This is a genomic window from Vaginisenegalia massiliensis, assembly GCF_900604935.1.
In the GTDB taxonomy this organism is placed as follows: Bacteria; Bacillota; Bacilli; order Lactobacillales; family Aerococcaceae; genus Vaginisenegalia; species Vaginisenegalia massiliensis.
In genome coordinates this window covers 1-57,671 of the sequence record NZ_UWPC01000007.1, presented here as the reverse complement: position 1 = coordinate 57,671, position 57,671 = coordinate 1, and the positions used below count along the sequence as shown (strand labels likewise).

Below are 57,671 nucleotides of genomic sequence, written 5' to 3'. Positions count from 1 at the left end.
TCTACTTTTCGCCGTCATATCAGTCATCTTAACGAAATATTAACTGAAAATTTTTCTTTTAAAATAGATTTGAACCCAGTCATGATTCGAGGAAATGAAGCGGATGTTCGTTTCTTCTTTTATAAATTATTTAGATCTGACAAGCGTCTATTATTTGAAGAGATTTCACCTGATAAGATTGACGAGATAAGGAAGAACATTTCTTCCTTATCTGCTCAATATTCTCAGCATGCATATCTAATTGATCAAGAAAGTCTCCTTGGTTTAGCTTTAATCAATTGGTGTCGGATTCAACAATCTTGTCCATTGATTTCTGCTGAGCATAATTGCGAGGCAGCTGTGAATACTAGCGAGGAAGAACTGTTATCGGACTGTTTCTTCCCCTTTTTTCAAGATACGTGTTTATTATCGTTCGATCAAGCACTAGAAACAGCCCGAACTAACCGTGATGTGGCTCAGTTGATTGGAAAGTGTCAACAATTAATCCGTGATAGTCAATCTCAGTGGGGTTTATCTTTTTTTGATGAGGAAGCCTTAGTATTAGTTTTGATTAATATCTTGACCGGGATAAAATTTCGTTTAATATCTGCATGTCCACAAACAATTAAAAATAAGACGGTTCTCTATCAGAAATTATATCCTCAATTATTTACCTATTTTGATATGGGCATTCAAGATTTAATGGAGGAATTTTGCAGTCACTCCTCTACTTGCCTTAAGGATTATTTAGTCAGCTATTTATTTGCCTGCATCCGACCTGATTCGTTAAGCCGGGCAAAAACACGTAAAAATGTTCTTCTAGTGCTAGTTAAGGGTAAAGAATTCGCAGAAGAAATTACTCAACTTTTGCAAAATGATTTTCCTCAAGGTGTCTGCATTCATCGAGCTAGCGAAGAAATTAAACACTATCGAAATTTTAATCACTTACGCTATGATTTGGTAGTTAGTCAGTGTCCATTAACTAATATTCCACCTAGTAAATTGGTTTATATTGATTTGTTCCCTGGACAAAAAGAATTAATCTATCAGATTTTAAGGATTGGATGAGATAGCTATGGATAGGATATTTAGCAAACAAGAGAATAGTTATATTGGAATGGTTCAGCAATTACAAGTTCATGCTGAAGGAATACCTATCAGTCACTTAGCCAAGACTCTTAATATTGATGAAAAGAGCGCTTTGTATTATGCTGAAAAGTTTAGTCAAGATTATCAGGGAATTGCGATAGAGTATGGACCGTGGGATGCCGTCTTATATCGCCAACCGGTTGCAACTCTTAACCAAATATATGCCAGCATTTTACAAAATAATCTCTGTTTCAATCTTCTAAAAGTTTTATTTGAAGATGAGGAAATTAGTTCGATTAATCAGTTAGCCGATCAATTATATATTAATAAAAGTTATTGCTCGGATTTAATCACCAGAATAAATCAAGTTTTTGTGGATTATCAAGTGGATATTAAGATAGAAACTCAGCCACTACAATTGAGTGGCGATGAGGGAATCATTCGCTTGTTTTTTGCTGTTTTGTACTATAAAGCTCAGTATCTGACTTCAGAGGAGATCCTTGGCAAAAATGCGAATTTGATTCAGGGGATTTTTCAATCCTTGTCAGCTTCCCGTTATTACTTTCCTATTGAAGAGCAATATTATTTTTTAGCTCAATTTCATGTGAATCGACATCGTTATGAAACGGGACATCCTTTAAAGTTGCCGTCTATGCTCTCGCAAAGTGAATTGGTTACTCAGTTTAAGCAACTATATTATCAACGATTTCGCGAATCCTTGACATGGGAAGAAATATATAATTATTTTTTCCCATTCCTGATGAACGAACGAATTGCCATAAATAATGCTGATTTAGCCTATTTAGAGATGGAAACGCCGCGCTTAGCTCAAGCTAATTACAATCTATACCAAAGCTTAGTTGACTTATTTAAGCGATATGGATTAGCTCAGCCTTCTAAGCAAACTATCTTGTTAATTCACAACTATTTGATATGGGATCTTAAAATTAAGTTCACAGTTCCTTTTTTTCTTAATATTTATTCAGAGATGACCACCCTAGCTTTAGAACAATTCCCTGAATTTTATCATGATCTGTATCGAGAAATTGAGTGTTATGTTAATAGTTTGAAGATAAAACACTGCGATATAGCCTATATTACCAGCCAGATTATTTTGTTATGGGATGGGTTAATGCTAGTCTTGCTTGATATGGGGAAAAAGCCTCTGACCCTAGCCGTTTTTCAAACAAGTTCAATCATTAAAGTGCAAGCAACTGCCCATGTTTTGCAAACAGAACTGCCGAAACATGTTCGAGTAGAAATTGTGAATAATGAGCAAGAGATAGCTTCTTTGAAAGCAGACTTGGTACTCACGGATAATCTACAAGTCACCCAGTTGACTGATTCGTTTTATTATCTTGAGGGCTTACCGACTCTGAATGATCTTTTAGCCCTTAAAAAATTGATCTACCATTTACAAGCTTAAAAACAAAATTGTTTATCATGTTTGTTAATTAAGCATCCAGTTAATCGGTGTTTTACAAAAACTTTACAGAAATATAGGTAGTAAATTTATATTCACTTGATAAGCTATAATTGTAAAGTAGTAGTTCAATGATTGGGGTGACACGATGTTAATTGAACACAAACAGATAGATTTGAGACGCTCTGTTGACAAAGATGTCTACTTTGTCATCGAACATTTTGTTGTTCCTCAAGACCTAGAAGAGTTGACTTTAACGATCGAAGAACCAGACTTTCCTATTTCAGTTCTATTGCTCTATGATAGTCAACATATTCTGCGGGCAGAAGGACGCAATATTGAGCATTCTTTACAGATTAGAATCGCAGAAGCTGAACATCAAACGAGTTTAGGCGCTCGTTGGGGTCTGATTCCGGCAGGTGAATGGATAATGGCGATGGAAGTGCCAATTGAAGTTCAACCTGAGACATGGACTTGTAATTATACCATTGAAGGGAACCGGCTATATGCACGTTAATGAAGACAAAAAAAGCCCCATAGGGGCTTTTTTAATCTTTACTTGAAAAAATGAACCTTTCTTGATAAGGTAGGGAGGGTTTTATGCTCCAAGGAGCGATTCTAAGAAATAGGAAGTTGTCTAATGTTTAATAAAATAAAAGAAAGTAAGTTAATTCAAAATTCTTGGTTACAAAATAGATTAATTCAACAGATTATTACTTTTGGTTTTGTGGGTGGTATTTCTACTTTAATTGATTTTTTCGTTTATTATATCCTGAATAAACGTTTCGGTTGGCATTATCTTTTGGCAAATCCGATTGCATTTGTGGTAGCGACCGTGTTTAATTACTGGGCCAGTATGAAATTTATCTTCGATTCAAAATATGCTAAGGAAGAAAAACATAAAGAATTTATCCTCTTTATTTCTCTAAGTGTTATGGGGATGCTTTTAACGCAGTTGCTTCTATATATTAGTATTGATGGAATGAAACTCGATTCAATGATTGCAAAAATTTTAGTGTCCTGTATTGTCATGGTCTTTAATTTTGTGACCCGTAAAATTTTCCTTGAGGGTCGTCATTAAAAGAAATAGTTTAATCAATTTGATATCGTTCTAGTTTACTTGTCTATTTGAGGCAGATGAGTAAACTAGAACTTTTTTTGTACAAAGCTCATCCATCATTCTAAGCCTATTGTTCTGATATTATCCTTCCAGTTCAAAAGGTAAAAAGCTTTTAAGGTCATTAATCATGTGGGCGATATCTTCTTCAGGTTCAATAGCCCCTTTGCGAATCCAGAGAACGATAATGGCGCTGATATGACTCAGAATGAGCTCATGGCTGTAATCGTCCGGCATATTATGAACGCGAATTGACTTAATATGATGCGTCTGGCATTTTTGATGAATTAATTGCCCCAGTATAGCTTTAAAGTGTTCGACAAAGGCTTGATTTCGACCGCGATTAGTTAAGGCGTTGAAGAATTCGAAATCCGATTTAACATATTGTAAGGCTTGTAAAATAAGCGGATAGGGAAATAGGTCAAGATTCTTTTCTTCTTGGTTTGTGGAAGACTCCGCCAGGAGTATGGCTGTTAAATCATCAATCACTTCTTGTTCAAGTTGATCGATTAAATCGAGTTTATCTAGATAGTGGAGATAGAAGGTACCTCGATTGATACCGGCTCGACGAGTAATATCGCTAACAGTAATGGCTGATAAGCCTTTCTCAGTAATAAGTTCGGTTAAGACTTCTTTAATTTTTTGTTTAGTGAGGGTTTGGCGTTTCTGTTGCATAAAAACTCCTTTCTTAAATCAACACTCTGTTCATTTTTGCATATTGTTAGTTTCTTAGTCTCATTTTATAATAGCCAAGACATCAAATCAACACGATGTTCAAATAAGTGTTGAGGAAACGAAAGGAAGCGAGCTCAATGGCTTATATCGAAATGAAACATAGTTATAAACGTTACAAAACAGGTGAAACGGAAATTGTTGCTAATCGCGACGTAAATTTTGAGATAGAAAAGGGAGAACTTGTTATAATCCTAGGATCTTCCGGAGCCGGAAAATCAACGGTTTTGAATATTTTGGGTGGGATGGATACCAATGATGAAGGACAAGTCATAATTGATGGCAAGGATATCGCCAACTATAACTCACGGCAGTTAACCAACTATCGACGTGATGATGTAGGGTTTGTCTTTCAGTTTTATAATCTAGTTCCTAATTTAACCGCTAAAGAAAATGTCGAATTGGCATCTGAAATCGTCAAAGATGCGATGGATCCGGTTGAAGTCTTAGAACATGTTGGTTTAGCCAAACGTCTGAATAATTTTCCAGCTCAATTGTCTGGTGGTGAACAACAACGGGTAGCCATTGCGCGGGCAATTGCCAAAAATCCCAAGATTTTGTTGTGTGATGAACCGACGGGTGCTTTAGACTATAACACCGGTAAGCAAGTATTACAGCTCTTACAAGATATGTCCCGTCAACACGGAGCCACGGTAATCATCGTCACTCATAATGGAGCGATTGCCCCGATTGCCGACCGCGTCATCCATATGCATGACGCCCAAGTGAAAGAAATGACACTCAATCCTCAACCTCAGCGGATCGCTGATATCGAATGGTAGGAGGATAATCAATGAGAAAGAAAACATTATGGAAAGATATCCGAACTTCAATTGCTAAGTCAAAGGGACGTTTTGTCTCAATTATTTGTTTAATCATGCTAGGAACCTTTGCTTTAATTGGTTTAAAGGTCACAGGACCGGATATGCGGCAAACCGGACAGCATTATTTCGCCAAGCAAAATGCCGCTGATTTGACGGTTATGAGCGACTATGGTCTGAGTCAAGCCGATGTCGAACAAATTAAGAAGAGTCCCGGCTTGCGGCAAGTTGAATTTGGTTATCTTAAAGATTTAATTATTAAGCATTCAGCGACCAGTTTCCGTTTATTCTCGACGCCGAACCAACTTTCTCGTTTTGAAGTTAAAGATGGACGCTTGCCAAAAAATTTGCATGAGATAGCCGTAGATGCCAACTATAAAGATCAATACCCGATTGGGTCGTCCATTGATTTTTCTGAGAAAGCCGATATCAAAGGCAATTATTTACTAAAAGAACACCGATTTAAGGTAGTGGGTCATGTTTATTCGCCTGAAATTCTTAATAATATTAACTTAGGACCATCTAAGGCAGGCTCAGGGGAATTAAAAGGGTATGCTTTAGTGACACCGCAAACGTTTGCTTCAGACGTGTATATGCTAGCGCGACTAGCTTATAAAGATACTCAAAAGCTAGATCCTTATACCAGTCAGTATTCAACCAAAATTCGTCAGCACAAGCAGAAATTACAAGCTTTGTTAGCTTCAAGACCACAAGAACGGTTAGCTGAAGTAAAACGTCAAGCTCAAGAAGATATTGACCAGGGTCAAATCAAAATTAAAGAAGCTAAACAAAAAATAGCCGACAATGAAGCTAAGTTAAAAGACGCTCAAAAGAAATTGGCCGACGGTAAAATTCAGCTAGCGGATAAAGAAAAAGAATATCAAACCAAAATTCAACAAGCCCAAGATCAATTGGCGCAAGGAGCAGCCAAATTGGCAGCGGGCCAAACGAGTCTTGATCAAGCGGCTGCCCAATTAGCTGAGGGTAAGCAACGGCTCGATCAAGGGAAACTAACCATACAACAAAAAGGACAGTTATTGGATCAGGCCAATCAACAATTGGCGCAAGCTAAGCAAAGTCTAGTTTCAGCTAAAGAGCAATTAGATGCGGGAGGTCAAACTCTTCTTCAAGCTCAAAATCAACTAACCGCTGGCTACCAACAATTAGCGAGTGGTAAACAAGCTCTAATGCAAGCTAAAGACCAGTTAACTCAAAAAGAAGTCGGCCTTAAAGCCGGTAAGGATAAGTTGGCGCAAGCTAAAACGGCTTATCAAGCCTTGCAAAGTCAATTAGCTCCGTTAAACCAAAAACAAACCATTTTGACTGAACAAATGGCTGGTCTAAAGAATGAAATTACTCAGTTGTCAGCTGATAATGAGGGGCAAAAAGCCAATTTAGCGGCGGCTATTGCAGGAGCTCAAGCCCAAGTTAACCAATTAACTAATCAATTAGCTGATCCCAAGCTGACTCCCGAGCAACAAGCTGCTTTACAAAATCAGTTGTCAGCGGCTCAGGCTCAAGTAAGTCAAAGCCAAGCGAATTATAATCAATTCGTAGCTGGTTCGTATATTCAGGCACAACAAAACATTGCAGCTAAGCAAGCTAAGTTAACAGACCTACAAGGTCAATTAGCTCAAGTGCAAGAACAGGCAAATCCACTCCAAGATAAAAGCAACGTATTAGGCGGCCAAGTGGACATGCTTCAATCTCAAATTGACCAAGGAGAAAGTGCTCTTGATGCCGCTCGCCAACAGCTTGCTATTAAAGAAGCGGCGATTACCAAAGGGCAAGCAAGTCTCGACCAAAAAGCTCAAATCTTAGCCGGTCAAAAGACCATGTATGAAAGCAAAGTAAAACAATACAACGATGGACAAGCAGCCTATCAAACCAAATTGAACCAGTATCAAGCTGGATTAGATTTGTATCATCAAGGATTAGCAACTTTAGATCAAAAAAGTCAAGCTTACCAAGAAGGTTTAGCTAAATATCAAGCGGGCCAAGCCTTATTGGCCGATAAAGCTAATCAATTAAGCCAAGCCCAATCGCAATTTGCAAGTAAAAAAGCGGATGGCCAAAGTAAGTTAGATCAGGCCCGTCATGATTTAGTAAAAGGACAGTCGGACTATGAAGATAAATTGGCCGAATTCAAAGATAAGAAGGCGGATGCTTTAGCTAAAATCAAAGAAAAAGAAGCTGATTTGCAAGATGCTAAGGACAAACTTGAAACACTTACTTTACCGGAATATTTGGTTGATTCACGCCGCGAAATTCCTGGCGCTGAAGGCTATAAGATTTATACCTCTATCTCTGAAATTGTCGATTCCTTAGGCAATATCTTCCCGGTATTCCTTTATTTAGTAGCCGCTTTAGTTACTTCCAATACCATGACTCGCTTTGTCGATGAAGAACGGACGATTTCAGGAACCCTCAAGGCCTTAGGTTACTCGAATAGGGATGTGATGAAGAAGTTCGTTGTCTATGGCATGGCGGCCTCCTTAATCGGAGCTTTAATTGGGATCGTAATGGGTCACACGCTCTTACCGTGGATTGTCTACAATGCTTATCATAATGAATACACTCTACCAGCTATGGAGTGGCATCTTCATTGGGGATTATCCTTATTGGGTATTTTCTTGGCCTTGTTAGCCGCTGTTGTTCCGGCTATCTTGGTCGTTTCACGTGAATTAACCGATCGGCCAGCCAACTTATTGTTACCTAAAGCCCCCGTACAAGGATCGATGATTCTTTTAGAACGCATTCCTTTTATCTGGTCCCGCTTAAGCTTTACCCATAAGGTGACCGCCCGAAATATTTTCCGTTATAAGAAGCGGATGCTGATGACCATCTTTGGAGTGGCTGGGTCAGTGGCTTTACTCTTTGCTGGTTTAGGCGTGCAACATTCGATCTCGGGAATTAATGACCGTCAATTCGGCGACTTGATTCGTTATGATTTAATTATTGCCGCAAATGAACGTTTAACCACTCATGAACAAGATGAATTAAATCAAAAGCTAAAAGACTCACGGATTGCCCAACAAACGCCTGTTCATTTTGAAGAAGTGAAGAAAGTGGCTGGGGCTAAACAAGACCAACAAGAAATTAAGGTGATTGTACCAAGTCGTGCTAAGGGCTTTGAACAATATATTCAAACACTCGATCGACGCACGCAAAAACAACTATCCCTAAACAAAAATGGCGTGCTAGTATCGGAACGCTTAGCCAACCTGCTAAGAGTTAAGATTGGGGATTCCATTCAAGTTAAAGATGCCGATGGTAAAGCCCGTTCACTAAAGATTAGTGGGATCACTGAAATGTATCTAGGACACTTTATTTTGATGAATCCAGAGACTTATCAAGAAAGCTTCCACCAGACAGCCATTAATAACGGGCACCTCTTAATCTTAAAGCAAAATAATGTTAAGGCGGTCCGTCAATTAGCAACTGACTTTATGGAATTAGAAGCGGTTAAAGGGGTTGTGCAAAACATTACCCTGTCTAATCAAATTCAGACAATCGTTCATTCCTTAAACAAAATTATGCGCGTCTTGATAATTGTGGCGATTTTCTTAGCAATCGTTATTCTCTATAATTTGACCAATATTAATGTGTCTGAACGAATCCGTGAATTATCCACGATCAAAGTCTTAGGTTTCCATAATAAGGAAGTCACCTTGTACATTTATCGTGAAACTTTCGTCTTATCTTTATTAGGTGTTCTAGTCGGTTATGGCTTAGGTAATGGACTACACCGCTATATTATTGACAAGGTTGCACCAGACCACGTTATGTTTGACCCCATCGTGGGTATGAATGCCTACTTGATTCCAGCTGTCGTGACTATTCTAATAACCGTTATTCTTGGTTTCTTAGTTAATCGACGCTTACGTCATGTTAATATGCTCGAAGCCTTAAAGTCAGTTGAATAAAAGCAAAAACCACTCGTTCGAGTGGTTTTTTTATTGACAAGTTAGAGGGGATAGCTATAATGAAGGTGTGAATGAATATAAAATTTTATTCATTCATAGTCTTTTGCCGAAATGGAGGGTGTTTATTGATAAGTAAAGAAGAACTAATGCACGTAGCAAGACAAGTATTTTTTGACAAAGGATTTAAAGCAACCAATGTAGCAGAAATTGCCAAAGTGAGTGGTATGGCAGTAGGATCTTTCTATAAATACTATCCATCTAAAGAAGCCATCTTTCTCGAAATTTATATTAATGAAAATAGTCAATTGCGCCAACAAATTATCGATAATGTGGATTGGAATGCTCCGCTCGTGACATTAGCGCAACAGGTGTTAAAATTAAATAAGGAATTAATCAATCAAAATAAAATCATCCAAGAATGGAACCAACCCCAAGTAGGTCCATTGCTCCACCAATATTATCAATCGGAAGAAGGTAGACAAGACAATCATTACTATCACTATTTGCGCCAGGTTATTGTTGAGAATATTGGTCAACGGGGATATTCAGTGGAAGAAATTGATGAATTGTTGCATGTTTTTGAGCTTTTATCATGGGTGGATCTTAGAATGGAAGCTAGCGAGCTTTCAAAATATCAATCGACATTCTATCAACTGGCTATTAAGTATTTGATTGGTTTCGAAGCAGAACATCAGAAAGAATCTTAGGATTCTTTTCTTTTAAAAATAAATATGAATGAATATATAAAATTATTCATTCAGGAAAAGAGGAAATATGAAAATGTGGATGTATCTTATCGGTCTAATGATTGTCGCAACCGTTTTACTTATGTGTTTTTTGCCAAAGCCTAAGAATGTTAATGATGTGAGTAAGCTAGACCGCCATTTTACTAGTCAAGAGCAAATGTTGATTGAAGAAGTACAGCTAACACCTAAAGAGCTAGCTGAAAAGGATGGTCGTGAAGGACGGCCAGCTTATGTAGCGATTGATGGCGTGGTTTACGACGTTAGCTTGGTCTTTAAATTAGGTATGCACCATGGAGTCAAAGCCGGTCAAGATGTTACGGATAAGTTTGTTAAGTCTAATCATGGACGTGAGATTCTCCAAAAAATGAAAGTCGTGGCTAGTTTGAAATCAGAAAAATAGCTTAAGATAGCTAGTCTTTGACACCCAAAAGAGACAAGGTATATTTGTTATCGGTTAAAAAAGGGGCTATGATAAAGGAGTGTTATTTTTCTAATACTTATAGAGTAGGGGGAGCGAGCAATGATAGACGTCACGATAAAGAAATGGTTGAATGAGGATGGTACAGTCAAACAATTTCCAAGTAAGTTGAGTCAAAAATAAGATGTTTTAGAATATCTTCTCCAGTTTATTGAATGTAACCGAGAATACAGTGAGAAAGAGATCAATCAAATATTGCGAGCCTATTATCCTGATTTTGCCGAATTACGACGTTACATGGTTGATTTTAAGATGCTTAATCGCCAACTAGATGGTTCTTCTTATTGGCGTAATCCCGATTATTCTAATATGAACTAAATAATAAAGCACATGATTCGGATATCGACCTGAATCATGTGCCTTTTTTATTCTGCTTCGATTGTTTCGTCTTTCAAAGTGTTCTTTTTATCTAGAGCATTTAAAGCCCAAGCTTGGTTAATTACCATAAATTGACCTTGATGTTGGTCGACAATGGCTTTATTAAATTTACTATTAGCAAATTCTAAGAGTGAATCATGGAAGTCCACTAGTAATTGATCGTCTTCCGTGATATATAAAATTTTGGGTGTCTTGTCTTTTATATAGAAGAAACGGTTGTGAACCAACTTGCCTGGGAATTCTTGGGCAAAAAGACCGTCGGTCAATACTTTGACGATTTCAATCTCTTGGTCCGATAAGCCCCAATCGAAAAGAGTGACTTTTTCGATTAAGTCTGTCGAATGAAGGACCAAACGGAGCTGATAGTCATGGATATCTACGCCCTCTTGGCTGGCCATTTGGTCAAGGAGGGCTTCAATCTCTTCTTGTCTGGATTGATAATTTGGAATAAGGAAAATCATCAATTTTTTGTCAGGGTCATGATAAAGAAAGGTGGTCTCTAATTGCCGTTTGGCTCCGCAGACAGGGCATTCAAAATCAAATAATTTCCCAGCTAACAGGTCTTTTTTTAAGTTAGGATTTTCCCTCGTATTTAAGCGAGTGGTAATGGACCATTCTACTTCTTGATTACAGACAGGACAGGTTAGATTAACAGTTTGCTTCATAAGGACCTCCTAGATTGGCTAAACGCCTTAATGACCATAAGCCTACACCCTCATATGATAACAAATTTTAGTAATAAAATCGATAGAAACCGCTATCAGATACCGTCAAATATGTTATACTGAATTTTATAAAGGATAGAAGAGAGGTGAATCTATGCGAAAATTAGTCGTTTATACGAAAGAATTCGGTTCAACCGAGAAGTACGCCGAATTTATTGGGGGTAAATTGAACTGTCCAGTAAAGGATAGTCATCATGTGACCCTAGAAGATATTGAAAACAGTGATGCTATTATCTTAGGTTCATGTCTCTTGAGTGGGCATTTATTTGATACCGATTCCTACCAAGGTTGGATTGAACAGTTTCCTGATAAAGTTTGGGCACTTTATACGGTTGGTTTGTCTAATCCGCAATTAACGGATTTTAATTACATTTTAACCCAACACTTCGATGATGATACTTTAACGCGGTTAAAATGTTTCCACTTCCGTGGCATTATTAGTTATAAACGGTTAAATCTGATGGACCGTTTAATCAGTAAGTTGCATCAATTTAAAACGTCGTCGATTGACATGGTGCCACTTGATGACGAAGAATATCGCTTGTTGGAACGCTATGGGACGAGTTTTGATGAACAAGATGCAGAAGAGGTAAAAGATTTAATTGAATGGATTCAGGCTTCACCTGAAAACCTAGTTAAAGAGTAATCAAGGAGGAAATACATGGTAAACGTGAAAGAAACAGTCGGTCGTTTGGCAGCCGATTATGTGGAAGATGGCATGGTGGTTGGTTTAGGTACTGGTTCAACAGCTTATTGGTTTGTCGATGAAATTGGCAAACGCGTTCAATCTGGTCAGTTAGCGAACATTATTTGTGTACCTACTTCACGGCAAACTGCTCAACAAGCAGAACAATTGGGTATCCCATTAGTCACCTTAGATGAAGTGGCAGCCATTGATGTACTTGTTGATGGAGCAGATGAAACAACGACTGACTTTATGGGCATTAAAGGCGGCGGCGGTGCTCTATTACATGAGAAGATTGTCGCAGATAACGCTCGTAAAATTATCTGGATTGTCGGCGAGGATAAAGTGGTTGATACGTTGGGTAAATTCCCTCTACCAGTTGAAATTATCCAATTTGGTTCATGGAATCTCTTCCGTAAGTTTGAAGCCGCTGGATTGCGACCAAGTTTCCGTAAAAAAGGGCCAGATTCTTTGTTTATCACTGATTCAGGAAACTATATTATCGATTTACATTTGGAGGAAATTCCAGCTCCTCAACAAATTGCTCATGATTTGATTCACACTGTGGGTGTAGTGGAACATGGGCTTTTCCTAGGCTATGCCGATGTGGTTTTAGCAGGAAAAGAAGATGGCACAGTCGTTCGTTATGAACGGGAACAATAAGAAATAGAAAGTAGGTAGTTAGCGATGAGAATGACCGATTTAATTGCTAAGAAACAAGACGGACAAGCGCTGACTGAAGCCGAAATTCAATACTTGATTGAAGGTTATACAGAAGGGACCATTCCGGATTACCAGATGAGTGCCTTTGCTATGGCGGTTTATTTTAAGGGGATGACTCAAGAAGAAGCTGCCTATTTAACGATGGCTATGGTTAAGAGTGGCGATCAATTAGATTTATCAGCAATTGAAGGGGTAAAAGTTGATAAACATTCGACCGGTGGTGTGGGTGATACGACTACTTTGATCCTAGCACCTTTAGTTGCATCCTGTGGTGTTCCAGTCGCTAAGATGTCCGGTCGTGGTTTGGGGCATACGGGAGGAACCATTGATAAACTGGAATCGATTGAAGGTTTTTCCGTTGAATTAAGTCCAGAAGAATTTATTAATGATGTTAATAAGAATAAGATTGCTGTTGTTGGTCAGTCAGGAAATTTGACGCCAGCCGATAAAAAACTCTATGCCTTGCGGGATGTAACCGGGACAGTTGGGTCAATTCCTTTGATTGCTTCTTCTATTATGAGTAAGAAAATCGCAGCAGGAGCGGATGCCATTGTTCTGGACGTTAAAGTGGGACAAGGCGCCTTTATGAAAACCGTCGAACAAGCCCGTGAATTAGCACAGTTAATGGTTGGCATTGGTCATCAGGTTGGCCGTAAAACGTTAGCGGTCCTCTCTGACATGAGCCAGCCTTTGGGTTATGCAGTAGGCAATGCTTTAGAAGTTAAGGAAGCGATTGATACCATAAAAGGGCAAGGACCGGAAGATTTGACTCAATTGTGCCTAGTATTAGGTAGCCAAATGTTATTAGCAGCCGGACGAGTGACAGACTTAGAACAAGGTCAAGCTCTTTTGCAAGAGAAAATTCAAACTGGGCAAGCCTTTGAGTGTTTTAAAGAATTTATAGCCCATCAAGGGGGCGATGTGAAGGTGATTGAACAGCCAGAATTACTCCCTCAAGCACCTTACCAAATCGAAATGAAAGCTCAACGGTCTGGTTATATCAGCAATTGGGTTGCCGACCGCGTGGGACAAGCAGCTATGATGCTAGGGGCAGGTCGGGCTACCAAAGAGGATATCATTGATCCAGCGGTCGGCTTAGTCTTGCAAGCTAAAGTTGGGGATTATATTGAGCAAGGTCAAACGCTAGCTATTCTTCATGCTAGTCAGCCTCAAGTCGATGAAATTCTCGCATATTTACAGGACTCGGTGACCATTGCTGATCAAGCTAGTAAACCAAACTTAATCATTGATTTAATCTCTTAGTTTCCGTTAAATAATTTACGTCAATTTAAATAGCTGTAATAAAAACTTATCATCGCATCAAAGGCACGATGATAAGTTTTTTGTTTTTCTCTCTTAGTATTTTTTAACATTTTAGAAAATTTTCTCATCAAAATTTTCTTGATATGAAAGCGGTTGAGGAATATACTTATGAAAACGTGACAACGTTTTCAGAAATTGTAGGGAGGAAATTTTATGAAAAAACTTTTCGGACAAGCAGCCGCTTTAGCAGCCGCTGGTTTATTATTTGTACAACCTGCTTTTGCCTGCACAGGAGTATATGTGGGTAAAGATTTAACTGATGATGGCAGTGTGATTTTTGGTCGGACAGAAGACCTAGAAGAAAATCACAACAAAACCTTTATCGTGGTTGAAGCAAAGAAAAATGAAAAAGGAGCAAAATACGAAGATAAATCAAATGGCTTTACCTTCGAATTGCCAGCTGAAAGCTACAAATATACGGCTATTCCTGACGTAACGCCAGAAGATGGAGACTTCCATGAAGCAGGCTTCAACGAATTTGGTGTAGTAGCCGATATGACAGTTTCAGCAGGAGCTAGCGATGAAATTCAAAAAGTAGACCCATATGTAGAAGATGGATTAGCTGAATCACACTTAACGAATGTAGTATTACCTCATGTTAAGTCTGCACGTGAAGGAATCGAAATGATTGCTAAATTACTAGATGAAAAAGGGGCAGCTGAAGGTGACGTTCTTATCTTAGCTGACCAAAAAGAAACCTGGTATATGGAAATTCTTTCAGGCCACCAATATGCAGCAATGGTATTGCCAAGCGATAAATACGCTGTGTTCCCAAATGCATTCTGGATGGGTGCAATCGATCCTAACGACCAAAACATGATTGTGTCTAAAGACTTGGTGAAAGTAGCGGAAGAAGCTAAAACGATCGAAAAAGATGGGGATAAAATCTTAGTAGCTAAATCTTACAACCCTAAAGAAGCGAGCATGCGTAACTCTTCACGTATGTGGTCTGGTATCAAAGCTTTAGACCCAGATTCAACTGTAACTTTAGAAGATGAAAACTTCGATTTATTACAATCAACAGATAAGAAATTCTCTGTTGCTGATGTGATGGCGCTTCAACGCAATCGTTTCAATGGTGAATTCCCAACAAACGACCGCGTTAAAGAAGGAGAAAAAGAACCAGAAGGTAGTTTATATCCAATCGGAAATGTTAATACGATGGAAGCTCACATCTTCCAAGTTAAAGAAGGTATGCCAGCCGAAGTTCCTGGTGTTATGTGGTTAGCTATGGGTAGTCCGTTGAATTCACCTTACTTACCATACTATGGAAATATCACGGATACAGCTGCACCTTACAAAGTTCAAACTAAAGAATACGATCCAACTTCATTCTATTGGGTTGCAAGTCACTTGAAAGATATGGCCTTAACTGATGAAGCTAATTTACAAGACGTGACTCGTTCTAAAATCTTGGAATTAGAACAACGTCTAATTGCTGAACAACCAGCTAAAGATCAAGAGTTAATCGCTAAATTCGGTCAAGATCCTAAAGAAGCCGCTAAATGGGCAACTGAAACGTCAATGGCTACAGCAGACGAAGCCTTCAAGATGTTACAAGAACTTGAAAAACAATTAGCTCAACAAGTACCAGAAACAACTCAAGAAAGCACAACAGCTCAATAATTAAATATAAAAAGTAGCAGAAATGATTTTTCTGCTACTTTTTATTTTGCCCGTAAAGTTAACACAATGTGTTATAGTCAGGATGTAGAATGAATGACATGTTTAGCCTATGATAAAACAGAGGAGAAATAAGGGATGAAGTTAAGTTTTGGTGCAAATTTAGCCTTTTTAAGAAATCAGGCCCATCACTCACAAGAAGAATTAGCGGAGCACTTGCAGGTTTCTCGTCAAACAATTTCTAAGTGGGAGTTAGGTCAAACCCTACCGGATATTCGCTCATGCTTATTAATTGCAGAACTGTATCGCGTAAGCCTAGATGATTTGGTAAATTATAGGACTACGGATTCGCTGCTATCCCTTCCAAATGAGGGACAGCATTTCTTTGGATTAGAAACAGTGGATTCAAATGGTCAAATATGTCTACCAAAGGAAGCGTTAAATCTTTTACAACTTAACCCAGGAGAAAAATTAGCGGTTCTAATGGATGAAAATATTAAGCCATTAGGCGTTGCCTTAGTTCCAGAAAAAGCCCTTGATAATCTGGACAGTTAAAGGAGTCTTAATATGAAGAGGAAAATTGGTTGTTTACTAGTTATGGGTTTAATTGTCTGGCTCGGCGTATCTTATTATCAAGAGAATGCGACTTACATTCAAGAACCAGTAGAGAAGGTTCGGTCTTTGGGCTTTGTTGAAAAACAAGTAAGCTTACCAGATGGAAGTAAACTTAATTATTGCCAAGGACCTGATTCAGCTAAACCGACACTCTTACTTTTGCACGGACAAGGTATGAATTGGACTGATTATGCCAAAGTCATGCCGGATTTAAGTCAACACTATCAGATTATTGCTCTTGATTACTATGGACACGGAAAATCCTCCTGGAATCCAGATAAATATACAGCCAAGGCTATTAGCGCAGATTTAGTCTATTTTGTTAAACATTATCTTAAAAAGCCTGTCATTATAGCGGGCCATTCATCAGGAGGTTTAATTGCGGCCTATTTTGCAGCCAAAAATCCCGACTGGGTCAGCGGCTTAATCTTGGAAGATACGCCGTTTTTTTCGACCGAAGAAGGTAAGAAGGAGCACACCTTTGCCTATCAATATGATTTTAAGATGTACCATGACTTCCTAAACCAATCCCAAGAGAAAGATTACCTAGCTTATTCACTAAAGCGAAGTTATTTTAAAGACTGGTTTCCAGAATGGTTATGGCAGAAAATGGTTAAGGATGCTTTAGCATACAAAAAACAGCACCCACAAAGACCTATTCAATTAACTTATCTACCGCCTGCTATCAATCGTATGTTTGAAGCTGTATCCTACCCATTTGATTATGCATTTGGCGAGGCCTTTTATAATCAATCTTGGTTTGAGGATTATAATCAGCGTCAGATTTTATCTTCAATTAAAGCTAAGACGGTCTTTATCAAAGCTAAAAGTAAGTATGAAAAGGGTCTGCTTCTTGGGGCCTTATCTGATAAACAAGCTCAGGAAGTTATGGAATGCCTTCCGCAAGATGCTAGTCTTATCCAAGTAAACACTCAAGATCATGATATCCATTGGACTAAGCCAAACCAATATGTTCAAATTATCAAAGATTTTTACTCATCAAAGCTGAAGAATAACGAAAAAGCAACTAAAGTCATGAATGTATCATGATTTTAGTTGCTATAATTTTTTGTATCATCTCTATAATATAATGCTCGAGGAGGGCTAGCATTTATATCTGCTATCTCGTGACCGATTAGCTAAATGCTGAGGTTCAATTCCGCGAACTTGAGCCCATTGGAGTAGGTCTCCACTTAAGATTAGGTCTGTCTTCTTCCTTAAATCACTAATGTTCTGGCAGCCAAGCATGAGCATGACATGTTGAATGGCTGTTTGCCAATTGTGAACGAATTCGATGGTGGCATCGACGCCATCTTCTTTGACCATATGAAGGAATTTACCTGATAAGCCAACGCCACGAGCCCCTAAGCTGAGGGCTTTGACTACATCGAGATAAGTCCGAATGCCGCCTGAGGCTAAGATTTCGGTATTTTCGATAAACGTTTGAGCTTCTAATAAAGCTTCAGCTGTTGATTGGCCCCAATTGCCAAGTAGGTCAAAGGAAATCGTATCGCGTCGATCATTCTCAATTTGAATAAAGTTGGTACCACCTCGGCCACTGACATCAACAGTTTGGACGCCTAGGTCGACTAGATGTTGAATGGTCTCCTGAGACATGCCAAATCCTACTTCTTTAACTACCACCGGTATGCCTAAACCATTCACGATGGCTTCAATATTAGTCGACCAAGTGGTGAAGTCACGATCGCCTTCCGGCATAACGACTTCTTGAGGAACGTTTAAATGAATCTGTAAAGCATTGGCTTGTAGGATTTCAACCGCTCGTTTGGCATTTTCTAAGTTATGATGCGCCCCAAGATTAGCTAGGATAAAGCCATTGGGATTGGTCTGACGAATAATTTGGAAGGTATCCGCTAAATCAGGTTCGCTTAGGGCGGCCGATACCGAGCCAGAAGCCATGGTTAAGCCCGTCTCTTTAGCTACCTGCGCCAAGGCTTGGTTAAATTGTTTAGCGTAGCGGGATCCACCGGTCATGCCATTAATATAGAATGGCAGAGCATGATGGTGTCCCGCCCATTGCGTAGAAATATCAATTTGGTCATAGCGAATGGGTGCGAAAGAGTGGTGGACAAACCGGATTTGATCGAATGAGGAAGCTTTTACTTGTTCTTGTTGAGCAAGAGCCAAGCGGATATGATCATTTTTTCGTTGTTGAGCTATGCTTATGGGTGTTTCTTTAGGCAATCTAATCCCTACTTTCTAAACGGTTTAACAGAGAATCGGAATGGAGCCAGACCGACAGCTAAAGGCTGGATGCCTTCTTGTTGCCAAGTCTGATATAGGGCCTGACGAGCCTGATTTCGAGAACCGATGGCAATTCCGCAATCACCACCACCTGCACCAGAACTTTTAGCTTCAAATTGATAAGAATGAGCCACTTCGATCAGACGTTTGAGACTAGGAGTCTCAATGTTGAGTTGGAAGGAACGGTCTAATTTCACCAATAAGTGACGGTAATGACTCACCTCTTTTTGGAGGGTCAGTAAATCAGCTTGGCGAATCGCTTGGGCTAAGTTTTGCACGCAAATTTGAGCCTTGGTGAGAAAATCATGGTAAAGAGGGCTATCCTTTTGAATACTTCCCTTCAATTGGGTCACTAGTTGATCTGAGGAAGCCGGACTTTGCGTCCACCCAACATGCAGACTTAGTTTTTCTGGCCAAAATAAGGGTTCTAAATAGAAGTGTGGCCACTTTTCACCAAGAATTTGATCGATCCGAAAGTCTGGATCTTGCATCCGTTGATTTAACCATTGGCGGTCCAATGATCGATATAGACACATACCGCCGGTAATATTAGCTGCGACATCACCTAGACTGGATTTAGAGTCCGTTTTAGCCATGGCGATGGCCACTAATTTAAATTGAATCAAAGGGCATTCTATTTCCCAACCATAAAAATGACAGAGAGCTTGCATGGTAGCTACTGTCACGGCGCCGCTCGATCCCAGGCCATATTTTTGACCGGAATCGGCTTGCATTTGACTCGTAAAGCTTAGGTGATAGTCTTGAACTTGGCGTTTTTTGCTGACCAATAAAGCTTCAAAGGTCTCAATGGCGGCTAAGATATACTGCCAATCTTTACTGTCATTAGCTGAAACCAGATGAATGTGGCCGTCAGCGTCACGCTGATAAGTGACCTTTCCTAAGGAAGCCAGATCTGATTCAAAAGATCCTTGTTGGGGTTGATGAGATAAGCGAATCTGGCAAGTTAGGTAGCGGTCAATAGCCATGAGGATAGCGGGGTGACCGGGTTCGAGGACGGCATACTCCCCCGCCAAATATAATTTGCCGGGGACTTGTACTTGATAGGGTTGAAACATAGTATCGTAGTTGAGTTCAAATGCTTGAGTGCAATCGTAATGCATAATCCATAGCCTCCTTAATCAATAGCATAAGGAGCGGGGCCGGGTTTAGCGACAATTAAAGCCGATTCAGCAAAGTGTTGTTTGAACACCTTGAGAATCGAATCAAGCTGACTTTGACGACAGATGACTTTGACATTTGGTCCTGCATCCATAGTAAAGTAGGCCGAAAGACCTTGTTGACGCAGTTGGCGAACCAAATCCATAGCCAATAGGGAGCCAGGTTCAAAATATGTGAAGCTAGGATTAGCGGCTAACATGGAGGCGTGCATTTTCATTGCGTTATGTTCGGCGATTTGGCCGACAGTATCCAAATCATGCGCTTGAATAGCAGGGATAATAGCAGCTAAATCACGTTCGACTTCTTGGGGCCACAAGGCATGATAAGGCGAAGTTGCAATGGTGTGTTGCATGCCTTGGCGACTAGGAATCTTTTTGCTACCGGCATTAACTACCACGGCAAGCATAGCGATATCCCAGTCAGCCGGATTAATCATTTCTGCATAGGATGAGGCGCTATCGAAATCATGGCCCTTATGCCATAGGACAAATCCGCCGAATAGGGACCGACTAGCTGATCCAGAACCTTGACGGGCAAAGGTCGATAGGGTTTGATTGCTGAGGTTGAGTCCTAACGCTTGATTGCAAGCGCAGCTTAAAGCCGCATAGGCAGAAGCGGAAGAAGCCAAGCCGGCAGCCGTCGGCACATGATTCGTTGATTCAATCAAGACCCTGGTTTGAACACCGGCTTCTTGGCGGAACAAGTCAACGAATCGACTGACTGTTTCATGGGCAGAGTCTGATTGTAACTGGCCGTCTAAGATAAATTGATCTTGGGAAAGTTCTGGATCGAAGCTAACCTTGGTATCGGTATAGAAGGCGTCCAAAGTCAAGGATAGGCTCGAAGTCAGCGGCAAGAATAAACGGGCATCCCGTTTGCCCCAATATTTGATTAAAGCAATATTTGTATGGGCGCGATAATGGCCTTGTTGAACGTTAGTTGGCTTCATACTTTGCTCCTTTGCGTCTCAATCTCTAGAAGAGACGATAATTAATATAGACTGGTCGTCCAAGTTTGAGCGGCACCGGCTACTTTCATCGCTTCAGCCACTTCTTGTGCTTTTTGACTGGTAGCAGCTAGAGCGATCACACAGCCACCAAGTCCACCACCGGTTAGTTTGGCACCGAGAGCACCAGCTAACCAAGCGGCATTGACAATTCGATCGAGCCCTTGGTTGGATATACCCAATTGATTGAGATAGTAGTGGTTATAGGTCATAAGACGGCCTAACTCAAAGACGTCATGATCTTGAATAGCGTGATAGGCTTTTTGGACAAATCCGCCAATGGAATCCATGGCTTCTTTAACAAAGGCAGGTTTAGCTTGGCGTAATTTAGCGACTTGATGGACGGCTAGTTTAGTTTGGCCGGCCATACCGGAATCTGCTACAATTAAATAAGCATTGAGCTTCAAAGGGAAGGCATGCGGTTTCTTACTTTTGCGATAAATAATCGGTTGTGAGGTTGAAGTCATGAGGGTGTCTATGCCGGACGTGGACTCATGAGCAATCACTTCGGCTTGATTCACAATGAATTGTAATTGATAAGGCGAGATAGGTGTGTTGTAATAATCACAAATGGCCCGAACGAGGGCGACACACACAGCCGCCGAAGAGCCCATGCCTCTTTCTTGAGGAATGGTCGAATCGATGCGGATGTTTAAGCTCTCCTCAAGAGGAAAGCGAAAACTTTGCCGCGTTAACTCGACGGCTTTAACTAAATTAGCCAGATGACTAGGAGCCTCTTGCAAAGGTCCGTGGTAATACTGGCAATCTAGTAGCGATGGTGCTTGTAGTCGGCCACTAACTTGGGCTTGAGCGGAGACTTTATTGAACGGTAGTGCGATGGCGGGGAAGTCGTAGACTACGGCATGTTCTCCCATCAAGATGATTTTACTATGAGCTTGGCCGCGCCCCGTTTTATTAGCTTTAGTCATTTCGGCTTCAACAAAGGCATTTAATGACGAGTCCGCTTGCGGACGCATTGACTCATAGTTGGCAGACTCATGAGGGTATTCCTCATAAGGCTGATAATTGTTTGTGTCCTGGTTCACCAAGAGCACCCTCCTTGTATCAGTATAATAAGCTAAGGGCCATCCTTAGACGTTGAATAAGCGTGATAAGAAAAATTTAACAAAGCTATTGTATCAGAAAAAGTATGATACAATAGCGAAGATTCATCTAAATATCGTGTTTATTAGCCAATAAAGTATATCACGAAACTTTCTAATATGCTAAAATATAAGAAAAATGAACAATAAAATCATTTTTTGTTTGAATGTTAAGGAAAGCAGTATAGAGAGGAAGGTGCCAGTGGATTTCAAGATGTTTAATGAATATAGTCGTGAGGCTTGGCATCAATTCCAGAACCCATCCTTAGAGTTAGGGCCCATTGAAGGGCTAGCGCATATAGTTTCCCTCAATGACCGCCTTTCCCAAGAGGACATTGAAGAAGTGTATTTTCCCTTGTTAGATTACATTGATAGTGAATTAATCCAGCATCAAGCCCAGCTAGAAGCACGGGCCCGTTTCTTCAATAAAGAGCAAACTCCTTCAACGCCTTATATTATTGGCATATCCGGGAGTGTAGCGGTAGGGAAGTCAACCACTGCTCGGGTTTTGCATCAGCTATTGCGTCAACGCTATACGGAAAAGTGTGTTGAATTGATGACCACAGATGGCTTTTTATATCCCAATGCTGAATTGATTCGTCGCGGTATCATGAATCGCAAAGGCTTTCCTGAATCCTATGACATGAATCGGTTAATTGATTTTATGGTTAAGATTCGGACTCAAGAAGAAGCGGTAGAATACCCGGTTTATTCTCATGAAATCTACGATATCGTGCCTGACCAAATGGCGCGGATGGAGCATCCTGATATCTTGATTGTTGAAGGGATTAATGTTTTGCAGTTGCCTTCAAATCAAATGATTTTCATTTCTGATTTCTTTGACTTGAAAATTTATATTGATGCGGATCCGGCACACATTCAGAAGTGGTTTATGGAACGCTTTGATATGGTCATGGATGTGGCCCAACATGATCCGGATAATTATTATTATGAAATGAGCCATATTCCACGCAAAGAGGCGCATGCTTACGCTATGGAAGTCTGGCGCACCATCAATTTAGTTAATTTAATCCAGTACATTGCGCCAACACGGGGTCGAGCCAATATTGTAATTCATAAAGGGGCCGACCACCATGTTGACCGTATCTATGTGCGACAATATTAAAAAATGGAGGTAGATAGAGTGACCACATCACTAACAAATGTTGAAAAAATTATCGTTCTTGACTTTGGTAGTCAATATAATCAATTAATTACCCGCCGAATCCGCGAATTTGGTGTTTATAGCGTCCTGTTACCTAATGAGACGACTGCTCAAGAAATCTTAGATCAAGGTAATGTTAAAGGTATTATCTTCTCGGGAGGGCCTCATAGTGTTTACGGTGAGAATGCTTTTACGGTAGATCCTGCAATCTTTGAGTTAGGTTTACCAATTTTAGGTATTTGTTACGGGATGCAATTAACCACCCATATGTTGGGCGGTAAAGTTGAACCAGCAAATGAACGGGAATATGGTCGGTCTAGTATCCAAGTTCACAACATCGAAACGGGTTTATTCCAAGGGTTATCTAATGTAGAAGAAGTATGGATGAGCCACGGGGACAAGATTACCGCTATTCCTGAAGGTTTCCAAATTGTTGCAGCCAATGATAGCTGTCCAGTAGCTGCATTTGAAAATAGTCAACGTCGCATCTACGGAGTTCAATTCCACCCAGAAGTGCGCCACTCAGTTCATGGTAATCAAATCCTTCATAACTTTGCCTTTGATATCTGTGGTGTTCAAGGCGATTGGACCATGGATAACTTTATCGACTTAGAGATTGCTAAGATTCGAGAAAAAGTGGGCGACCGCAAGGTCCTTTTAGGTTTATCTGGTGGAGTCGATTCATCAGTCGTGGGTGTTCTTTTACAAAAAGCTATCGGTGATCAATTAACCTGTATCTTCGTCGATCACGGCCTTTTACGTAAGGGCGAAGGCGACCAAGTTATGGAAGCTCTTGGTGGTAAATTCGGCTTGAACATTATCCGGGTGGATGCTAAAGACCGCTTCTTATCAAAATTAGCCGGTGTATCTGATCCTGAACAGAAACGTAAAATTATCGGTAACGAATTCGTCTATGTCTTCGACGATGAAGCCTCTAAATTAAAAGGGGTTGACTTCCTTGCTCAAGGAACCTTGTACACCGATATTATCGAATCTGGTACTAAGACAGCTCAAACCATTAAGTCTCACCACAATGTTGGGGGGCTACCTGAAGATATGCAGTTTGAATTGATCGAACCATTAAATACTTTATTTAAAGATGAAGTTCGAGCTCTAGGAACGGCACTGGGTATGCCAGACTCAATCGTGTGGCGCCAACCTTTCCCAGGACCTGGTCTAGGTATTCGTGTCATCGGTGAAATCACTGAAGAAAAATTAGAAATTGTCCGTGAATCAGATGCCATCCTTCGTGAAGAAATCGCCAAGAATGGCTTAGAACGCGACGTATGGCAATACTTTACTGTCTTACCTGGTTTCCGCAGTGTCGGCGTCATGGGTGACGGTCGAACTTATGACTATACCATCGGTATCCGGGCAGTAACTTCAATCGACGGCATGACTTCTGACTTTGCCCGTATCCCATGGGAAGTCCTCCAAGTCATCTCAGCCCGCATCGTTAACGAAGTAGCCCACGTCAACCGCGTCGTTTACGACATCACTTCTAAACCACCAGCAACAATTGAGTGGGAGTAATTCCCAATTTCTAAGTGCCAAAGGCACGTGAGAGATTGTTGGAATTACTCCGTCACGGATGTCCCAAGAATGAGCCTCTTTGATGCGAAATGATTGGATGACGTCGGCTGACAGAATAATAAAGTGATAAGCCTATCTTTTTGGATAGGCTTATTTTATTGAAAGTGGGAGTCGTTAGTATTTCCTCGATAAGCAGGTCTCAAGAACAAGGAGCTTAAGTGACATAGTGATTGATCGACATTATGGCCAGAATAAAGCAAAATATTCCCTCGTTGAGAGGAAAAATTTTGTGTTGTAACGTAATTTGCAATATAAGAAATGAGGAAATCTTATAATAGGATGCTCTCTTTTTATGATAATCATTTGGGTTAATAAATGGGATTGAAATAAGACGAAAAAATTAGGTATCTAATGTTGAATAAATGACCATTATTTATGGAATAATACTAATAAGTGATTGGTAGAGAAATAAAAATAGGCAAAGATGAAATTGAAAACTGAAATACTTAAGGAGAAAAATATGGAAAGTAAATATTCGGTGAGCAATCATTTTGGAGTATATGGTGTTGCAGTGGTTAACGGGAAAATATTATGTATAAATAATAATGCCGGACCTTACAAAAATAGATATGATGTTCCTGGTGGAAGCCAAGAAAGTTGGGAAGGATTAACTGAAACGTTATCTAGAGAGTTCTTGGAGGAAACGGGATATACCATTAAGACGTATTCGAATCCGAGAGTTTATGATTCATTTGTTCGAGAAACGACAAGCTTTGACGTTGTTCATCATATTATGGTTTTTTATGACGTTGAGTTGGATAATAGTTTCGAAAAACAGGATTTACCTATAGATTTGTTGGATGGATTAAATGATTCTGATGGTATTGTGTGGGTAGATTTCGATAATATTAGTGAAGAAAATTCCTCACCGCTTCTTTTAAAATTAAAAAAAGAATATAAAGGACGGTTTGAACTCGATAAGTCTCAATTTCTTAATTGGAAAGTTATTGAAACAGATAGGGGGATACGTCATATTAAATAAAATAAATTTTGAAAATTTGTTTTTCACTTCTAGGTAAGTGGAATATATTAGATTATTTTTCACTTGTTCATACTATTAGTAATTACATTTTTCATTCTATTGCTGATTGTTAGGCTGATTTTTTGATGTGGTTGTGAAATTTACTAATGAAACTCTTTAGAGGAAAAGATTTTATATCTCCATAGGTGCATAGTCGATAGTTTTTTCATATTTTACAAATTTTAGGGTGATAAATAGGTAGATCAGCTGATAGGCTATCAAGCACATAAGTATCTGTTGACATAGTAATATAGAAGGACTACAATTCTGTTGCCGACAAAATGTCGGTAAGGGTAAAAGTACCTAAAAGGAGTAAAAAATATGGAAACATTTAGATTATCCGATGGAAGTCAAATATCATATAAGATTAAAGGGAACGGGAGACCGTTACTATTTCTTCATGGACTAGGTGCAGAGTCATCAATGTTTCAACCACAAGTTGATTATTTCTCTAAAAAATATCAAGTTATTGTTCCCGATTTAAGAGGAAATGGGAAAAGTGATAAATTGGAATGCAAACCTGAAGAAGTCCTAAATTTACAAGCAAAGGATATCCTTGAATTATTGGCACACTTGGGAGTTAGTAAAGTCGTTATTAGTGGCGTTTCTTATGGAGGCGTCATGACCATACATTTGATGACTTACTATCCAGAAATTTTTGAGGCAGCGATATTAGATGATACGTTTTGTACAACAGAAACCTCACCATTCTTAAATGCACTTGTTAAATTGACTTTGCCATTGAGTAGTTCTAAGTGGTTTATGCAAATGAGTACACGACCAATTTATAAACGTTGGCCCAAAGCTGCGGAATATTTTAATAAACTATTTTCAGATTTCCGAGGTGCGGAGGCAATTCTACAAAGGAAGGCTATAATGAAGCTTGATTATCAAAAGTCATTAAAAGGGATAAGCATTCCTGTTCTATGTATGGCAGGCGATTATAGCAATAAGCTTGTTGACATGATGGAAACCATTGTAGCCTGCCTTGCTAATGAAAGACACTTTGTCATCAAAAATTCATTTGATCCATCGAATTTGTGCCAAGCTGATATTTATAATGCACATATTGAGAATTTTTTAAAAGAAGTTTTGGGCTGGTAAGGGGTAAATTCATAAATTTTAGGAGGATTGAATGGGTAAGAATCGGATGAATCCGGAAGACAGAAAAAATGAAATAATGGAAAAGGCGATGCAACTTTTTATTGATAAAGGAATTGAGAAGACAACTTTTAAAGATATCGGTAATAGTTGTAATATTGCTAGATCCTCTGTGTATGAGTATTTTAGAACTAAAGATGAGATATTAATTGCATATCTTGAAAAATCAATGAATGAGAATGAGGCTTCGTATCCTGAAGAAGGAGATACTCAAACTAAGTTAAAGTCCTTCATCAAGGCTACTGAACAAGAATTAGAAAGAAAATACTTTCTCAATCTCTTTTTAATTCAACGTGGAACAATATTAACTAAAGATTACCAAGCACTTCAAAAGCAATACTTTCAGAAATATCATTCAATTGTGTTTTCAATTTTTGAAGGAAATAAGGATCAAAACGCTCACGTTAAGACAGACCTGTTCCTAGCTACACTCAGTCAAGAGCTTGGGAGAAGAATACAAGGTGGTAGTGAAAAAGAATTCACAAAAAAACTGATAGAAGTGATTGATTTTCTAACTAAATAGTTAAAATTTTTAAAATGCCAGTAACGGTCGAATAACCCCCTCGAATTCTTGGCGCGAAATTATGAGGATAATTGACTTTATATTTACAAAGGAAAAATCCTAGAATAAAGAAATAAAATTCCTTCGTTTAGAGGGAATTTTTTATGGCTGGACATAATTTGGACACATCAGGTTTAGTAATAATTTCGGTAGAATAAGAAACAAGATTCGTTTAACAAAATTAGATGCATTCCATGCAATTTATTAAATTAATATGGTACAACTGATGAGAGCCCCTTCAAATATACGCAAAGTTGTATTATATTAACAGTATCTTATAAATTTTGTTGAAAGGAATGGACTGCGTGAATTTAGACGATTTAAGAGATGAAGTTATTTTAAAACAGAAAAAGGGCTTGCCCTTTATTATGTCCTCTGTCGTTATTTGGTTGATGATTACTTTGGTTGCCGCCTTGCCAATTGATATCATGTTAAAAAATATATTGGTCTTTTCGTGTTCAGCTACCTTAATGCCACTTTCCTGGCTGTTTGGTAAGAAATTTGGTATAGATATTTTTTCAAAAGATAATGGCTTAGGCGATTTAGGTTTTATTTTTACCGTCAATCAGGCCCTTTATTTATTAATTGTTATGTGGGTTTTCAATGCTGTACCAGAAAAGATGATTATGGTTCATGCTATGGTCTTCGGTGGGCATCTATTTCCTTATTCATGGCTGTATAAATCCAAAGTTTATCAGAATTTCGCCATTATTATTCCTATCCTAGCCCTCATTCTAGGACATTTATTTAATGGCTTTGTGGTAGCAGCCGTCTTAACCGTAACAGAAGTTATCTTTGTATTATGCTTGAAAAATGAAATGAAACAAATTAAAGGGCTATCGGCTAACTAACTAGATTAAATCGCTAAAATTTTACATTGGAGATTTTTTTCATTGTAAATCTTTAGCGGCTTTTTATATTAAAAATATTTCTTCCTCACATCATCTACACACTACATTCAAATTGAAGATTTAGGATGTGTTTGTCAGATAAATCAAATCAATTTAGGAGGAAATAATATGAAGAGAGGGTTAACTTTGATTGGAAAAATTTTATTGAGAATTATTGTGATTTCTTTAGTCATTACAGCTGTTATTTACGGCGTTCGTTTTTATAATGATATGAAGTATAAACCCAAGGACTTTGATGCGAGTGCTCAAAAAGCTGTCACGGATTTATCGCAATACAATCAAAACATTCCTGGTGTTCAAGTTAAGCATATTGAAGGCAATTATATGAATGGTTTTCATTTAATTCCTAAAGTTAAGAAGCATAAAGGTGTGGTCATCACCTTTGGTGGTTCGGAGGGTAGTCCCGCTTATTATGCAGCTGAACCTTTAGCTAAGCAAGGTTATGAGGTTATCTCTTTATTCTTCTTTGGTATGAAGAATCAAAAAGACGAATTAGTCGAAGTGCCACTCGAATTCTTCCAAGAAGTCTTGGACTATACCAAGGCCCATGTCAAAGACTCGGATGACTTAACGCTAATCGGGACATCCAAAGGTGCTGAACTTTGCTTGAATTTAGCAACGTTATATCCTAAAGTTGATCATGTGGTCCTCTATGCTCCATCAGCTTGGAATAATATGGGCCTACCTAAACAATTTAGTCAAAATATGACCTCTTCTTGGAGCTATCAAGGAAAGGCTCTACCATTTATTGATACAACAAAGAGCACGCCGAGTGTGGGGATGAATCTTATGTTAGACTATATGCTCAAACGGCCGATCGATTTCCGCCCTGGGTACGAACAAGCTACGACAAAAGCAAAAAACGTGGAAGCAACCCGTATTAAAGTTGAAAAGTCCAAGGCTGATCTCTTAATCTTTGCTGGTGACCAAGACAAGATGTGGCAAAGTGAAGTTTCAGCTCGTGAAATTCAAAAACATCGACCAGACAAAACAGAGGTTCATGTTTTCAAAGGGGCAGGCCACCTATACTTTGGCAATGGCTACCTGTATACGGGTCCTACTATCTTGGAACTAGGTGGCACGACCAAGGCTAATGAAAAAGCCAATATTGAAAGTAGCAAAATTATTAATGAAAGATTAGCCCAATGGCATCCCCAACCCTAAATAAATTTGTAGCTTAATCTTGTTTTTACTTAAAATTTACACCGGATTTACATTCCTCTTTTATACTGATTAGGTAATAAATTTTGAATAGGAGGAATCAGTTTGTTGAATCAACAATTTTCGTTAAATCGGGTAAAAAATATTAATCGTGCCATTACACTTTCTTGTCTTGTTGTGCTTTCAGCTAACCTATTATGTCCCTTAGTTTTAGCTCAGGAATCGACCACTGTTCTTCATGAAACTAGCCAAACTAGTCAGGAAACAACAGTCTTAACTAGTGAAATGCCAACAACATCAGATCAAGGGCAACCAATCATTAGTGAAGAAACCACTGCTGTTGAAGTTGAGGTGACTAGCCAAGAAACGACCACTGAGGCAACGACACAAGCTAGTACCACTGAAAAGATGGGGACTAATGTGGTAGACACGCTTCCACTTCCTCAACAACCAAAATCAGTGCCAACAGCAACGGGTCAATTTGGGGATTATTCATCTAAACAAGGTGCCTTTGTTTTCCCTGGAACCGAGGGTCAAAAGATTATGTTAGTTTCACCAACCGGTAAAACATATTCTCAACGCGTTTCTTTCCGTGGTGTAGCTGAAATCTACGCTAGTTACGATAAATTATATCCAGGTGATGTCTTCACAGCCTTTATCTACGATGGTCTCAAACGTTCTCGCAGCATTCAAATCGTCATTCCTGGCGACCCAAGCCTTGCTCGTCCAGAGAGTGAAAAGACAATGGCTTATGCTAAACCTAGCTTTTCATTCATCCCCGTGGGGACCTCGACCTATGTTCCGATTGGCGCGGATGCTTTCTTTACCACTAAAGTAACGTATCCGGATGGACACGTAGTGACGCTCGTAAATAATGAATTAGGGCGGGCAGATTTTCCGGCGCCAAATATGAGTAACGGCCAAGGATTCTTCTATGCAGATGATGTCTTAGTTGCTGATATTTATGACCGTGAAGGAAACCTTGTGTTTACCGATGTTAAGACTAGCCCGACTAGTAATCCAATTCCACGTCCAGCTCAAGCGCAAATTAGCCAAGAAGTGACGCCTACCTCTGAATCGATTGTCGGGACAGCTACGGCAGGTGACACTGTGGTGTTATTAGTAGACGGTCAAGAAGTAGCTAACGTGACAGTGCAAGCTGATGGAAGCTTTACGCTACCAATCGCTCAAGAAACATTAAGCGAAAGCAGTCAAGTGGAAGTTCAAACACGGAGTCAAGTGACGCGTAATGTCTATCCAAAAGGGGATGTCGTGTATCAAACGCAATCTCATAACGTGATAGTGAAAGTGGCGCCAATTGCTACAACTGAAGTCACCACTGAAGCAACGACTCAAGTTGCGACTACAACTGAAACGACAACTGAAAAGACAACAGAAACCACGACACAAGCACCAAGTACTACTGAAGCGACAACAGAAACCACGACGCAAGCACCGACTACTACTGAAGCAACAACAGAAGCAACAACAGAAGCAACGACGCAAGCACCAACTACGACAGAAACTACAGCAGAGCCTGTCACAAGTTCAGAAAGTACAACTGAAGTGAAACCTTGTCCGCACAAGCCTGAAAAAGGCAAAAAGGATAAAAAAGAAAAGAAAGATAAGAAAGACAAGAAAGATAAAAAACATAAGATGTTTTTCTGGTTTTAAGCTTTTTAAGATCAAGTTAGTTTAACAAAGTATTACATTTAATCGAATGTCCCTTCAAGAAGCAGCCACCTGCCAATTTATGGTTCAGCTTTTTGGGCAGACATTCGATTTTTTTGTTTCAAAAATATCCAATCCAAACATTTTTTCATTTCTAATCCAAGTCTAATCTGGCAACGGTTTCCCGCATTGACCTGTAAGGGCTTTCGTTTTATAGTGGTCATGGATGCTCTTATTCAATATCATCGATAAACAGAGTAGTCAAATAGCGTAAAGTGTTCATAAATGGGAGGTTGTTATGAAACGAAATAAGCCCTTGGGCTTATGCGACTATTTGTCGCTTCCGCTGGTGATATGGGGAAGCCTCTATCTGCCTGTTTTGAGGTAAAAATTAGAGGAGGTGAATATATTGAATAAAGTGAAATCCGTTCCTTTGGCTATTATTATAGCCATTGCTCTTTTTGTTGGGGTTTGGAATCCATTGGGGATGAATCTAAACCAAAATATTGTTTTTGCCAGTTTGATTATTACGGTTGCGACTTGGGCCACTCAAGCAGTCAATAAGACATACGCGTGTCTCTTCTTGTTAGCCGTCTTTATGATCTTTGGCTCGACCAAACCTTACGATGTTCTCAGTTTTGTCTGGTCGGATACCATTCTGCTGATTGCCACGACGACCTTACTGTCGGTGGGCATTATGAAGACTGGAATTATTCATCAGTATGTGGAAAAGCTCTTTCGTAAAAGTGCTGATTCCAAGCTGAAATTATTGTTGCTTCCCTATTTGTTTGGCTTATTGTTAGTTTTCCTCATTCCCCAAGCCTTTGCTCGGGTGATTATCATTGGGGCGATCTTTAGTCAAATCCTCGAAGCCAAAGACGAGAACCAATCACAGGCCAAATCCTTCTTGATCTTTAATGGCTTTTTGGCTGTGACCATGACCTATATGTTCTTAAGTAGCGGGGATATCGTCTTGAACCAAGCAGCTTTAAAATTTGCTGGGCCAGAAGTTCAAACAGTCATGACCTTTAATCGTTGGTTTAGTTTAATGGCTGTACCGAGTTTAATCGCCTGTGTGGTCATGCTAGCTGTGACTTATTTCCTATTTAAAAAAGAACTCAATCATTTTACGCCAGAAATGTTACAAACAAGTCAGCAAGAGAATAAAAAAGCGACTACGGCTGACAAAGTCGCTATGGCCACGATGGGGCTCATCATTCTCTTCTGGATGACCGAATCGATCCATCATATTCGCCCTTGGATACCCGCTTTGTTTGGTGTCATCGTGATGTTTGCAGGCAAGATTCTTGATAAAGCTGACTTGAAGTCAGTCAATCCTCATTTTATTGTCTTCTTAATTACGGTCTTCTCGATTGGTAAAGGCCTTGGCCAAGCTGGAGTGACTGAAATTATCTTTAACCACTTGAAACAATGGATTCCTGATGCCAAATCGGCTATGTACTTACTCGTCATCGCTGCTATCGTGATGGTGCTCCATATCTGTATCGGGTCGTCCGTTGCAACCATGTCTGTTGTTTTACCTATTTTGATTCCTTTAACGGCGAGTGCCGGCTACAATGCTCAAATTATTACCTTGATGACCTATATTATTGTGAATATTCATTTCTTGTTACCTTTCCACCATGCCACTATGATGATTGGGACAGCCAAACAGTACTATCCTGATCGATACATGTTGCGTCTAGGAACGGTCATGACCATTCTCACATTTGTCTTACTAGCGGGTGTTTACTTCCAATGGTGGAAATTAATGGGTCTATTATAGAAAGGATGAACGAGATGAAATTTACATATAATCAGAAAGAATTATTAAGTGGTCAAGCGACGATACTTTGCGGCATTATTAATGTAACGCCTGACTCCTTCTCAGATGGAGGTCAATTTTTCCAAGTGGATAAAGCCGTGGCTCGTGCCAAAGAGTTAGTGGCTGATGGTGCGACGATGTTGGATATTGGCGGCGAATCCACCCGGCCAGGATCAACTTATGTTGAGATTGAAGAAGAAATCAACCGAGTAGTGCCTGCGATTAAGGCCATCAAAGAGGTCGTGGATGTACCGATTTCAATAGATACTTGGAAGAGTCAAGTAGCTAAAGCGGCTATCGAAGCAGGGGCGGATATTGTGAATGATATTACCGGCTTCTTGGGTGATCCTGAGATGGCGCAAGTGGTCAGCCAAACCCAAGCGGGAGCCATCCTCATGTTCAATCCGGTTATTGTGCGACCAAACCATCCAAGTTCTAAGATTTTCCCAACTTTTGGCGGTCAAGGTGTCTTTACCGATCAAGAGATGGCAGCATTCGAAACCATGGATATTGTGGAGTTAATGAAAGCTTATTTTGTTAAGAGTCTAGCTTTGGCTGATCAATACGGTATCGCAAAAGAACGGATTATGTTGGATCCAGGCATTGGTTTTGGTTTGACCAAGAAAGAAAACTTAACGTTGATTAATGAAATTGATGTTATTCGCCAAATGGGTTACTTTACTTTCCTTGGTGTATCTCGCAAACGGTTCATTATGAATATCTTAAATGAAGTTGGTTTTGAGACAGACTTTGCGACGCCAGAAGGAAGTATTAACCGTGATTTAGGTTCAGCCTTCTTGACCTCTCTTGCAGCGATTAAAGGGGTGGAAGTCTTGCGTGTTCATACAATCAAGCCGCATTTAATGGCGACGGCGATTGCTGATAGTGTACGACTTTCGCGTCAAATGGATGATGTAAACTTTAAAGCTTATAAATAACTGAATCAATTTAGAGCTCGGTTGAAGGCCCTCCCAGTCTTCGACTGAGCTTTTTTTGGTGTTCAACTGATTTGTTGCCATTAATTTTGGTTAAATATACTGTCAAAAAGGGTATTATCCGACAATTAATAAAATCATATTGCTAGCAATATGTATATCCGATTGAATTTTATATCACAATATAAATAGGGTGAATTCAACTTTTTTATGACCTTAACATACAATTAACATAAAATTTACACTAAAAATCTTATATATTTTATTTTGCTTGCTATACGGATAAAAATAGTATAATTTTGTAGATAGATTTAACTAATGCTCCTAGGAGTAGACGGGTAATTCTGGATATGAAACGAATAGAGGATGGGTCATTATGATGAAAATTGTTGAAAGCCGGGCCTTGCGAGGACCCAATTATTACCACCGTTTACCGATTATCTTTATGGCGCTAGATCTTCAAGAATTAGAGGATAAACCGAGCCATCTGGTTCCGAGTTTATTAGCAAATTTGCAAAGCATGATGCCTAGCCTTTATGAGCATACCTGTTCACCTAAAGTCAAAGGTGGCTTTTTCCAACGGGTCCAACGAGGAACATGGGCTGGCCATATTGCTGAGCACATTGCTTTGGAACTTCAACATTTAATCGGTCATGATGTGACTTTCGGCAAGACCTATACTATGTCACCCAAAGGTCACTATCATATGGTCTTTCGCTACCGCAATGAAGCCGTGGGCTTGCGGGCAGGCCAGATGGCGGTTGAGATGGTTAATCGCCTCTATCAAGGGCAAGTAACGGATATTGAACCTTTGTTAGCTGAGCTCAGAAAAGTCGAAACCGACTCAAAGCTTGGCCCATCTACTCAATCGATTGTCGATGCGGCTCATCAACGGGGCATCCCGACTACTCGCTTAAATAATCGGTCCTATGTACGTTTAGGTAATGGGAAATATCAACGCAAGATTGAGGCTACCATGATGGATGATACGTCTGCCTTAGGGGTATCTATTGCCGGGAATAAAGAACGGACTAAAGAAATCCTTGCTCAACATGGGATTCCTGTGCCACAGGGAAAAGCAGCTAGATCTTGTGATGAAGCGCTAGCGATTGCCAAACGGATAGGCTATCCTGTTGTCCTTAAGCCCTTGTCAGGGAATCATGGGCGCGGCGTTATCTTGAATATTCAAGATGAAGACGAATTACGTCAGGCCTATAAACAAGTCGGTCAACACTATAAGAAAGTTATTATCGAACAGTATTTAATGGGCTCTGATTTCCGTTTGTTAGTGATCAACTATAAATTCCAAGCAGCTGCCTTGCGTTGTCCAGCCATGGTGATTGGGGATGGCCAGTCGACCATTGCAGATTTAGTCGATCAATTGAATCAAGATCCACGTCGGGGTCAAGGACATGAGAACTTTTTAACCCAAGTAAACTTAGATGACGAATCACTCAATTTATTAGCGAGCCAGGGTTACCAACTGAACAGTGTCTTGCCACCCGATGAGAAAGTTTATTTGAAGGCAACGGCCAATATTAGTTCGGGTGGTACAGCTATTGATGTTACCGACATGGTTCATCCGTCCATAAAATTGATGGCGGAACGGATGGCGAGGATTATCGGCCTGAATGTGATGGGAATCGATCTTTTAGCTGAAAGCCTCGATCAACCTCTTAGCCAACAACGAGCAGGGGTGGTCGAAGTGAATGCGAGCCCTGGCTTCCGCATGCATTTGCAACCGAGTCAAGGTCAAGCGCGTGATATTGCCCAACCAGTGGTCGACATGCTCTTTCCCGAAGGGCAGCCGCATTCAATTCCGGTCTGTGCCGTAACAGGGACCAATGGAAAAACAACGACGACTCGTCTCATTGCTCATATACTAGCGAGGCAAGGTAAAACAGTCGGCCATACGACGACCGACAGTGTGATTATTAACAATACCACGATATTACAAGGCGATTATAGTGGACCGGCAGGGGCAGAAGCTATTTTTGCTGATCACACCGTGGATTGTGCTGTCTTAGAAGTCGCTCGTGGTGGCTTACTCCGCCGCGGTCTCGGTTTCAAACACTGTGATGTGGGCGTCTTATTGAATGTCTCATCGGATCATTTAGGTTTTGGCGGAATTGATACCCTTGATCAACTGGCTCGCCTTAAATCGGTGGTCACAAATTCAGTCAAGAAAGAGGGTTATGCGGTCTTTAATGCCGAGGATCCTCGCGTAGTCAGTCGGGCCGCCAAAAGTTTTGGTCAACCGATTTTCTTCGCAAAAGATCCACAGCATCCTGTCTTGGTCGACAATTTAGCCAAAGGGTATTTTAATGTCACGCTCAATGGTCATGATGTTATCTTGCAAAAACCCCTAGGGGATGTTGCTATTGGTAAAGTGCAAGAATTTCCAATTACATTTGATGGTCAAGCGAGCTTCAATATTGAAAATATCTTGGCCGCAGTAGCAGCGACTTATGCCATGGGAGCAAGCGAAGAAGAAATTCGTGCCGGCTTAATCAGCTTCAGTCCATCGATCGGTCAATCGCCAGGCCGGATGAATGTGATTGATGTGGGAGACTTCAAGGTTGTTATCGATTATGGACACAATCCGGCAGCCATTCGAGCAACAGGTCACTTCTTCCGTAGTATCATGCCAGGACGTAAGATTCGGGTGGCTTCGGGAGTTGGTAACCGCCGGACTGAAGATATCAAAGAATATGGCCAAGCGGTAGCGGGATTCTTTGATCATGTGGTTCTGTGTGATCCATGTTCCCGTATCCGTCCGTTGGGTGAAACCATGGACATTGTTAAAGAAGGCTTGTTAGAAGCCGGTCTTGGAGCTGATGTCATTGATGAATTTATCGATGAAAAAGCAGCCACTCACCATGCCCTAGCTATGGCTCAAGCCGGTGATTTAGTCGTGATTCAAGCTCACGACATCGATTGGGTGACGCAAACCGTATTGGAACTCAAAGAAGCCTATTTAGAGCAAGAAGAAGCTCAATATCAAGATGATCTAGCAAATCATTAATCTATATTTTAAAGTCTCAGTTGCATTCAAGGATGCGTATCGTTATTCGGTCACTTTCCTTGAATTTAACTGAGGCTTTTTCTTTACATAAAATTTACAGGACGGTCAAAGTTTACAAAAGAAAGCTCAATCTATACATTCAATTTACTTAAATAAAATATTAAAGTCTTATACTAAAGTTAAATTGAGCCTAATAGGGGGATATATGAAGAGAAGTCATTTGTTAACTCAATCTGCTTTTGTCTTAGGATGTGTCTTGGGTTTAGCCTTGGTTGATAACCCAGTTGGTTTGGCAGCTGAAGTAACAACAACGGCAGATGCTCCAGCTACTACTGCATCTGCGACGCCAACAGGAGAAAGTGTGGCTACAAGTCAAGCTTCAACTTCGTCAACTAACGAAGCTGTTACGACCACAGTCACAACTTTGGTATCTGAAACGGTGACACCAGCCCAACCTAGCGAACAAGCTGTTGATTTAGTATCTATTGACCAAGTTAACAGCCCGACCACACAATTGGATCCTACAGTAGATAAGAAAGTGGATAATCAGTTAGCGATTACCGTCATCTCTGATATTCATGTCTTGCCTGAAAACATGATTGCGGACAACGAAGCTTTTACAGTGGCGGTTAATAGCGACCGTAAACTATTTGAAGAAAGCCAAGCTGCCTTCCTCAAATCTCTAGAGCTAGCAGAGAAAAATGGTAGTAAGGCTCTTTTCATTACCGGTGATTTAACTAAGGATGGCGAATTCGAATCGCATACCTATGTGGCAGACCAATTAAAAGCTTTTCAAGCACGTAACCCACAAGTTCAAATTTTCCTAGTGCCAGGAAATCATGATATTAACAATGATGCGGCTATTAACTTTAATGGTGGGCCAAATGGTGGTCAAGCGGTACCAGCGACTAAGACTTCTCCGGCTATGTTTATGGACGTATATAAAGACGTTCTTAAAGGCGATCAATTCCAATATTACAAGGATTCAGCTGAGTTCTTAGCTTATTTAGAAGGCATCAACCAAGCGATTCCACGTATGCAAGACCATGAGTACTATGCTCAAGGTTATAATTCTTATGTGAAACGGATGGACATGGGCAGCAACCTCGGTCAAAATGGCTTGACCATCATCGGTTTGGATACCGCTCAATACTCAGCTGATACGACTAAGAATGGTCAGGACAATGTACAAGATACCGACGGACAAATTTCGGAGGCTCAAATGACCTGGTTAGTTCGTATGGCGGCTGAGGCACATCATCGCAATGACGTAGTGATGGTTCTTGCTCACCATGCCTTCATGCCACATTTCTATAAACAAGAAACCCTATTATCTCCTTATATTATTAAACAATGGAATCTACCCTTTATTAGTGACAATCCAGCTTTAAATGGGAAGACCCCTGCTGAAGTATTAGCTGATGCCGGCATTCATTATCTCTTTACCGGTCACATGCACGCGCAAGATATCGCTCAAAATAAATCAGCTGCCGGTAACTTGCTTTATGATATTGAAACCGGTTCGACGGTTTCGACACCTTCCCCCTTGCGTCACTTACTTTTAACCAATCAGATTGACGGTAAGACGTCTTGGTATGATTTGGACATTAAGTCAGAGTCAGTGGGAGCGATAACTTATACCGATAAAGATAAGCAAACGCTTCATGTGGATGGTTTAGCTAATCATGGACGTCATAATCTCATTACGCCAGAATTAGTTACCGGCATGATTAATGAAACCTTATCTTCTTCAGTCGGACAACTTTCATTATCAACTTTATTAGGTTTGATTTCACCGGACATAGCTAGCCAAGCTTCTCCTTCTGATGCCCTGGTTTATATGTTATCAGGTCTCTTAGGCGATAAGGCTAACCCAATTGTCAAAACAGTGGGTCCTGGTCAATTAACCCTTTATGCTGATGATATTACTAAAACACCGACTCCTGATTTGAAAATTGCCCTTGATTTGAAAGCTAGCCTCATGGGTTTCACTGTTGATGAACCTTTAATGATTAGCCACGCTAATGCGAGTCTCTTATTAGCAGATTTAATGAAACAATTCGACCAAGATGTTTTAGCCGATCAGGGTCAAATGTATCAATGGATGAATCAATTAGCTAGCAAATTATTAGATTATCAAATGGTTGTGGATAGCCAAGGACAGGCTAAAACCTTATCTGATTTAGCGAACTTCGCCTATATGGGTCACTTGAAAGGTGATGAAACACAGCCTGAATGGGTAACAGCTGCTGTTACTCGTTTGCAAACGGAAAATGTGGTAGCCGATATGTTGAAGAGTTTAGCGCCTGACTTAGCTGACATCCTCTTATCGGTTGCTAGCAAGTTAGACTACCAACAAGGTCAAGATCCATTAAATCCAATGTTATTACTTGAATTCGATAAGCCAACACCAGGACCATGGGATGACTTTGTTAAAGGGATGGTGGTGTCTGCTTTAGGGTCTAATGTGGCTGAAAGTTTGCAAAATGCTGGACTAAATCGTGATGCTTTGGCTAACTTGATTAGCCAAAAACTCGTTAATATGGAAGCTGTTCAAGCTAAATTATTACCGTTAAATGCTTTGGTGGCTAATGTTCTTGATGGCTTAACTCGTGAAGCCATCCCGACTTATCCAAATGCCTTTGTTGAGGATAATGCCACTCGTTTAACGGAGACCCTACCACTTTTAGAACTTCAAGCTAAATGGGTGACAAATGCTGACGGTCAATTAAATTTTGTTCATGATTGGCCAGCTGATCGTTTGAAGAATTCTCAATATTTCGTGAATGGTATTGAAGTTCCTGGATCAGCTTTGAAACAATTGAAAACGGGTGATCAAGTGATGGTGCGAGTTCAGTATCGTAATGAATTAGGCAACTTAATCACTTATATGACTCAAGTGTTCCAATATCAGAGCCCACAACATCAAATAGAAGAACTGATTGAAGTTACGACTCCGTTTGAAACATTAGTTCATGACAATGCCGAATTAGCTAAAGGAATTGTAAATATCTTAGTTCCAGGTCGCCAAGGTAAACAAACGATTAAACGAGTTCAAGTAGTGGATGCGAATGGTCAAGTAATTTCAGTGACCGAAACAATCCTTCAAGAAATCGAAGTGGTGGACCAAGTCATCGAAAAAGGAACCCAAGTCGCAAAGCTACCAAAGCCTAACCAAGTTAAACCTTTAGTGCCTGTAGCTGATAAGAAAACTAAGGCTTCAATCAATAAAGCGACCGTTCTAGCTGAACTGCCTAAAACAGGTGAGAAGCCTTCGACAATCCTCTTCGGTGGGGCTGCTTTAGCCATCTTGACTGGCCTGGGAATGATAGCTCTTGATCGCAAAGAAGACAAGGAAGTCAAGTAAGATTTATGAAGATGAGTCGCACTTTGGGGCTCATTCCTGTAAAGTGAGACATCAATGGGTGATTTTAATGAGAGTTGACCTGTAAAAAATCTAATGCAAATAGCCGACAAAGTCATAGAACTTTGTCGGCTATTTAAATTTTATGATATAGAAATACCTAACTAATTATCAAGTGGATTGATAATTAGTTAGGTTAAGAAAATTAATTACCTAAAAATTGTTTAATCCCATTGAGTAGACCAGGGATTAATTTTTGTTGGTAAGATGGAGTAATTAATTTTTGGTGCTCGTTCCAGTTATCAAGGAATCCTAATTCTACTAATGCAGCTGGAACATTGGTATTTCTTACTACGTGTAGATTTTGAGCACGAGTACCTAAGTTACGGGCACCTGTCGCTTTAATTAGGCTATCTTGAACTACTTGGGCTAACCGTCTTCCTTCGATGAATTTGCTTTGTGGGAGGTAAGAAGGAGCTACATATCCCGGTATTTCTTCAGATTTATCGTGGAATAAAGTGACAATACCTGCAGCGGATCCAGCCTTTGAAGCAGGCATGGCATTATGGTGAATGCTTAAGTAAAGATCAGGCATAATTGAATTTGGTTCGTACTGACGAGTTGTTAATTCAACTGTCTTATCAGTGGTTCGAGTCTCATAAACGATATAACCCATCTCTCTAAGTTTAATTGCTAATTGGGTAGAAATGTTCAAGTTAAGGTTTTTTTCATATTTACCAAAATTGACAGTTCCTGTTTCAGTTCCACCATGACCTGCATCAAGATAGACAACTTTCTTATTAATTGGAACTTGAACGGTTGCTTTCTTAGGAACATATCCGATAATCGCTCCGTTTTGCTTAATTTCGAGGAATTTATTACCTTGTTGATCAACGATTTCTTTGGAAACGTTGAAACGTTGACCAAATAGTTTGGTAACTGGGGTAGTTGCAGAGTTGCTTCCAGTGAATTTAGTTCCAAGTAGCATTTTGTCAGTAACGCCATTTAGCTTCACATCATAGTTAACAGTATATTCTTTTAAGCCATTTGTGGTAGTAGTGACAGGAGTTGTAGGTGTGGCAGGTGTAGTAGGAGTAGCAGGTTTAGTAGGTTTAGCAGGTGTTGTTGGTTTAGTTGGTGTAGATGGTTTAGCAGGATTTGCCACAACTTTATTAGGATCAGAAACAATCATTTTCGTGTTGGTGTACACGTAATTGTTTGGCATCTTATTCCAAGCCCTTAATTGTTCAATAGTCACTCCGAATTGTTGAGCAATCTTGTAAAGATAACCGCCTTTTTGCACCGTATAAGTTTTAGGTGCAGACGTCGATGTTGTTGGTTTGGTAGGTGTAGCCGGAGTAGACGGTTTAGCAGGTGTTGCTGGTTTAGTTGGTGTAGTAGGAGTAGCAGGTTTAGTAGGTTTAGCAGGATTTGCTACAACCTTATTAGGATCAGAAACAATCATTTTTGTGTTGGTGTACACGTAATTGTTAGGCATTTTATTCCAAGTTCTTAATTGTTCAATAGTTACTCCGAATTGTTGAGCAATCTTGTAAAGATAATCGCCTTTTTGCACCGTATAAGTTTTAAGTGTAGCAGTAGGTGATGTTGGTTTGGTAGGCGTTGTTGGGGTTGTAGGTTTAGCTGGTGTAGAAGGTTTAGCAGGATTTGCCACGACTTTATTAGGATCAGAAACAATCATTTTCGTGTTAGTGTACACGTAATTGTTAGGCATCTTATTCCAAGTTCTTAATTGTTCAATAGTAACCCCAAATTGTTGAGCAATCTTATAAAGATAGTCACCTTTTTTAACTGTATATGTTTTAGGTGTAACAGCAAGTGTTGTTGGTGTCGTTGGTTTAGTAGGTGTTGAAGGAGTAGCTGGTTTAGTTGGAATGCTTTGTTTAACAGAAGGCATTATAGGTTTTTGTAATGAATTTTCGAACACATTCGCTTGTTTTAATTTGGCAACGTATTCTGGGTTTAAACGATACCAGAATGTTGGACGATCAAATTTAACAGCATATCCATTGATTGGCGTAGTTTTGATACCATTAAATGAAGGCGAGACATAGGTCATATGAATAATACTGTTAGAGTCTAATACCAGCCCTGTGTGACCCAAAGCACCTTTGTTATTTTCTTTATATCCAGAGATGAAGATATCACCGAATTTAATTTGGTTTCTTGAGATAGGTGTTAAAAGATGATTTTCTTGGGCAAAAAGTGTGGTAGTATCACCTAAAACAGTTTCTTTAGGAAGGTATCCGCCTTGAATTAATGCAGCATACAATGCACTAGAACAATCATAAGTTTTGCTACCCCATCGTGCTCCCCATGACTGGTAGCTAGTTGATGATTCGTGATCTTTAAACCATTTAACGACTTGGTTCAAATCCGGAGTAGTGCGTGTATAGTTTGGTTTAACTTTCGCAGGATCAGAAACGACTAAACGGTCTCCAGGGAAAGTATTAGCTAAAACTAATTCATTCCATTTCTTCAATTGTTCTACACTGATACCGTATTTTTTGGCAATTGAAGTAGGGGTATCTCCTTTTTGAACACTATGAACTTTAAGTGCATTGCTAACTTGGGTAGGGATAGTAGCAGCTTTGCCTGGATCTGAAACAATCATTTTAGTGTTGGAATAGACAAAGTTATTGGTCATTTTGTTCCAAAGTTTAAGTTGCTCAATCGTTACACCGAATTGTTGAGCGATTTTATAAAGGTAGTCACCCTTTTGAACAGTGTAAATTTGGGGGTTAACTGTGGCTGCAGCTTTGAGGGATTTATTTTCAATAGAAATAGCTTTGGATTGGTGGCTAATGGTTTGTTTAACTGGAGTAATTGTGTTTTCGGTTGTTGGGGATTCTGTTGTGTTTTCTTTAACTACAACAGTAGTAGATGATGTTTCGCTAGCTACAGTCGTTTCAACTTGCTCGCTAGTCACAACTTCTGCAAGGTTAGTGCTTGTTTCACTAGCTAAGGTAGGTTCTGTTGTGATGATTTCTTGGCTTGATGGATTTGAAACCAATTCTTCAGTGACTTGGGACGATTCGATTGTAGAAATTAAAATGGAGCTTTCTTCTGCAAAAACTTGAGGGGAAGTTGCTACAATTAGGCTTAAGGTTGCAACAGAAAGAGCTATCCATTTTCCTTTGCTCTTGTGTAAAACGATTCGATCCATAATATTACTCCTTGTATTGTTAAATTTTTATAAAGAAATTTTACCATTAACAAGAAAAGAATTAAAGATGTTGTTCGACATTTGTTGTCAAATTTTAATTTGATTGATATATAAAATCAAATAAATAATCACAAGTTAATTTAAACCAGAAATGAAATTCGGTTTTATAGAACAATTGTCGAGTGATAAAAAGAGGTTTAGAATATGGATTTCTTTGGAATAATAATGAAAAGATTAAGAAGGGCGCTAGAAAAAAGATAATTTGATATAATAAAAAAAGCTGGCAATCAATTGAAGGCCAGTTTTGTCGTTTTAGGGTGGATTATTTTTAACGCAGAAAGTTATCAAACGCTATAAGATGCCCATGCAGCGTGGCGGCCAGCGACGGTTCCGGTGACGAAAGCTGCGGTAATGTTGTAACCACCTGTGTAGCCGTTGATATCCAGTAGTTCGCCACAGAAGAAGAGTTGAGGCATGAGTTTGGACTCCATCGTCTTGGGTTGAACTTCTTTAACCGAGACGCCGCCCCCAGTCACAAAGCCTTTTTCAATGGGAAGACTACCATAGGCGGTCATCGGGAATGCCTGAATATGAGTCAGGAGGTTTTGAACTTGTTTGTGAACTAATTGTTTGTATGGAGTGGATTCGTCTATCGCGACGCATTGGCAAATGGCTTGGGCCATTCGTTCGGGCATCCACTGTTTGAGGATGGTCAAAATTTGCTTGTCCCGTTGACCCTCGGCTTGCTCTAAGAGAGCCTCTTGACTCAGATTGGGTTGTAAGTTGAGACTTAGGCGACAGCTATCAGTCCCGGTCTCTCGTAAATAGAGATTGACGTGGCCGCTACAACGCAAGATAGCTGGCCCAGAATAGCCAAAGTGGGTAAAAATCATGTCCATTTGGTGAGTGACAATGGGCTTGTCCTTATCATCCCAAACGGTGACGGCCACATCTTGTAGCGAGAGTCCTTGCAAAGTCTTCTGACTGATTAGTTTATCGTTGGATAATAGCGGAGATTCAGTCGGGTAGAGGGGTTCAATCGTATGACCGGCTGCCTTCGCCCAAGCATAGCCATCGCCTTCAGCCCCAGTCTTAGGATAGGCGCGTCCACCACAAGCCAGAACGATGGACTTACCATAAATCGTCTGACCTGCTTTGGTTTTGAGGCCAATCACACGAGGATTGCCTTCCTTATTAAATAGGAGACAATCTACCGGCGTATCGGTTAAGATAGTCACTCCCAATTGGTTTAAGGTTTGCTCAAGGGTTTCCAATATGGTGCGTGCTTTATCCGTCACCGGGAACATGCGACCATGATCTTCTTCTTTGAGGGCGACGCCCTTGTCTCGGAAGAAGCGAATGATATCTTCCTGATCAAATTGATTAAGGGCAGAATATAGAAATTTACCATTGCCAGGAATATGTTGGACCAAAGCTTCGCGGCTTGTTCGGTTGGTTACATTACAACGCCCACCGCCTGATAAGAGGAGCTTGCGGCCTAATTTTTTATTTTTTTCTATTAAGAGTGTGCGGACTCCTTCTTGAGCTGCATTAATGGCAGCCATAAGACCGCTAGATCCACCACCGATGACGATGACATCATATTGGTCAATTTGATTCATGATTGGGTGCTCCTTTCGAGGATGACTTGCTATACTGTCTCAGTATAGCACAGACTCAGTGAGGCCGTCAGAGTTTGGTTCGTTTTGTTGGCTTAGAAAAGGTCCCGTCTCTGGTCAATAGGGGCTACAATTACACTTATTAATTAATATAGAAAAAAGAGCACCTTCACTTGGATTGGATGAGTAGGGATTAGGTTAGCTGAGCTGTTTCGGGATTCGGAAAGTTAGGGGCTAGAGGCTATCGATAACTTCCTTACATTAGCTCTGAGACATGGATAGCGTACCATATCGTTTGTGAAAAACAGGTCGAGAAAGTTATTGTCTGGAAGGGGAAATTATTTAATACAAGTGGATATTATTTTTGCTAGTGTATTGACATTTGTAGTCGGTCACGGTATTATGATAAACGGTATTGTTTGCCCCACTAACGAGCCCCGGAAACTCAATAGTAATGTCAAACAACTAGATTTATAATTGGAGGAAATTAACGTGCGTACAACATACATGGCTAAGAAAAACGAAGTTGAACGTAATTGGGTGCTTGTAGACGCGACTGACGTGCCTTTAGGTCGTCTTTCAACAGTGGTAGCATCAATCTTACGTGGTAAAAACAAACCTACTTTCACACCACACGTGGACACAGGTGATTTTGTCGTAGTAATCAATGCTGATAAAGTTGCTTTAACAGGTAACAAAGCATCAGATAAAATGTATCACCGTCACTCAGGTCACCCAGGAGGATTGAAATCAATCTCTGCAGGTGCTTTACGTGAAAAAAATTCACAACGTTTGGTTGAATTATCAATCAAAGGTATGCTTCCTGACACTCGTTTAGGACGTAAACAATTTACAAAATTACACGTTTATTCAGGTGCTGAGCACGATCACGCAGCTCAACAACCAGTTGAATTAAACATTCAAGAATTAATTTAAGGAGGGAACAATATTGGCTACAGCACAATACTTAGGTACAGGTCGTCGTAAAAACTCAACAGCTCGTGTACGCTTAGTGCCAGGAACTGGTGTCTTCACTGTCAATGGTAAAACATTGGAAGAATACATCCCATTCCCTCACTTACACGAAGTAATCAAACAACCATTCGCAGCTACTGAAACTTTAGGTTCATACGATGTTTTAGTAAACGTTCGCGGTGGTGGCTTCAACGGTCAATCAGGTGCTATTCGTCACGGAATCGCACGTGCTTTATTAACTGTTGATCCTGATTTCCGTTCAGCATTGAAAACAGCTGGCTTACTTACTCGTGACTCACGTATGGTTGAACGTAAGAAACCAGGTCTTAAGAAAGCTCGTAAAGCAAGTCAATTCAGTAAACGTTAATATTTTTTACAGAAAGAGTATCTTAAAAAGATACTCTTTCTTTTTTATATTTCTGTATTTATAAGAATTTACTTTATAGAATATTGTTGCCACTGTTGAAAGTACTTAAGCGAAGTGAATACTTATTTTATTGAAAATAAAATGTGTCATAAATTTACAACAAAACGAATAAAGTAGATGTTTCCTAAAAAGATCTGTTCTCTATATATTCAATTACTTATAAAGGGCTTTCTTGTGTGTTAGAGTCACATGATCAAATAAAATAGAATTAATTACTGGATTGGATTAGGTTAAGTAGTGGAAATCTAATTTGCCAGAAATATTTCGGAGATTTTACTCCTTTTGATTATTCAAAATTATGTCAGGTAGTTCTTTTTCAAAATAATAAGTGTAGTGTGGAAAATATTCATGATAAGGAGTTAGTTAATGAAGTCAAATAAATTCAAATTAATAAGTATAATTTCAATATTTGTAATTTTTAATTTTTTTCAATATCGATGGTCTTTGGAAAATAGGACAAATGAACTTAAAATTAAGGAAGAAGAGAGAAAAGTTGAAAAAGTGATGAACATTAGGCAGGAAAATGCAAAGGAACATCTAAAAAAATATAGAGATAGTATTCAAAAATTAAAAATAGAACATCCGAATTTTTATTATGATGATATATTAGAAGAGTTAGATAGTTATGAATATCGGCTAAGAGGTGAAGATAACGTTCATTTTTATGATAGTTCTTTAGAAGATCTAATGAGAGAAGCTAACTATCGTCATAAAGATCCGCACTTGATAAAATTAGCAGAAGAACAAGGAAATTTGAATGAATAATGATTTACTATATTTATAAAGTATGAAATTCATACCATGAATGGTCATTTAAGAGTTTATAAAAGAGAAAGTGTTGCTAGACATTTTAAGATCAAACCTAATAAGTAGTATCTTAAAGTAGTTTAGATTAAGAATTATAGAAGAAAAATTTAGTTTAAAAATAAAGGGTATTACTATGTCAACAATATATACTACAAATGAATGGAATGTTTATAGAAAGCAAAATTACTATTGGCATGAGTATAGAATAGAAGGTAGTGTGGTTGTGAAATATTAATGTCATAGATATAAGATTTATGACGACGATGAAAATAATTGGGAATATGATGAACGGATTGAAGAATCATGGACATTAGAAAATATAAGTATGCCAGAATGGTTAAAAAATAAACTTTATTATTTAGCTATTGCTATTATTAAATGATTGGGTGTGAATTATATGAAATACTTATACAATGCTGTAATATATTTTTTGCCTCTGATATTATATATAATTTCATGTTTAATAAAAAAAGATACATACAAGATCAGAATAATTAGGCACAGAATTTCTGCTTTAATGGAAATGCATTATATAGCTTTATTTTTCATGGGTATTGTCTCATACTTTTCAAGTGGGTATATTTTTATTTGGAATAGTAATGAAACTTTTCAAATTATGTTTAATAGATATTTACAGTGCATGTTCTTTTATCAGTTAATTAATGTTTTAGCTGTACAAATTAATAAGCATATTTTTTTATACTCTTGCTTAAATTTAGAGGAGTCTTTGAACGCTATAGAGTTTCAACTTTCAAATGAATTAGTCACGACAGAGTTTTTTATTAGTGCTTTTTTTGATGAAGTAGTACAAAATGATGGTATTTTATTACATCCTTCGCATAAAAGAATTATGGAGAAGTTAAAATTTTCAAAAAATAAATCCGAAAAGGAAGAGGTGATAAGGTCAGCGCGTTCTTCCATAAAGTACCAAAGAGATAAGTTAAATACCCTCTGGCTTGGTGGAATACTTTTCAATCCCTTAAGAAATATTGGAAATGAAAAAGAAGATATCCAATCTCTTTTTTATAATTTTCAAAATCAAAGTAGTTGTAATGAAGTAAAGACTGAATAATCTTGATGAGGCAGTTTGCCTTTTTTAGTTTCGAGGGGCTGGGAATATATAGTAATAACTTTCTCTACTTCGAAAGTTAATATGACTTATAAACACTCATATTAACTTATAGCTAATAATTTTATGCGTTATAGTTATGAATTTAAATCATTATGTGTAGAGATGTATTATGAGGGAAAGTATCCCGAAACACCTATCGGTCTTACAGACAAAGAATTTCATAGACAAGTTCGCAAATGGGTCCGTTTGGTCGATGCGAATGGGTTAGACTCACTCAAACATAAGAGGACGAATAAACGGTGGACAATTGATGAAAAACTCTTTCTAATTAATCAAGTATTAGCTGGAAATTCATATAGTTCAGTGGCCATTTTTGCTGGCATTAACTCGGGTTTGTTGTATCAATGGGTTAGAAACTATAAAATAAAGGGGTATACAGGACTTAAGAATTCTAAACAAGGTAGACCACCCAAGGAGCCCCATATGATGAAAAAACAAAATACTACCCCCTTAACTGAATCCGAACGTGAAGAACTCATTCGCCTTAGAGCTGAAGTGGATTATATCAAAGCGGAAAATGCTGTTATAAAAAAAGAAATGGCCTTGAGACACGAAAAATGGGCTGCGCAACTCAAGGCGAAAAAGCAGCGATCATCAAAGAATTACATCAAGAAGGATACCAACTAAAGTATCTACTACGCGCAATGAAGCTCGCTAAATCGACCTATTACTTCGAATTAAATAAAGTCGATAAAGTTAAAGAGAAGAATCTCCCCTTAGAACAAGAAATCCGTGCTATTTTTGAAAAACATCAAGGAAGATATGGTGTTAGACGCATTTATCATGAACTAAGAAATACGGGGATAATCGTGAATCACAAACGTGTTCAGAGACTCATGCATCACATGAACCTGTTCGGTAAACGACCGAAGGAAAAATATCACTCATATAGAGGTCAAGTGGGTAAAGTAGCCAGTAATATTATTAATCGAAACTTTTCAGCTAGTGCTCCTTTTCAAAAATGGGCAACGGATGTATCTCAATTTACTTTTCCGTGGGGTAAATGTTATTTATCACCTATCCTTGACATGGCGACCAATGAGATTATGGCTTACGATCTCTCGTCCGCTCCAAACATGAAGCAAATAACCAATATGTTAGATCAAGCCTTTACTAAATATCCTAATTTAAATGGATTAATCTTTCACTCTGATCAAGGATGGCAGTATCAACATAAATCATTTCGTATGCGCTTAAAGGCACGCGGAATAGTTCAATCCATGTCACGAAAAGGGAATTGTTATGACAATAGTATTATGGAAACTTTTTTTGGCAGGCTGAAGAATGAGTTATTTTATGGACAAGAAAAAAACTACCACTCATTCGACGAATTCAAATCAGCGGTAGCCACATATATCGACTATTATAATCATGAACGTATCCAAGAGAAAACAAAATGGATGCCCCCTGTTAAATTCAGGATGGCATCCATGGCTTAGAAACTACTATAAATCAATGTGTCCAGGATTCTGGGTACATATCAATTCCTAGGGGTATTTTTGTGGAAAAATAACAATAATTTCAATCTTTTTGTGTGTTATTCAAATAATCTTTCAATTATAATATGTTCAATTGAAAGAGGTGGAAAATATGTTTACACACTTAATTACGACGATCATTAGTCAATACGGCGTCTATGCCTTTGCTGTCTTTTTTATTCTTATTTTTGTTGAAACAGGATTGGTATTTATGCCTTTCTTACCGGGTGATTCTTTATTGTTTATGGCGGGGACTTTTACAGTAACTAGTCATATTCATCCGTTATGGATTATTCTCTTGTTTTCGCTAGCAGCAATTGCGGGCGATGGATTAAATTTCTTTTTGGGCAAAACTTATGGAACCCGATTGTTGTATCGTCCATGGGTTCGGCGTTTTGTCAAGGATCAGCATATTGAACGTGCTGAGCAATTCTTTAAACGTTATGGTAATAGCGCGATTTCTTTGGGCCGGTTTATGCCAATCATTCGAACCTTGATTCCTTTTACCGCAGGAATTGGCAAAATGCCTAACCGTCAATTTGTTTTCTTCAATATTGTGGGTGGAATCATTTGGGTGACGATTGGTATTTTGGCGGGTTATTTCTTTGGCTCAATCAGCTTTGTAAAACAACATTTTGAAATGATTATGCTCGCAATTGTTCTCGTGTCCATTAGTCCCATGCTTTTTGCTGGAATCAAATCATGGTGGTTACAAAGCCGCTTAGGAGAGATTAAAGAATGAACTTGATCAAATCATGGCAAGAGAAAGGCTTTAAAGGATTATGGCGCGATCTGCCCCTTTCTTTTCTATTATTTTCAGGTTTAATAATCTTTTTTGCTAAATTAGCTAATGAAATTCGAGAAAAAGAGACCTTACCTTTTGATGTTGCAGTCTTAAAATGGATCCAACAATGGCACTCCACAACGCGAAATATTTGGGTTGTCAACTTGACTAATACTTCAGGAGCAATCGGCATGTTAATCATTATGCTAGCCGTTCTGTTGTATCTAGCACGGAAAAAAGACTTTCAGCGGGTAGGTTTCTTCTTATCTGCTATGGGTGGGACTTTTATCTTGAATTTGGTGTTGAAGCAGCTGTTTCAACGTAATCGGCCCATGTTATGGCATGCGATTGTCGTTGAGAAGTCATTCTCCTTTCCGTCAGGTCATGCGATGGCAAGTTCTGCACTTGTATTTAGTCTGCTGATTATGTTTGCCTTAAGCAAACGTCGTTATGGCTTAATAACTTTTGGTTTGTTATATATCCTAGTTATTGGCTTTACCCGTCTTTATTTAGGGGTTCATTATCCAACAGATATTGCAGGAGGCTGGTTAGTTTCACTTGCTTGGGTTACCTTAGTGGCACATCTTTTCAATCGTCACGGTCATGCACCTTGGCAATAATATATTCGCTATCCAATTCGGTATATTGAGTGGATAGCTTTTTTCTTAGGTGTGGGTGTATTTTCCTTGGGCAAATTGATAGGGTAGGCTGAGGGATTGTGCTAAGATGAATTTGATTTTATAGAAAGAGGTAGGTAAGAAAATGGCCAAATTATTACAACCGGTGGATATTGCTGGTTTAAACTTAAAGAATCGGGTGGTTATGCCGCCTATGTGTATGTATGCTGTTAGCAAGCAAGATGGTAAGGTCACGCCATTTCATCAGGCGCATTATGGGGCCAGAGCGATTGGACAAGTAGGGCTTATTTTTCTTGAGGCAACAGCTGTCAGTCCAGACGGTCGAATTTCAAATCAAGATTTAGGCTTGTGGTCGGACGATCACTTAGATGGGATGGGTCAATTAGTCTTTCAAGTTCATCAAATGGGTAGTCGGATTGGAGTGCAGTTATCCCATGCCGGCCGCAAAGCGAAGGATGCTTATCGACCTCTTTCTCCTTCAAGTCTAGCTTTTAGTTCGGATTATCCAACCCCACATGCAATGACTTTAGATGAGATTAACTCAGTGCAGGTTGCATTTGTCGATGCAGCTAAGCGGGCACAAGTAGCGGGTTTTGATGCGATCGAGATTCATGGGGCGCATGGCTATTTAATTAATCAGTTTTTAGAACCGGCTACAAACCAACGCCAAGATCAGTATGGAGGCAGTTTAGACAATCGATATCGATTCTTAGGTGAGATCGTTCGGCAAGTACGCGAAGTCTTTACTGGATCTCTATGGGTTCGCCTATCGATGACCGCTTATCTAGAAGATGGCCAACAAAATTCCCTTACAGACTACCAACAAATTGGACAGTGGCTTCAAGCAGATGGCGTGGACTGTTTGGATATTTCGACGGGTGGTCTGGTGAATCACGGCCCTAATATACCGGTATATCCTGGCTATCAACTTCCGTTTGTTGTAAAAATGAAAGAAGCTGTTGATCTACCGGTTGCGGCGGTCGGTTTCCTTAATCGACCTGAATTAGGCGAGTACCTTTTACAAACGGGCCAAGCAGATTTGATTATGGTGGGGCGCAGTTTGTTACGTCAATCTAACTGGGTGACTGAAGCAGCGATAATACTACGAGAATCGGACTATAACCCTTATAATGATTCCTACCGCCGCGGGATGAACTGATTAACAGCTAGTTTCAAATTCTTTCAGTTAAATATGGAGCATAAGTCAACCTATTGAGGTTGGCTTTTTTTAAAGCTACGTTCTTGACAAAGATAGTGTAGCAATATACAATACATTTAGTTATTTAGCTAAATGACTAAATGTATTGTGTGAAAGAAGAATCAAGATGGAAAAAATTAAGATTAAGAAATATTTACTAGTTGTTTTTGGAATTTCATGGTTTATGCAAGGGCTTGCCCTCGTATGTCATAATCCAACACTCTTTCAAATAATTCTAGCTATTATGATGTGGATTCCAGGGTTATGCGTTTTAATTCTAAAGGAGCCGATTAATAAACTAGGATGGAAACTAAAATTTAAGCAGAACTGGAAATATATAATAATGGCTATATGCGGACCTGTTTCGTTAGGAATTCTAGGTGTACTTATATTTGGGTTAATATTTCCAGATAGTTTGGATTTTTCGGAAAAACATTTACTAACGATTTTAGGCAAAAATCATGTGCAAACATTATTAAAGAAAGGCATGAGTGTTCAAAATTTTATTGTTGTGATGATTATTCAAAGTACTTTCCTAGCGCCTTTGATTAACCTGTTATTTGCTTTAGGAGAAGAAATTGGATGGCGTGGATATTTGTACCGGAGGTTAAATCAGTTATTTAATCAAAATACTGCACGATTAATTGGTGGCTTGATTTGGGGAATTTGGCACTGGCCAATAATCATTTTTGCAGGCTATGAATATGGTTTAGAATATTGGGGAAGCCCATTTTTAGGACCGATAGTTTTTTGTTTATTTACTATTTCAGCAGGTTATTTGCTCGATTATCTTTATATCAAAACACATTCGATTTGGGTGCCATCGCTTGGGCACGGAGCCATAAATGCTTTTGTATTTCCGCTTAACTTTTTATCACCACTAAAGACACATTTACGAATTTGGGGTCCATTGCCTATGGGATTGATTAGTATGTTGCCATATATATTAGTGACAATTTGGCTAGCTAGCAAATCTGGGTTTAGTGACACTAAATCAGTTCAACGACAAAAAGCTTCCTAGCTTACTCTTTTTGAGTAAGCTATTTTTTTTACTCCTCAACACATGAATATTATTTCATATGAAAAGGTAAAGATACTTATTTTTGAATTAAACAATCAAGCCGACCATTGAATAACAAGCGGAGATAGGTATACTAAAGGAACATATTAGATGAAGGCGAGGATGACAAGATGAATACATTCAAGAAAATAGGCTTGATTGCCTTAATATTGGCTAATTCAGTTAGCGGAATGAGCATAGTGGAAGCAAAAGATGAAAAGGTTTTGACTAGTAAATATCCAGCACAAGTTCAACATGAAGGACAGGCTATTAAAGGTGGCACACTTAAAATTGCCTTTGTCGGCGAAGCTTTCTCTGGTGTCTTAAATCGCTTGTATGCAGACAACTTAGGCGACCAAACCATTATAGAGTATTTTAATCCAGGCTTATTCGGTTATAATGAAGCTTTTACCATTGATGATTCGGGTTTTGGTCGCCTCAAACTTGATCAAGAGGCGAAGACGGCCACGATTACGATACCTCAAGGACACAAGTGGGATGATGGTCAAGCCATGACCATAGATGATGTTATCTATCCCTATTATGTGATTGGACACCCGGATTATACTGGTATTCACTATAGTGAATCCTATCGAAATATCAAAGGAATGGAGGATTACCATCAAGGTAAAACCAAGCAAATTAAGGGAATCGAAAAGGTCGATGATTATACGGTTGTTATTCATTATCAGAAGATGGATGCTTCCATGTTACAAGTGGATGGTGGCGTGAGTAACCTCATTGAACCTAAACATATCTTAGAAAAGATAGCTATTAAAGATTTAGAAGGCAGCCAAGCGGTTCGGACGCAGCCAGTGGGCTTTGGCCCCTTCAAAGTGGAGTCTATTTCTGCCGGTGAGGCCGTGAATTTTAAAGCGAACCCTTACTACTATCGGGGAAAACCTAAGTTGGATGGGGTTTTGCTTGAAGTGGTTAACGAAGACACCGTTATTGAAGAGATGAAACATGGTAATTATGATTTAGCTAGCTTGCCATATTCCCAATTCGATCAATTTAAAGATGCTAAGAATTTCTCGATTGCAGGTCGAATTAATAATACTTATACCTATCTTGGTTTTAAGCTAGGTAAATGGGATAAAGCCAAAGGCCAAGTCATCCCTGATCCTAAAAAGGTTCAAGTAAATAAAGCCTTACGTCAAGCCATGGCCTATGCGATTCAAACCGACAAAATTGCGGAGACCTTCTATGGTGGCCTAAGAACGCCAGCGAACACAGTGATTTCGCCTAACTTTAAGGGTTATTACCAGGCAGATTTACCAGGTTATCAATACAACCCGCAAAAAGCCAAAGAAATCTTGGCCAAAGCCGGCTTCAAAGACCGTGACGGCGACGGCTTCGTCGAAGACCCAAATGGCAAAGCCTTTAAACTTAACTTTGCCTCATCAGCGGGTGGCGATACGGCTGAGCCGGTAGCTATGTATTACCTGCAAGCTTGGAAAGAAATTGGCGTGAATGTGGCCTTAACGGACGGTCGATTAATTGACGGTAAGAACTATTATCAACGGATTGAAGCCGACGATCCCAAGATCGATATCTTCATGGGTGGTTGGTCACTGGGGGGTAATCCGAACCCTCAAGCATACTATGGTAGTAAAGAAGCCTTCAACTATATTCGTTGGTCAGACAAAGAAAATGATCGTTTGCTAGCTCAAATCAATTCACCGGCGACCTTTGACCAAGCAGCTCGGACCAAAGCGTATGCTGACTGGCAATCCTATGTCATGGATCAAGTTCCCTTAATCCCGCAGATGTATTCCAACGGGCTAATGGCCGTTAATAAACGGGTGAGCCATTTTGATTATTCTTTAGGAGCAGAGATGGAATGGGAAAAGGTGACCTTGTTAGCTGACCAACCCCAAGCCGAATAGTATTGAAGGTTTAGAATTTATCAAACTTAAGCCTTAGAGGGGACGGCTACTTGTTATGCAGTTATAATAGAAAGCAAGTAAGCTTGAAGGAGTTACGAATATGACCGATAAAATTCAATCAGTGGCAGACTATCTTAAGCAATTACCCGCTGAACGTCAGTCCGTCATTCAAGAACTGAGACGGGTTATCCAAGCTAACCTGCCGCAAGAATTTGAAGAACGCTATCAGTATCAGATGATTTCCTATGTGGTTCCGCGGGATCTTTATCCACCAGGTTATCATTGTCAACCGGAAGATGAGCTGAGCTTCCTATCTCTGGCTAGTCAAAAACAACATATTGCTATCTATCATAATGGTATTTATATGTTCGACCAGGTCCGCGAGTGGTTTTTAACCGAATATCCCAAATATATGACTACCAAACCCGATATTGGTAAATCATGCATTCGATTTCGCAATATGAAGACAATTCCTTATGAATTGATTGGCCAATTGTGCCAAAAAGTCACCTTACAAGAATTTATCGATCAATATGAAGCGCGAAATACAAATAAGTAGAAGAGAGGACAGCCCTAAAATTAAGGGCTGCTTTTTTAAATGTTCTATTGCGTGGATAAAAAGAATGTGATATCGTTATGGTAACAAGTTACCATAAAGGAGAGAGTCATGTTTAGTCAAGAAATGAAAGAATTATTTGGCTTATTATTTATTGTCGAAAATCGCTTAACGACAGCCTGTGAGAAGATTCAAACTGAAATCAGCATGAAGCAATGGCTTTTATTGGCCTTAGTGATGACGCAAGCAGATAGCCAAACTTTGACCGAGCTGGGGAAGCTCATGGGATGTTCGCGACAGAATATTAAGAAGTTGGCCCTTGCCTTGGAACAGAAGGGTTTAGTTCAGTTAAAAGAAGGGCCCCGAAAGTCTTATGATATTCAAGTTTTGCCAAAGGCTTATGAATTGGCTGACCAGATGGCGCTTAGACATGAAACAACTTTACGTTTATTATTTTCTGATTTTAGTCAGCAAGAAATTCAAATCTTTCATCGCTTATATAGTAAGTTAGAGATCAACATCAAGAAAGTAGAGGACTATGCCAATGAGATGGATTAAAGTATTGAGTGGAATTATGCTAATCATATTGGCTGTATTAATTTGGGTTTTTGCTTTTAAATCCGCCCTGGTAAAAGAGTATGAACATGATGTTGCGCAATTTGGCTTGCAAAGTCAGCCGACTAATCAAGATAGGATTAGGCCTGAGGACTATCAAAATCTTCCTACATTAATTCAGAATTATCTTAAACAAAGTGGTCTCATTAATCAGCCCAGAATGGATGCCATGGATGTGCGCTTTAAACATGTTCTCTTCAAAATGGCTCCCAAGCAAGGGCAAATGTGGATTAATTATCGTATTGTTAGTCAAGTTCAAGACTTGAATCGGTTAGCATTGATAGAAGGCTCCCTTTTTGGTATCCCTTTTAATGGCTATGACTATATGAGCCCGGATAAAGCCTTTATGAAGGGGGAATTGGCCAATCATGTCACCCTCTTTAATCAAACGGGATCAGACCTTGTCATTGGCGAACGATTGACATATTTATCGGAAGCTTTTCTTATGCCCCCCGCCTTGTTAAATTCTGCGATTAAGTTTGAAACGCTTAATAATCATCAAGTAAAGGGGACCATTAGTTATCAAGATCAAGATTTATCGGGCATTTTTAGCTTCAATGATCAAGGCCAAATGGTAGAATTTGTAACCGACCAACGGCCCTACATGGATGCTAAAGGACACGTTCACCAATATAAGTGGAAAGCGGAATGCTTAGACTATCAACGTGATCAAGAGGGACGCTGTTTACCAACCCGTTTTAAGGCTTCGTGGTTGATTGATGGTCACTACTTCAATTATTTTAATGGTAAGATTGACCAAGTTAACTATTTGTACAAACCGTGAAAAGAGTATAGTAAAAAATAATAGACCTTTAGCAGAAATGACTGGCTAAGGGTCTATTACTTTTATTACAACGTAATAAAACCACCCGTTTTACGGGTGAGCTGCCAAGAGCTTTAGCGTTAAAAACTCCTTTCGATTATACTTAAATGTGGCTACCAACCGCATTAAGATCGAAAGGAGTTTTTCTATGTC

At 39.3% G+C, this 57,671-nt stretch carries 48 protein-coding genes, 1 pseudogene and 1 riboswitch (1 of these 50 running past the window's edge); of the genes and pseudogenes, 41 read left to right on the top strand and 8 right to left on the bottom strand.

The window, feature by feature from the left end; all coding sequences use genetic code 11:
- From EIH20_RS05960 to EIH20_RS05945, 4 genes are all read left to right on the top strand, one after another.
- Window positions 1-1,047: the 3' portion of a helix-turn-helix domain-containing protein gene (locus tag EIH20_RS05960; protein WP_124058739.1), read on the top strand. 336 nt of this gene lie to the left of the window's left edge; the window shows 1,047 of its 1,383 coding nt (coding positions 337-1,383); its start codon lies off the left edge, out of view; it ends in the stop codon at window positions 1,045-1,047.
- A 7-nt stretch (window positions 1,048-1,054) separates the two neighbouring features.
- Window positions 1,055-2,494, top strand: a complete 1,440-nt coding sequence (locus tag EIH20_RS05955) for a helix-turn-helix domain-containing protein (protein ID WP_124058737.1) — start codon at window positions 1,055-1,057, stop codon at window positions 2,492-2,494.
- A 145-nt stretch (window positions 2,495-2,639) separates the two neighbouring features.
- Entirely contained in the window at window positions 2,640-3,008 is a 369-nt protein-coding gene (locus EIH20_RS05950; protein ID WP_124058735.1) for a hypothetical protein, read from the top strand.
- Window positions 3,009-3,131: 123 nt separating this feature from the next.
- Window positions 3,132-3,572 carry a GtrA family protein gene (locus EIH20_RS05945; RefSeq protein WP_124058733.1) on the top strand — a complete coding sequence of 147 codons (441 nt, stop codon included), beginning with the start codon at window positions 3,132-3,134 and terminating at the stop codon, window positions 3,570-3,572.
- Window positions 3,573-3,692: 120 nt separating this feature from the next.
- Here EIH20_RS05945 and EIH20_RS05940 read toward each other — a convergent pair whose 3' ends face one another.
- Entirely contained in the window at window positions 3,693-4,283 is a 591-nt protein-coding gene (locus tag EIH20_RS05940) for a TetR/AcrR family transcriptional regulator (protein WP_124058731.1), read from the bottom strand.
- 137 nt (window positions 4,284-4,420) lie between these two features.
- Here EIH20_RS05940 and EIH20_RS05935 point away from each other — a divergent pair, with 137 nt between their 5' ends.
- From EIH20_RS05935 to EIH20_RS05915, 5 genes and pseudogenes are all read left to right on the top strand, one after another.
- The gene (locus EIH20_RS05935; protein ID WP_124058729.1) at window positions 4,421-5,122 is read left to right on the top strand and encodes an ABC transporter ATP-binding protein; all 702 of its coding nucleotides are present in this window, start codon (window positions 4,421-4,423) and stop codon (window positions 5,120-5,122) included.
- A gap of 11 nt (window positions 5,123-5,133) precedes the next feature.
- Window positions 5,134-9,087: an FtsX-like permease family protein gene (locus EIH20_RS05930; protein ID WP_124058727.1), complete on the top strand. Its 3,954-nt coding sequence runs from the start codon at window positions 5,134-5,136 to the stop codon at window positions 9,085-9,087.
- Between the two features lie 125 nt (window positions 9,088-9,212).
- Window positions 9,213-9,794 carry a TetR/AcrR family transcriptional regulator gene (locus EIH20_RS05925; RefSeq protein WP_164470886.1) on the top strand — a complete coding sequence of 194 codons (582 nt, stop codon included), beginning with the start codon at window positions 9,213-9,215 and terminating at the stop codon, window positions 9,792-9,794.
- A gap of 202 nt (window positions 9,795-9,996) precedes the next feature.
- Window positions 9,997-10,233, top strand: coding sequence for a cytochrome b5 domain-containing protein (locus EIH20_RS05920; RefSeq protein WP_420894254.1), 237 nt, complete (start codon window positions 9,997-9,999; stop codon window positions 10,231-10,233).
- A 216-nt stretch (window positions 10,234-10,449) separates the two neighbouring features.
- Window positions 10,450-10,629 (top strand): annotated as a pseudogene (locus EIH20_RS05915) (DUF2087 domain-containing protein); the annotation flags it as partial.
- A gap of 47 nt (window positions 10,630-10,676) precedes the next feature.
- On the opposite strand, the gene EIH20_RS05910 reads toward EIH20_RS05915, so the two are convergent.
- On the bottom strand, window positions 10,677-11,354 hold the full coding sequence (locus tag EIH20_RS05910) for a CpXC domain-containing protein (RefSeq protein WP_124058720.1): 678 nt from the start codon (window positions 11,352-11,354) through the stop codon (window positions 10,677-10,679).
- A gap of 154 nt (window positions 11,355-11,508) precedes the next feature.
- Between EIH20_RS05910 and EIH20_RS05905 the strand changes: the two genes are divergently transcribed.
- The 6 genes from EIH20_RS05905 to EIH20_RS05880 all read left to right on the top strand — a co-directional run bounded on the left by EIH20_RS05905 (window position 11,509) and on the right by EIH20_RS05880 (window position 17,433).
- Window positions 11,509-12,060 carry a flavodoxin domain-containing protein gene (locus tag EIH20_RS05905; protein WP_124058718.1) on the top strand — a complete coding sequence of 184 codons (552 nt, stop codon included), beginning with the start codon at window positions 11,509-11,511 and terminating at the stop codon, window positions 12,058-12,060.
- A gap of 15 nt (window positions 12,061-12,075) precedes the next feature.
- The gene (gene rpiA, locus EIH20_RS05900; protein WP_124058716.1) at window positions 12,076-12,762 is read left to right on the top strand and encodes a ribose-5-phosphate isomerase RpiA; all 687 of its coding nucleotides are present in this window, start codon (window positions 12,076-12,078) and stop codon (window positions 12,760-12,762) included.
- 24 nt (window positions 12,763-12,786) lie between these two features.
- A complete protein-coding gene (locus EIH20_RS05895; protein ID WP_124058714.1) occupies window positions 12,787-14,085 on the top strand; it encodes a pyrimidine-nucleoside phosphorylase in 1,299 nt (432 codons plus the stop codon).
- Between the two features lie 213 nt (window positions 14,086-14,298).
- Entirely contained in the window at window positions 14,299-15,771 is a 1,473-nt protein-coding gene (locus EIH20_RS05890; RefSeq protein ID WP_124058712.1) for a C69 family dipeptidase, read from the top strand.
- Window positions 15,772-15,906: 135 nt separating this feature from the next.
- Window positions 15,907-16,323 (top strand): helix-turn-helix transcriptional regulator, encoded by a 417-nt coding sequence (locus tag EIH20_RS05885; protein ID WP_124058710.1) that lies wholly within the window; start codon window positions 15,907-15,909, stop codon window positions 16,321-16,323.
- A gap of 12 nt (window positions 16,324-16,335) precedes the next feature.
- Window positions 16,336-17,433, top strand: a complete 1,098-nt coding sequence (locus tag EIH20_RS05880; RefSeq protein ID WP_124058708.1) for an alpha/beta hydrolase — start codon at window positions 16,336-16,338, stop codon at window positions 17,431-17,433.
- A 54-nt stretch (window positions 17,434-17,487) separates the two neighbouring features.
- On the opposite strand, the gene fni is transcribed toward EIH20_RS05880, so the two are convergent.
- The 4 genes from fni to mvk are packed head-to-tail and all read right to left on the bottom strand — an operon-like array spanning window position 17,488 to window position 21,879.
- Window positions 17,488-18,588, bottom strand: a complete 1,101-nt coding sequence (gene fni / locus EIH20_RS05875) for a type 2 isopentenyl-diphosphate Delta-isomerase (RefSeq protein ID WP_241152397.1) — start codon at window positions 18,586-18,588, stop codon at window positions 17,488-17,490.
- Between the two features lie 8 nt (window positions 18,589-18,596).
- Window positions 18,597-19,769, bottom strand: coding sequence for a phosphomevalonate kinase (locus tag EIH20_RS05870; protein ID WP_124058706.1), 1,173 nt, complete (start codon window positions 19,767-19,769; stop codon window positions 18,597-18,599).
- 14 nt (window positions 19,770-19,783) lie between these two features.
- On the bottom strand, window positions 19,784-20,776 hold the full coding sequence (mvaD, locus tag EIH20_RS05865) for a diphosphomevalonate decarboxylase (RefSeq protein WP_124058704.1): 993 nt from the start codon (window positions 20,774-20,776) through the stop codon (window positions 19,784-19,786).
- 41 nt (window positions 20,777-20,817) lie between these two features.
- On the bottom strand, window positions 20,818-21,879 hold the full coding sequence (mvk, locus tag EIH20_RS05860; RefSeq protein WP_241152396.1) for a mevalonate kinase: 1,062 nt from the start codon (window positions 21,877-21,879) through the stop codon (window positions 20,818-20,820).
- A 259-nt stretch (window positions 21,880-22,138) separates the two neighbouring features.
- Here mvk and coaA point away from each other — a divergent pair, with 259 nt between their 5' ends.
- The 12 genes from coaA (at window position 22,139) to EIH20_RS05800 (ending at window position 40,333) form a co-directional block, all read left to right on the top strand.
- On the top strand, window positions 22,139-23,062 hold the full coding sequence (gene coaA / locus EIH20_RS05855) for a type I pantothenate kinase (RefSeq protein WP_241152395.1): 924 nt from the start codon (window positions 22,139-22,141) through the stop codon (window positions 23,060-23,062).
- Window positions 23,063-23,080: 18 nt separating this feature from the next.
- On the top strand, window positions 23,081-24,634 hold the full coding sequence (gene guaA, locus EIH20_RS05850) for a glutamine-hydrolyzing GMP synthase (protein ID WP_420894253.1): 1,554 nt from the start codon (window positions 23,081-23,083) through the stop codon (window positions 24,632-24,634).
- Window positions 24,635-25,118: 484 nt separating this feature from the next.
- Window positions 25,119-25,676, top strand: coding sequence for an NUDIX hydrolase (locus EIH20_RS05845; RefSeq protein WP_420894252.1), 558 nt, complete (start codon window positions 25,119-25,121; stop codon window positions 25,674-25,676).
- A 360-nt stretch (window positions 25,677-26,036) separates the two neighbouring features.
- Entirely contained in the window at window positions 26,037-26,819 is a 783-nt protein-coding gene (locus tag EIH20_RS05840; RefSeq protein WP_124058698.1) for an alpha/beta fold hydrolase, read from the top strand.
- 31 nt (window positions 26,820-26,850) lie between these two features.
- Window positions 26,851-27,399: a TetR/AcrR family transcriptional regulator gene (locus EIH20_RS05835; RefSeq protein ID WP_124058696.1), complete on the top strand. Its 549-nt coding sequence runs from the start codon at window positions 26,851-26,853 to the stop codon at window positions 27,397-27,399.
- A 344-nt stretch (window positions 27,400-27,743) separates the two neighbouring features.
- Window positions 27,744-28,289, top strand: coding sequence for a DUF7010 family protein (locus EIH20_RS05830; protein ID WP_124058694.1), 546 nt, complete (start codon window positions 27,744-27,746; stop codon window positions 28,287-28,289).
- A 168-nt stretch (window positions 28,290-28,457) separates the two neighbouring features.
- Window positions 28,458-29,513, top strand: coding sequence for an alpha/beta fold hydrolase (locus tag EIH20_RS05825; RefSeq protein WP_124058692.1), 1,056 nt, complete (start codon window positions 28,458-28,460; stop codon window positions 29,511-29,513).
- Window positions 29,514-29,615: 102 nt separating this feature from the next.
- Window positions 29,616-31,184 carry an Ig-like domain-containing protein gene (locus EIH20_RS05820; protein WP_124058689.1) on the top strand — a complete coding sequence of 523 codons (1,569 nt, stop codon included), beginning with the start codon at window positions 29,616-29,618 and terminating at the stop codon, window positions 31,182-31,184.
- 248 nt (window positions 31,185-31,432) lie between these two features.
- Window positions 31,433-31,532, top strand: a riboswitch (THF riboswitch).
- 67 nt (window positions 31,533-31,599) lie between these two features.
- Entirely contained in the window at window positions 31,600-32,967 is a 1,368-nt protein-coding gene (locus EIH20_RS05815) for an SLC13 family permease (RefSeq protein ID WP_241152399.1), read from the top strand.
- Between the two features lie 14 nt (window positions 32,968-32,981).
- The gene (gene folP / locus EIH20_RS05810) at window positions 32,982-33,944 is read left to right on the top strand and encodes a dihydropteroate synthase (RefSeq protein WP_241152394.1); all 963 of its coding nucleotides are present in this window, start codon (window positions 32,982-32,984) and stop codon (window positions 33,942-33,944) included.
- A 373-nt stretch (window positions 33,945-34,317) separates the two neighbouring features.
- Window positions 34,318-36,966 carry a cyanophycin synthetase gene (cphA, locus tag EIH20_RS05805; RefSeq protein WP_206424111.1) on the top strand — a complete coding sequence of 883 codons (2,649 nt, stop codon included), beginning with the start codon at window positions 34,318-34,320 and terminating at the stop codon, window positions 36,964-36,966.
- 205 nt (window positions 36,967-37,171) lie between these two features.
- Entirely contained in the window at window positions 37,172-40,333 is a 3,162-nt protein-coding gene (locus EIH20_RS05800; protein WP_124058685.1) for a metallophosphoesterase, read from the top strand.
- 202 nt (window positions 40,334-40,535) lie between these two features.
- Here EIH20_RS05800 and EIH20_RS05795 read toward each other — a convergent pair whose 3' ends face one another.
- Both EIH20_RS05795 and EIH20_RS05790 read right to left on the bottom strand, forming a co-directional pair.
- Complete coding sequence (locus EIH20_RS05795) at window positions 40,536-43,517, bottom strand: LysM peptidoglycan-binding domain-containing protein (protein WP_124058683.1); 2,982 nt, start codon at window positions 43,515-43,517, stop codon at window positions 40,536-40,538.
- A gap of 344 nt (window positions 43,518-43,861) precedes the next feature.
- Entirely contained in the window at window positions 43,862-45,130 is a 1,269-nt protein-coding gene (locus tag EIH20_RS05790) for a BaiN/RdsA family NAD(P)/FAD-dependent oxidoreductase (RefSeq protein WP_241152398.1), read from the bottom strand.
- A 498-nt stretch (window positions 45,131-45,628) separates the two neighbouring features.
- On the opposite strand from EIH20_RS05790, the gene rplM reads away from it, so the two are divergent.
- The 14 genes from rplM (at window position 45,629) to EIH20_RS05715 (ending at window position 57,479) form a co-directional block, all read left to right on the top strand.
- Window positions 45,629-46,072, top strand: coding sequence for a 50S ribosomal protein L13 (gene rplM / locus EIH20_RS05785; protein ID WP_124058679.1), 444 nt, complete (start codon window positions 45,629-45,631; stop codon window positions 46,070-46,072).
- A gap of 13 nt (window positions 46,073-46,085) precedes the next feature.
- A complete protein-coding gene (gene rpsI / locus EIH20_RS05780) occupies window positions 46,086-46,478 on the top strand; it encodes a 30S ribosomal protein S9 (RefSeq protein WP_124058677.1) in 393 nt (130 codons plus the stop codon).
- A 426-nt stretch (window positions 46,479-46,904) separates the two neighbouring features.
- The gene (locus EIH20_RS05775) at window positions 46,905-47,303 is read left to right on the top strand and encodes a hypothetical protein (RefSeq protein ID WP_124058675.1); all 399 of its coding nucleotides are present in this window, start codon (window positions 46,905-46,907) and stop codon (window positions 47,301-47,303) included.
- 559 nt (window positions 47,304-47,862) lie between these two features.
- Entirely contained in the window at window positions 47,863-48,417 is a 555-nt protein-coding gene (locus EIH20_RS05765) for a hypothetical protein (RefSeq protein ID WP_124058673.1), read from the top strand.
- A 123-nt stretch (window positions 48,418-48,540) separates the two neighbouring features.
- The gene (locus tag EIH20_RS08560) at window positions 48,541-49,104 is read left to right on the top strand and encodes a helix-turn-helix domain-containing protein (RefSeq protein WP_164470885.1); all 564 of its coding nucleotides are present in this window, start codon (window positions 48,541-48,543) and stop codon (window positions 49,102-49,104) included.
- Window positions 49,035-49,916: an IS3 family transposase gene (locus tag EIH20_RS05755; RefSeq protein WP_164470884.1), complete on the top strand. Its 882-nt coding sequence runs from the start codon at window positions 49,035-49,037 to the stop codon at window positions 49,914-49,916. Before EIH20_RS08560 ends, EIH20_RS05755 begins: the two co-directional genes overlap by 70 nt.
- 151 nt (window positions 49,917-50,067) lie before the next feature.
- A complete protein-coding gene (locus EIH20_RS05750) occupies window positions 50,068-50,697 on the top strand; it encodes a DedA family protein (protein ID WP_124058671.1) in 630 nt (209 codons plus the stop codon).
- Window positions 50,694-51,359, top strand: a complete 666-nt coding sequence (locus tag EIH20_RS05745; protein ID WP_124058669.1) for a phosphatase PAP2 family protein — start codon at window positions 50,694-50,696, stop codon at window positions 51,357-51,359. The genes EIH20_RS05750 and EIH20_RS05745 overlap by 4 nt, the downstream gene beginning before the upstream one ends.
- A 142-nt stretch (window positions 51,360-51,501) precedes the next feature.
- A complete protein-coding gene (locus tag EIH20_RS05740; RefSeq protein WP_124058667.1) occupies window positions 51,502-52,536 on the top strand; it encodes an NADH:flavin oxidoreductase/NADH oxidase in 1,035 nt (344 codons plus the stop codon).
- 166 nt (window positions 52,537-52,702) lie between these two features.
- Entirely contained in the window at window positions 52,703-53,596 is an 894-nt protein-coding gene (locus EIH20_RS05735) for a CPBP family intramembrane glutamic endopeptidase (RefSeq protein WP_124058664.1), read from the top strand.
- Window positions 53,597-53,766: 170 nt separating this feature from the next.
- Window positions 53,767-55,524, top strand: a complete 1,758-nt coding sequence (locus tag EIH20_RS05730; protein ID WP_124058662.1) for an oligopeptide ABC transporter substrate-binding protein — start codon at window positions 53,767-53,769, stop codon at window positions 55,522-55,524.
- Window positions 55,525-55,624: 100 nt separating this feature from the next.
- Window positions 55,625-56,083, top strand: coding sequence for a DUF1801 domain-containing protein (locus tag EIH20_RS05725; RefSeq protein WP_124058660.1), 459 nt, complete (start codon window positions 55,625-55,627; stop codon window positions 56,081-56,083).
- Window positions 56,084-56,191: 108 nt separating this feature from the next.
- Entirely contained in the window at window positions 56,192-56,638 is a 447-nt protein-coding gene (locus EIH20_RS05720) for a MarR family winged helix-turn-helix transcriptional regulator (protein ID WP_124058658.1), read from the top strand.
- Window positions 56,625-57,479: a DUF6544 family protein gene (locus EIH20_RS05715; protein ID WP_124058656.1), complete on the top strand. Its 855-nt coding sequence runs from the start codon at window positions 56,625-56,627 to the stop codon at window positions 57,477-57,479. The genes EIH20_RS05720 and EIH20_RS05715 overlap by 14 nt, the downstream gene beginning before the upstream one ends.
- Window positions 57,480-57,671 lie beyond the last annotated feature (192 nt).

Bases quoted from the DNA above. Each gene is read 5' to 3' on its own strand.
- EIH20_RS05955 (WP_124058737.1), top strand. From the start codon at position 1,055: ATGGATAGGATATTTAGCAAACAAGAGAATAGTTATATTGGAATGGTT.
- EIH20_RS05950 (WP_124058735.1), top strand. From the start codon at position 2,640: ATGTTAATTGAACACAAACAGATAGATTTGAGACGCTCTGTTGACAAA.
- EIH20_RS05945 (WP_124058733.1), top strand. From the start codon at position 3,132: ATGTTTAATAAAATAAAAGAAAGTAAGTTAATTCAAAATTCTTGGTTA.
- EIH20_RS05940 (WP_124058731.1), bottom strand. From the start codon at position 4,283: ATGCAACAGAAACGCCAAACCCTCACTAAACAAAAAATTAAAGAAGTC.
- EIH20_RS05935 (WP_124058729.1), top strand. From the start codon at position 4,421: ATGGCTTATATCGAAATGAAACATAGTTATAAACGTTACAAAACAGGT.
- EIH20_RS05930 (WP_124058727.1), top strand. From the start codon at position 5,134: ATGAGAAAGAAAACATTATGGAAAGATATCCGAACTTCAATTGCTAAG.
- EIH20_RS05910 (WP_124058720.1), bottom strand. From the start codon at position 11,354: ATGAAGCAAACTGTTAATCTAACCTGTCCTGTCTGTAATCAAGAAGTA.
- EIH20_RS05905 (WP_124058718.1), top strand. From the start codon at position 11,509: ATGCGAAAATTAGTCGTTTATACGAAAGAATTCGGTTCAACCGAGAAG.
- rpiA (WP_124058716.1), top strand. From the start codon at position 12,076: ATGGTAAACGTGAAAGAAACAGTCGGTCGTTTGGCAGCCGATTATGTG.
- EIH20_RS05895 (WP_124058714.1), top strand. From the start codon at position 12,787: ATGAGAATGACCGATTTAATTGCTAAGAAACAAGACGGACAAGCGCTG.
- EIH20_RS05890 (WP_124058712.1), top strand. From the start codon at position 14,299: ATGAAAAAACTTTTCGGACAAGCAGCCGCTTTAGCAGCCGCTGGTTTA.
- EIH20_RS05885 (WP_124058710.1), top strand. From the start codon at position 15,907: ATGAAGTTAAGTTTTGGTGCAAATTTAGCCTTTTTAAGAAATCAGGCC.
- EIH20_RS05880 (WP_124058708.1), top strand. From the start codon at position 16,336: ATGAAGAGGAAAATTGGTTGTTTACTAGTTATGGGTTTAATTGTCTGG.
- EIH20_RS05870 (WP_124058706.1), bottom strand. From the start codon at position 19,769: ATGCATTACGATTGCACTCAAGCATTTGAACTCAACTACGATACTATG.
- mvaD (WP_124058704.1), bottom strand. From the start codon at position 20,776: ATGAAGCCAACTAACGTTCAACAAGGCCATTATCGCGCCCATACAAAT.
- EIH20_RS05845 (WP_420894252.1), top strand. From the start codon at position 25,119: ATGAAATTGAAAACTGAAATACTTAAGGAGAAAAATATGGAAAGTAAA.
- EIH20_RS05840 (WP_124058698.1), top strand. From the start codon at position 26,037: ATGGAAACATTTAGATTATCCGATGGAAGTCAAATATCATATAAGATT.
- EIH20_RS05835 (WP_124058696.1), top strand. From the start codon at position 26,851: ATGGGTAAGAATCGGATGAATCCGGAAGACAGAAAAAATGAAATAATG.
- EIH20_RS05825 (WP_124058692.1), top strand. From the start codon at position 28,458: ATGAAGAGAGGGTTAACTTTGATTGGAAAAATTTTATTGAGAATTATT.
- folP (WP_241152394.1), top strand. From the start codon at position 32,982: ATGAAATTTACATATAATCAGAAAGAATTATTAAGTGGTCAAGCGACG.
- cphA (WP_206424111.1), top strand. From the start codon at position 34,318: ATGATGAAAATTGTTGAAAGCCGGGCCTTGCGAGGACCCAATTATTAC.
- EIH20_RS05800 (WP_124058685.1), top strand. From the start codon at position 37,172: ATGAAGAGAAGTCATTTGTTAACTCAATCTGCTTTTGTCTTAGGATGT.
- EIH20_RS05795 (WP_124058683.1), bottom strand. From the start codon at position 43,517: ATGGATCGAATCGTTTTACACAAGAGCAAAGGAAAATGGATAGCTCTT.
- EIH20_RS05775 (WP_124058675.1), top strand. From the start codon at position 46,905: ATGAAGTCAAATAAATTCAAATTAATAAGTATAATTTCAATATTTGTA.
- EIH20_RS05765 (WP_124058673.1), top strand. From the start codon at position 47,863: ATGGAAATGCATTATATAGCTTTATTTTTCATGGGTATTGTCTCATAC.
- EIH20_RS08560 (WP_164470885.1), top strand. From the start codon at position 48,541: ATGCGTTATAGTTATGAATTTAAATCATTATGTGTAGAGATGTATTAT.
- EIH20_RS05755 (WP_164470884.1), top strand. From the start codon at position 49,035: ATGGGCTGCGCAACTCAAGGCGAAAAAGCAGCGATCATCAAAGAATTA.
- EIH20_RS05750 (WP_124058671.1), top strand. From the start codon at position 50,068: ATGTTTACACACTTAATTACGACGATCATTAGTCAATACGGCGTCTAT.
- EIH20_RS05745 (WP_124058669.1), top strand. From the start codon at position 50,694: ATGAACTTGATCAAATCATGGCAAGAGAAAGGCTTTAAAGGATTATGG.
- EIH20_RS05740 (WP_124058667.1), top strand. From the start codon at position 51,502: ATGGCCAAATTATTACAACCGGTGGATATTGCTGGTTTAAACTTAAAG.
- EIH20_RS05735 (WP_124058664.1), top strand. From the start codon at position 52,703: ATGGAAAAAATTAAGATTAAGAAATATTTACTAGTTGTTTTTGGAATT.
- EIH20_RS05730 (WP_124058662.1), top strand. From the start codon at position 53,767: ATGAATACATTCAAGAAAATAGGCTTGATTGCCTTAATATTGGCTAAT.
- EIH20_RS05725 (WP_124058660.1), top strand. From the start codon at position 55,625: ATGACCGATAAAATTCAATCAGTGGCAGACTATCTTAAGCAATTACCC.
- EIH20_RS05720 (WP_124058658.1), top strand. From the start codon at position 56,192: ATGTTTAGTCAAGAAATGAAAGAATTATTTGGCTTATTATTTATTGTC.
- EIH20_RS05715 (WP_124058656.1), top strand. From the start codon at position 56,625: ATGAGATGGATTAAAGTATTGAGTGGAATTATGCTAATCATATTGGCT.